Annotated in this window: 31 protein-coding genes; 10 read left to right on the forward strand and 21 right to left on the reverse strand. The window is 52.4% G+C overall.

What is annotated here, in order from left to right:
- On the reverse strand, positions 1–1,224 hold a 1,224-nt coding region (metK, locus tag A8O25_RS15135), incomplete at its 3' end, for a methionine adenosyltransferase (protein WP_074987988.1).
- A 265-nt stretch (positions 1,225–1,489) separates the two neighbouring features.
- Here metK and A8O25_RS15140 point away from each other — a divergent pair.
- Positions 1,490–2,308 carry a phosphatase PAP2 family protein gene (locus A8O25_RS15140; RefSeq protein ID WP_241499048.1) on the forward strand — a complete coding sequence of 273 codons (819 nt, stop codon included), beginning with the start codon at positions 1,490–1,492 and terminating at the stop codon, positions 2,306–2,308.
- A 1-nt stretch (position 2,309) separates the two neighbouring features.
- Positions 2,310–3,140: a phosphatase PAP2 family protein gene (locus tag A8O25_RS15145; protein WP_066836382.1), complete on the forward strand. Its 831-nt coding sequence runs from the start codon at positions 2,310–2,312 to the stop codon at positions 3,138–3,140.
- Between the two features lie 197 nt (positions 3,141–3,337).
- Here A8O25_RS15145 and A8O25_RS15150 read toward each other — a convergent pair whose 3' ends face one another.
- The 3 genes from A8O25_RS15150 to A8O25_RS15155 form a co-directional block, all read right to left on the reverse strand.
- On the reverse strand, positions 3,338–5,695 hold the full coding sequence (locus tag A8O25_RS15150) for a S9 family peptidase (RefSeq protein ID WP_066836385.1): 2,358 nt from the start codon (positions 5,693–5,695) through the stop codon (positions 3,338–3,340).
- Between the two features lie 259 nt (positions 5,696–5,954).
- Complete coding sequence (locus A8O25_RS23005; protein ID WP_153042770.1) at positions 5,955–6,254, reverse strand: hypothetical protein; 300 nt, start codon at positions 6,252–6,254, stop codon at positions 5,955–5,957.
- A gap of 73 nt (positions 6,255–6,327) precedes the next feature.
- On the reverse strand, positions 6,328–6,816 hold the full coding sequence (locus tag A8O25_RS15155; RefSeq protein WP_066836387.1) for a DUF4112 domain-containing protein: 489 nt from the start codon (positions 6,814–6,816) through the stop codon (positions 6,328–6,330).
- Positions 6,817–7,384: 568 nt separating this feature from the next.
- Here A8O25_RS15155 and A8O25_RS15160 point away from each other — a divergent pair.
- Genes A8O25_RS15160 through A8O25_RS15170 form a run of 4 tightly spaced genes read left to right on the forward strand, consistent with a single transcriptional unit; the run spans position 7,385 to position 13,128 of the window.
- Positions 7,385–10,480 (forward strand): SusC/RagA family TonB-linked outer membrane protein, encoded by a 3,096-nt coding sequence (locus A8O25_RS15160; protein ID WP_066836423.1) that lies wholly within the window; start codon positions 7,385–7,387, stop codon positions 10,478–10,480.
- A gap of 19 nt (positions 10,481–10,499) precedes the next feature.
- Entirely contained in the window at positions 10,500–11,411 is a 912-nt protein-coding gene (locus tag A8O25_RS22740; protein ID WP_082893676.1) for a RagB/SusD family nutrient uptake outer membrane protein, read from the forward strand.
- Positions 11,402–12,169, forward strand: coding sequence for a RagB/SusD family nutrient uptake outer membrane protein (locus tag A8O25_RS22745; RefSeq protein ID WP_161947760.1), 768 nt, complete (start codon positions 11,402–11,404; stop codon positions 12,167–12,169). The genes A8O25_RS22740 and A8O25_RS22745 overlap by 10 nt, the downstream gene beginning before the upstream one ends.
- Before the next feature lie 44 nt (positions 12,170–12,213).
- Entirely contained in the window at positions 12,214–13,128 is a 915-nt protein-coding gene (locus A8O25_RS15170; protein ID WP_066836389.1) for a DUF5017 domain-containing protein, read from the forward strand.
- Between the two features lie 485 nt (positions 13,129–13,613).
- Here the strand turns inward: A8O25_RS15170 and A8O25_RS15175 are convergent, their stop codons facing one another.
- From A8O25_RS15175 to A8O25_RS15235, 14 genes are all read right to left on the reverse strand, one after another.
- The gene (locus tag A8O25_RS15175; protein ID WP_082893678.1) at positions 13,614–14,471 is read right to left on the reverse strand and encodes a hypothetical protein; all 858 of its coding nucleotides are present in this window, start codon (positions 14,469–14,471) and stop codon (positions 13,614–13,616) included.
- 130 nt (positions 14,472–14,601) lie between these two features.
- Positions 14,602–16,080, reverse strand: coding sequence for a beta-N-acetylhexosaminidase (locus A8O25_RS15180; protein WP_082893679.1), 1,479 nt, complete (start codon positions 16,078–16,080; stop codon positions 14,602–14,604).
- The gene (locus A8O25_RS22750) at positions 16,065–16,493 is read right to left on the reverse strand and encodes a glycoside hydrolase family 20 zincin-like fold domain-containing protein (RefSeq protein WP_161947761.1); all 429 of its coding nucleotides are present in this window, start codon (positions 16,491–16,493) and stop codon (positions 16,065–16,067) included. Before A8O25_RS22750 ends, A8O25_RS15180 begins: the two co-directional genes overlap by 16 nt.
- A gap of 218 nt (positions 16,494–16,711) precedes the next feature.
- A complete protein-coding gene (locus A8O25_RS15185) occupies positions 16,712–18,166 on the reverse strand; it encodes a carbon starvation CstA family protein (protein WP_066836391.1) in 1,455 nt (484 codons plus the stop codon).
- A 130-nt stretch (positions 18,167–18,296) separates the two neighbouring features.
- A complete protein-coding gene (locus tag A8O25_RS15190) occupies positions 18,297–19,481 on the reverse strand; it encodes a n-acyl-d-glucosamine 2-epimerase (RefSeq protein WP_066836392.1) in 1,185 nt (394 codons plus the stop codon).
- 11 nt (positions 19,482–19,492) lie between these two features.
- A complete protein-coding gene (locus A8O25_RS15195) occupies positions 19,493–20,428 on the reverse strand; it encodes a DUF4434 domain-containing protein (protein WP_066836393.1) in 936 nt (311 codons plus the stop codon).
- A 58-nt stretch (positions 20,429–20,486) separates the two neighbouring features.
- A complete protein-coding gene (locus A8O25_RS15200; RefSeq protein WP_206598697.1) occupies positions 20,487–21,191 on the reverse strand; it encodes a GDSL-type esterase/lipase family protein in 705 nt (234 codons plus the stop codon).
- A 149-nt stretch (positions 21,192–21,340) separates the two neighbouring features.
- Positions 21,341–22,027 (reverse strand): GDSL-type esterase/lipase family protein, encoded by a 687-nt coding sequence (locus A8O25_RS15205; RefSeq protein ID WP_066836399.1) that lies wholly within the window; start codon positions 22,025–22,027, stop codon positions 21,341–21,343.
- A 4-nt stretch (positions 22,028–22,031) separates the two neighbouring features.
- Positions 22,032–23,912, reverse strand: coding sequence for a sodium:solute symporter family protein (locus A8O25_RS15210; protein ID WP_066836401.1), 1,881 nt, complete (start codon positions 23,910–23,912; stop codon positions 22,032–22,034).
- 55 nt (positions 23,913–23,967) lie between these two features.
- Positions 23,968–25,371, reverse strand: a complete 1,404-nt coding sequence (locus A8O25_RS15215; protein ID WP_161947762.1) for a DUF5009 domain-containing protein — start codon at positions 25,369–25,371, stop codon at positions 23,968–23,970.
- A 312-nt stretch (positions 25,372–25,683) separates the two neighbouring features.
- On the reverse strand, positions 25,684–27,060 hold the full coding sequence (locus A8O25_RS15220) for an alpha amylase family protein (RefSeq protein WP_082893683.1): 1,377 nt from the start codon (positions 27,058–27,060) through the stop codon (positions 25,684–25,686).
- A 111-nt stretch (positions 27,061–27,171) separates the two neighbouring features.
- Entirely contained in the window at positions 27,172–28,866 is a 1,695-nt protein-coding gene (locus A8O25_RS15225) for a RagB/SusD family nutrient uptake outer membrane protein (protein ID WP_066836402.1), read from the reverse strand.
- 11 nt (positions 28,867–28,877) lie between these two features.
- Positions 28,878–31,880, reverse strand: a complete 3,003-nt coding sequence (locus tag A8O25_RS15230) for a SusC/RagA family TonB-linked outer membrane protein (RefSeq protein ID WP_161947763.1) — start codon at positions 31,878–31,880, stop codon at positions 28,878–28,880.
- 143 nt (positions 31,881–32,023) lie between these two features.
- Positions 32,024–33,886, reverse strand: a complete 1,863-nt coding sequence (locus tag A8O25_RS15235; protein ID WP_066836406.1) for an FAD-dependent oxidoreductase — start codon at positions 33,884–33,886, stop codon at positions 32,024–32,026.
- A gap of 223 nt (positions 33,887–34,109) precedes the next feature.
- On the opposite strand from A8O25_RS15235, the gene A8O25_RS15240 reads away from it, so the two are divergent.
- Positions 34,110–35,342 carry an ROK family transcriptional regulator gene (locus A8O25_RS15240; protein ID WP_066836410.1) on the forward strand — a complete coding sequence of 411 codons (1,233 nt, stop codon included), beginning with the start codon at positions 34,110–34,112 and terminating at the stop codon, positions 35,340–35,342.
- On the opposite strand, the gene A8O25_RS23010 is transcribed toward A8O25_RS15240, so the two are convergent.
- Positions 35,328–35,612, reverse strand: a complete 285-nt coding sequence (locus tag A8O25_RS23010) for a hypothetical protein (RefSeq protein WP_153042771.1) — start codon at positions 35,610–35,612, stop codon at positions 35,328–35,330. The genes A8O25_RS15240 and A8O25_RS23010 overlap by 15 nt on opposite strands.
- 568 nt (positions 35,613–36,180) lie before the next feature.
- Here A8O25_RS23010 and A8O25_RS15245 point away from each other — a divergent pair.
- From A8O25_RS15245 to A8O25_RS15255, 3 genes are all read left to right on the forward strand, one after another.
- Positions 36,181–36,759 (forward strand): LemA family protein, encoded by a 579-nt coding sequence (locus A8O25_RS15245; RefSeq protein WP_066836412.1) that lies wholly within the window; start codon positions 36,181–36,183, stop codon positions 36,757–36,759.
- Between the two features lie 131 nt (positions 36,760–36,890).
- Complete coding sequence (locus A8O25_RS15250; protein WP_066836414.1) at positions 36,891–37,355, forward strand: TPM domain-containing protein; 465 nt, start codon at positions 36,891–36,893, stop codon at positions 37,353–37,355.
- On the forward strand, positions 37,352–38,134 hold the full coding sequence (locus A8O25_RS15255; RefSeq protein WP_066836416.1) for a TPM domain-containing protein: 783 nt from the start codon (positions 37,352–37,354) through the stop codon (positions 38,132–38,134). Before A8O25_RS15250 ends, A8O25_RS15255 begins: the two co-directional genes overlap by 4 nt.
- A gap of 496 nt (positions 38,135–38,630) precedes the next feature.
- Here the strand turns inward: A8O25_RS15255 and fbaA are convergent, their stop codons facing one another.
- Complete coding sequence (gene fbaA, locus A8O25_RS15260) at positions 38,631–39,701, reverse strand: class II fructose-bisphosphate aldolase (RefSeq protein ID WP_066836418.1); 1,071 nt, start codon at positions 39,699–39,701, stop codon at positions 38,631–38,633.
- 52 nt (positions 39,702–39,753) lie between these two features.
- Positions 39,754–40,035, reverse strand: coding sequence for a 2TM domain-containing protein (locus A8O25_RS15265; RefSeq protein WP_066836422.1), 282 nt, complete (start codon positions 40,033–40,035; stop codon positions 39,754–39,756).
- Between the last annotated feature and the right edge of the window lie 1,092 nt (positions 40,036–41,127).

A 41,127-nucleotide genomic window follows, 5' to 3' on the forward strand; every position in this document is an offset into this window, starting at 1 on the left:
ACGCTCCTCAGACTTTCCGTTCACCGTGTACTGCACTCTGCGTGCCGTCATCCCTGTGTGCCTGGCAGTCTCAGAGAAAATAGGGTTCTGCAGCCCGAAACGGGTCACAATGTCATACGGGCGCATCTCAAACAGCTCATTCACTTTATTGGCAATCTCGCCGTCGGTCATGGTCTCGCCGTTGGTGCCTTTTACTTTGGTGGTGCCGTAGGTGGTCACGTATAAACCAACCGGTTCGGCTACCCCAATGGCATAGGCCACCTGCACCAGCACCTGATCAGCCACTCCCGCGGCCACCAAGTTCTTGGCAATGTGGCGGGCGGCGTACGCGGCAGAACGGTCTACCTTAGAAGAGTCTTTCCCAGAGAAAGCACCTCCGCCGTGCGCACCTTTTCCACCGTAGGTGTCTACAATAATTTTACGGCCCGTCAGACCGGTATCACCGTGCGGGCCACCAATCACAAATTTCCCGGTGGGGTTAATGTGGTACGTGATATCACCGGAGAATAGATCTACCGTACGCTGCGGCAACTGGCTTTTCACGCGCGGCAGCAGAATATTCAGCACATCTTCTTTGATCTTGGCTACCATTTTCTCCTCAGCGGCCTTGGAGGCGGCACGGTCATTGGCATCAGAAGCTTCAAACTCATCATGCTGGGTAGAGATGACAATGGTGTCAATCTTCTCCGGCACGTGGTTGTCTGAGTACCTGATGGTCACCTGAGACTTGGCGTCTGGGCGCAGGTAGGTCATTTCCTTACCCTCTTTTCTGATGGCAGACAGCTCCTTGAGCAGCAAATGGGAGATCTCCAGAGCCAGTGGCATATAGCTATCAGTCTCATTGGTGGCATAGCCGAACATCATACCCTGGTCACCGGCTCCCTGGTCTTCCGGGTTCTCGCGCTCCACGCCCTGGTTGATATCACCAGACTGCTCATGAATGGCAGAAATCACGCCGCAGGCCTCAGCATCAAACTTGTACTCAGACTTGGTGTAGCCAATGCGCTTGATCACGTCACGCGCCACTTTCTGCACATCTACGTAGGCATCTGTCTTCACTTCGCCACTCAACACCACCAGCCCTGTGGTTACCAGTGTCTCACAGGCAACTTTTGACTGGGGGTCCTGCTTCAAGAACTCATCTAAAAGCGCATCAGATATTTGGTCAGCCACTTTATCCGGATGTCCTTCCGAAACTGACTCAGATGTAAAAAGATAAGGCATCTATAAAAAGATTATTTACAAGATAGAACAGGCCCTCTGCAGAGCCATGAGAGACAAAATTACGCGAATTGCCGGATATGCAAAAAGATGAATAAGAATTCAGAGGCTTTATGGGACATTGCCTTCCCTCAAGAATCTACCCCTGTTTCTGTTTTCGGGCTGATTTCAGGAAAACAGCGAAAACAGAAACAAAAACCTTTTAGAGGGCATCGCGTTTTCTAACCATCTTTCAATTACTATTTACCCATACTTATATTCTTTTCAGATGATGAAGAAATATTTCTATACGCTCTTCTTGACCGCAGTTACCCTGACCCAAACCATGGGGCAGTCTAACTCTCCCTACAAAACATCTTTCAAAGTAGATGCCCCTATCACGGTGGCCGGGGCTGGTTTAAGCGGTCTGGGCCTGTACCTGATGCAGCAGAAGGACCCGTTTACCAATACAGAGGCAATGAACCTGAACAAGGAGGATGTCAACGGGTTTGACCGCTTTGCGGCCGGTAATCATAGTGAAAGCGCCAAGAAAGTGAGTGACGTCATGCTTTATAGTTCTATTGCCGCCCCTGCCCTGCTGCTGTTTAATGACAAAATCAATGACAACACCGGGCAAATGCTCGCGCTTTACCTGGAAACCATGTCTATTACGGGTGCGGTCTTCACGTTAAGCTCAGCGGCCTTCCCAAGGGCGCGGCCTCTCACGTATAGCCCTGAGGTGGAAATTGGGGAGAAAACCAGAGCCAATTCCCAAAACTCTTTCTTTGCAGGGCACACTGCCGCTGTCTCCACCATGACCTTTTTCACCGCCAAGGTTTTCCATGACTATAACCCAGATTCGCCGGCGCGCCCGTTTGTGTGGGCCGGAGCGGCCATTGTCCCTGCCGCGGTGGGTTATCTTCGGCTGGAAGCCGGAAAACATTTCCTGAGTGACAACCTTGTAGGATATGGCGTGGGTGCCGCCATTGGTATTCTGGTACCGCAGCTGCACAAGAAAGGGAATAACAGCGGTATTTCTATTTCACCAAGTGTGATCCCTGTCCCCGGAAAGTATGTAGATGGCGTGGCCCTGCAGTACAAGTTCTAATATGAGGATTTCAGCGCTCCCGTTCCTGTTCGTCTTTTCTCTGTGGCTAAGCCTGCCGTTGCCCCTACATGCCCAACCGCCAGAAAAGATCTACCACACCAGTTTGCTGCGCGATGGTTTAATTACCGCAGGCGGAGTGACCATGGCGGTGACCGGGTCTTTGCTGCTTACCAACAAAGACCGATTGACAGAGGCAGATTTGGCTTCTATCAACCCGGACCAGGTGAATAAATTTGACCGTTGGGCGGCTGGTAATTACAGTAAAAAGGCCCAAGACGCGAGCGATATCCCCTTTTACACGTCTTTTGCCTTACCGCTGCTGTTTCTGGCAGATCAGAACGCACGGCCGCACGCACCAGACATCTATTTTCTGTACGCCCAGACCGTTTCTCTGGCAGGAGGACTGTATGCCTTGACCGCTGGCTTAACCAACCGGAAGCGGCCCAATGTCTATGCCACGCATGCCCCCGTAGAAGAACGGCTGCACAAGTACGCCACCAATTCGTTCTTTGCCGGCCATACCGCCGCTACCGCCAGCGCCACTTTTTTTACGGCCAAGGTGTTCCATGACCTCCACCCTAATTCGCCCTGGCGGCCGGTGGTGTGGACGGCCGCTGCCGCTGTACCCGCCACCGTAGGCTATCTTCGGCTGAAGGCCGGAAAGCATTTCCTGAGCGACAACCTCATTGGGTACGCGGTGGGAGCCAGCATTGGGATTCTAGTGCCTGAGCTGCATAAGAACAACCATGAAACCAGCTGGCGCCTGGTGCCCTCATCAGATGCAGCTGCGGGAGACTACTTACAGGGGGTTGCGTTGACCAAGCGTTTTTGACCTGTTTTCCCAAAAACAGGTCAAAAACAGAAACACCCGGCATTGTTGTACCGGGTGTTTCTGTATTAGGGATCTGTTGTCCTGAGCTGGAATGCCCACAGCCTGAGAGAGGTTTTTCAATTTCCTGTTTTGGGGGTGTTTTTAGAAAAACAGCCCCAAAACAGGAACAGGCTTCCTTGCCAGAAACCGCAGAGTGCTTATTTGTTGAGATTTGTCTCGAAAAGTTTTAGAATACGTTTGTACTCGTCTGTCCAGCTGGAAGGCTCCACAAACCCGTGGTCTTCTACCGGATAGACCGCCAACTCCCAGTTATCTTTGCCCAGCTCAATGAGGCGCTGGGAGAGCCGTACAATATCTTGAAAGTGCACATTGGTGTCTACCATGCCATGACACATGAGCAGTGCGCCCTTCAGGCCTTCTGCGAAATAAATGGGTGAGCTTCTGGTATAGGCGAGGCTGTCTGTCTGGGGCTCATTTAGAATGTTGGAGGTATAGCCGTGGTTATAATGGGCCCAGTCAGTTACAGACCGCAGGGCTGCGCCGGCGGCAAAAACATCTGGCTGGGTGAACATGGCCATCAAGGTGATAAATCCACCATAGGACCCGCCATAGATCCCAATCCGTTTAGGGTCCACGCCATATTTTTCTACTAAGAGTTTGGCGCCGTCTACATGGTCACTCAGGTCTTTTCCGCCCATGTGGCGATAAATTCCGGTACGCCAATCACGGCCGTAGCCGGCGCTGCCCCGGTAATCAATATCCAGTACGGTATAGCCTTTGTCAACCAACAGGTTGTGAAACATATATTCCCTGAAGTAACTGCTCCACCACTTGTGGGCGTTTTGCAGATACCCCGCCCCGTGCACAAAAATCACGGCTGGGCCTGAACCGGCAGATTTGGCAGGTTTGTACAGACGGGCGTAGACATCTGCCCCGTCTGCCGCTTTGTAAGAGATCACCTCGGGTTCCCGCCATGGGTACGCATTAAAATCCTGGGTGGTAGATTGGGTGATCTGCTCCGGTTTTGCGCCCGGCTTGTTGGGCATGAGGTACAGCTCCCAGGGCTTGTTTGTGTAAGAATACCTGATGGCCAACGTCTTCTCATCTGGCGACAGGGTTACTTCATGGGCTCCTGTCATTTTGGTGATTTGCTCCCGTTTGCCACCGGCCAGAGGCATTCTGTAGAAATGCTGCTCCCCGGGGTGCACCTCATTGGAGGTGAAATACCAGTATTTTTCATCGGCTGAGATCCTGACATTCTGCACTTCAAAGTTTCCGGAGGTCAATGCTTTCTTCTGCCCGGTGGTGGCATCTAGCACGTAAAGATGGGCATAGCCGCTTTCTTCAGAGAGGAACCACACCTGCTGATGGTTGGGCATCCACCCTATTTCACCGGGGCCATAGCCGTTCACCCACGCCTCATCATGCAGCCGGTCCAGCACCTTTACCGCTCTGGTAGCCGGGTCAAAGCCCATAATCCAGCGGTCTTTGTTGTCCAGGGACCTAGCCACCAGTACGGCATTTTTACCGTCTTTAGAATAGTACGGACCAAACATCATCAGCTGCCTGTTTTCTGCGGCTGAGGTTTTCTGCTCTTGCTTCAGGTACGCCGGCTGCTCCTTAATGCCTGGTAAACCTGAAAAGGAAATGGCGTAGGTGGTGTCTAACTGCACATCATACAGCGCAAGTTCATAGGTAGCCTGCCCCGCCCCAACTTTGGTTCTGGTAGGAATGTCTTCTGTATAGCCAGACGCGGTGATATAATTGGGCACCTGGGCAATCTTGGAGTTGGCCGGCCGCCCCACCAGTCTGTACGTGATGTACCTTCTATTAGGGGCCAGCACAATGTTGTCCACAGATTTGTCTTCGGTATAAATCTCTTTGGGCTTGTTCTTTGAAAGTTCGGCCTGCTGCCGGCGCAGGTTGGCCCGTTCTTCCTCCCGCTTCTGTATGATCTGCAGTAACTCCACCTGCTGCTCCCGCAGGGCACGCTCCTGCTTGTCCTTGATCAGATCAGGGTTGGAGGGCTTACGGCCCTTTCTGAAGTCTGTCAGCTGACTTACCTGCCCATTGGTGAGGTTCCAGGTGTACAAATTCCCGTCCCTCAGAAAGGTGATGTCTTTTTCATCAAAGGTGAAGGCCGGTGCATATTCCCGTTCAACCGTTTTGGTGATTTGCCTCACCTCTCCCTTCTTCACGTTTAGCAAGTACAAATCACCGCCACGCTCATACACCCGCAGGGTTTTTTGAAGATTAAAAATCCCGGTGGGGGCAGTACTGTTTTTTCTTTTGGCTGCAGGCACCTTCTGCACCTGCCCTCCCCTGGCAGAGACCCAGTACAAAGAGTCGCGCTTCGCCTTCTCCGGATTCCACTGAAAGAACACCTGCCTGCTGTCATCTGACCAGTAAATGTTGCTGGGGGAGGTGCCTATCCATTGGGCAGGATCCTGCATTATTTTCTCAACGGTGAGGGCAGGTTGGTTTTGTGCAAAGCAATTACTACTCAACAATAAGACGAAGGCTCCTAAAAGACAGGCAGTGATTCTGGTGGTCATATCATTTAACAAATGGGTGTGCTGTAAAATTAAGTTGTGTTTATATGGTGTCTGGGGAAAACGGCAGCAAGATAGCCTGCAGGAAGTAAAGCGCAGGAGAACTACGTGCGCCACTTGCCCCTGCTGCCACGGAGTGAAGGTAGTAAAAAACGGTGTGAAGCGCATGCACAGGCAGAACTTCCTGGCACTGCTGCCCAGCCAGTTTCACTGCGGGTTCTTCCCCAAAAGGATTGAGGCTGGCCCCTCTGCTGTTGGCACCTTAGCAGAAGAGGAGGAGCACGTTATTTGAACAAAGCGAGAAAGGAATGGCGTTTTCGGCCTGTTTTTCTAAAAACAGGCCAAAAACAGAAAACCGCAAAACACAGCGAGAGAGGCAGAAGCCATAGAAATAACAGCGGGGAATAGCAGATGCGAGGCTCTCAAACCGCTTCTCCAGAACCTTAACCAGCCTTTCTTCTACCATTAGTAATATTCTGACAGATAGCCCCTCTGAGAAGTCTTCAAACTTCCTGTGTGCTCCAACGTCACCAAGGGGAACAAAGGCTGCCCCTACGGGCAAATAGAAACAGGTGCTACTCTATTACCTATATTATAATAAGGAGTAGTTGCTGGCTTCCCCTTCTCCGCCAGGTCTACCATACCGAGGAAGCCCAGAGCCACAGGTATTCAGCTAACTTCCAGAGGCCGTACAGCAGCACGCCAAACAGCACAATAAACGCAAGCAGTACTGCTATCAGGAACCCGGTACCCTTTCCCTGGTACTTCCCCTCCTGATAATGGCGGCGCAGCATTTCCACATTGCGCTGGTTGGCTTTATAGCCAAAGTCAAACAACCACCCTACTATAGGAATACTACCGATCACGGCATCCAGGAAAATGTTAAACAACATCCTGATCACCAGATAACGGCTTGCGCCGTGGCGGGCCATGGTCATTACCAGCACCCCAGACATGGCAAAGGAAGACAGATCTCCCACAATAGGAACCAGTCCCATGATAGGGTCCAGTCCAAACCTGAAGTTAGTCCCGGGCACTTTAAACTGGTTGTCCAGTAAACGGGAGATAGACTCTACCCACTTCAGGCGTTCGTCAAGAGGAGTGCGTGGGTCTTGGGCATTCATGGCTTAAAAGAAGTTTTTCTTACATACGCATATACAAGCAGATGGGTAAAACCCTGTTGGCTTCAGGAGCAGCCTAGATGTTTTTAAAATACTTGGATCGTTACATTTCTGAACCGAAAACTATTGAACCACTGCATAGTTATGCTCCAGTGGCCTTAGAGTGTGCCAGCGCCACCAAGAATTCAAATACACAGAGAGCCGTGTACTGGCCAGGGAGTTGCCCCACCCAGAAATAAAATTTTATCCAACCCATTCTTTTTAATCCCTCTGGTTTAAATGAATCTTGTGTTTGTCAATTTTTTAAAAAGATATTTAAGATTTTAATTTTATTTAATAATAAGTTCATATATATTTATCCAAGAAATACATTTGGCATGTCTACTCCCCCCTCCGGCCATGTCTGTATTCCCTTACCAGTCTTTACTAAAGTTTTTCTACGCCCAATCTGTTCGTGATTAGTACCTGTATGAAAAAAAATTTACACCCTTTCAACTTAGTCCTTTTAGGTTTAGCTCTACAGTGTACTGTAGGAAACACGGGCGCCATGGCTGCCAGTGCCGGCAAACCTATGACAGAGGCACCAGCTCACTCTCTGAAAAAGCGGGAAAGGCTTCCTGTACCCACTGAAATTACCGGGAAAGTTACCTCTGCCAGCGGGGAGGCCCTGGCTGGGGTAACGGTGGTATTAAAAGGAACTACCCTTGCCACTTCAACCAATGGGAACGGTATCTTCTCTCTGAGGCTCCCAGAGGCGTCAGGCACTTTAGTCTTCACTTATATTGGGTACACCACCCGTGAGGTTCCCGTTACCAATGCCACGGTCTATAATATAAAGCTGTCAGAAGACGCCCAGGCCCTGCAAGAAATTGAGGTGGTGAATATTGGCTACGGCGAGGCCCGCAGAGCAGACTTGACTGGTTCCATTGGTACCGTTAACATGGCCGATCTGTACAAAGCCCCGGTCAAATCGTTTGATGAGGCGCTGGCCGGTCGCGTGGCGGGGGTGCAGGTAACGTCTTCAGAAGGACAACCCGGCTCGCCCATCAACATCGTGATCAGGGGGGCTAACTCAATTACCCAAAATAACGCGCCCCTCTACGTCATTGACGGGTTCCCTATTGAAGACCCTAGCATCAATGCCCTCAGCCCTAATGAGATTGAGTCAATTGATATTCTCAAAGACGCCTCGGCTACGGCTATTTACGGAGCAAGGGGGGCTAATGGGGTCATCCTGATCACCACTAAAAAAGGGAAAGCTGGCACTCCTTCTATCACCTACAGCGGCTACTACGGTATTCAGGAAAGCAACAAACGTATGCCAGTACTCAGCCCGTATGAATTTGTGAAACTGCAGCAGGAGCTGGATCCCATCAAAACCGCAGAGCTCTATCTGGCGGGGAAAGGGAAAACCCTGGAAGACTACCGCAACGTGCAAGGCTATGACTGGGAAGACGCTATCATGCAGACAGCTCCCATTCAGAGCCACCAGGTCTCCCTTTCTGGGGGCAGTGAGAAAACCCGCTATACCTTGTCTGCCTCCTATTTTGACCAGGAAGGGGTCATCATCAACTCCGGCTTTGACCGCTTCCAGTCCAGATTCTCCCTTACCCAGGACGTATCTGAAAAGCTGCGCGTGAATGTGAATGCCTCCTACTCCCAATATAAATCCTATGGCACGCCTCCTTCAGCCGGCCAGGGCTCTGGCCAGAACAACCTGCTTTACAGCGTTTGGGGGTACAGGCCGGTGTCTTCTGAGGGAATCAACCTGATAGAACTAACAGATGACCCTGAGATTGAGACCAACAATGAGTTCCGGTTCAACCCTATTCTCACCGTGCAGAATGAGTTACGGGACAACAACTTTGAGACTCTTATTGGAAACGCTTTTGCAGACTACAGCATCCTGAAAAACCTGAAGCTGCGGGTAGCCGGGGGCGTTACCCGCTCCAGTAGAAAATTTGAGTTCTTTAACGGCTCCAAGTCCAGAAGTGCCCAAGCCAACGATAAAGTAAATGGCGGATTCACCAACATCGCCTCCACCAGCTGGCAGAGCATCAACACGCTTACCTTTGACAAGAAGATTGCCTCCCATCATAACCTGAACGTGGTGGGGGTGTTCAGTGCCGAGGGGTCAGAGGGCTCTACCTATGGCGCCACCGCAAAGCTACTACCCAACGAGACCTTGGGCCTGAGTGGCCTGGATGAGGGAACCGTTGGTACCGTGAGCGCTGCTTCCTCAGACTGGACGCTGCTTTCGTTCCTAAGCCGGGTCAACTACAACTACAAGTCTAAATACCTGCTCACGGTTTCTTTACGGGCAGACGGTTCCTCTAAGTTTGCCACGGGCAACAAGTGGAGTTACTTTCCTTCCGGGTCTTTTGCCTGGCAGCTGGGCAAGGAGGAGTTTATGAAAGAGCTTACTTTCATCAATAGCGCCAAAATAAGAACCAGCTGGGGAATTACGGGCAATAACCGCGTAGGAGATTACTCTTATATGCCACGCATTACCGTACCGCAAGACGGCGGCTATTTCTTCGGGAACCAACCCAGCAAGGGTTCTTACCCCACTGATCTGGGTAACTCTGACCTGAAATGGGAAAGTACGCGTCAGGTAGACCTGGGCATAGACCTGGCCTTGTTCAACCACCGGGTTACGTTCACCGCAGATGTGTACCGCAAAACAACTGATGACCTCCTCCTGAACGCCAACCTGCCCCTTTCCACTGGGTACAGCAGAGGCTTCAAAAACATAGGGAAAGTGCAGAACCAAGGCCTGGAAATGGCTTTGGGGTTATCGCCCATCCAGGGAAAGGAATTCACCTGGACCACAGACATCAACATCTCCTTCAACCGGAACAAAGTATTGTCTCTGGCTGAGAACGAAACGTCATTGCTCACGGCTATTGGCTGGGACTACGGCTGGACCGCTATTCCTGCGTACATTGCTAAAATAGGGAAGCCTATAGCACAGATGTATGGCCTCATCTGGGACGGGGTCTATACCTATGAAGATTTTGATGTGTCTGCCTCCGGGGCGTATAGCCTAAAAGACCTGGTACCTGATAATGGCACCCCCAGAAACAGCATACGCCCCGGCGATATCAAATACCGTGATATTAACCAGGATGGCGTAATCAATGAATATGACAAAACCATCATTGGCAATCCTAACCCCATCCATTTTGGAGGGATCTCCAACAACTTCGCCTACAAAGGCTTTGACCTGAGCGTTTTCTTTCAGTGGTCATACGGCAATGATGTCATCAACGCCAACAGAATCTTTCTGGAATCTGGTTACCGCTACAACGTAAACCAGTACGCCACGTTTGCAGACCGCTGGTCTGAGGAGAACCCTACCTCTAATATTCCGCGCGCCAAAGGCCAGTTGTACAGCACCTATTCCTCCCGCATTGTGGAAGATGGTTCCTTTATCAGACTTAAAACGGTGCAGTTGGGCTACAGAGTACCACAGCATTTGCTCAGCCGTGCCAAAATAAAGAGCCTGCGTCTGTATGTGGCCGCACAGAACCTGCACACCTGGTCTAACTACAGTGGCTATGACCCTGAAGTATCTGTAAGACCAGGGGCTTTGACTGAGGGCTTTGACTATTCTGCCTATCCAAGGGCCAGAACTACCACTGTTGGGCTAGATGTTACTTTCTAATTGATTTCTAAGAACCGTCATGAAAAGATTTTTCTATACCGTCACCGTTTTAGCAACCCTGGGTCTCTCCTCCTGCAAAGACTTTTTGGAGACCACCCCAGATGATTTTGTGACACCAGCCAACTATTACCGAAACGAGGAAGAGGTGAATGCCGCCCTGGCCGGGGTGTATGACATTCTGGGCCGAAACCAAACGTACGGCCGCACCCTGTGGTGGGAGCTGGACGTAGCTGACCAGTTCTTTGATAACCGCTCCAACGCTATTGTAGACTTTTCTTTAAACAACTATGACGCCACAGACACCAAGGTGGCCGGTTTATGGCAGTCTCTCTACCTGGGCATTAACCGCGCCAACATGCTCCTGGAGAACCTGGACAAAGCCGACATGCCCCAGGATGCCAAGACAAAGGTGCTGGGGCAGGCGAAGTTCCTGCGGGCGTACTACTACTTCCTGCTGGTAACCAACTGGGGAGATGTGCCGCTGCGCCTGAATGCGACCGCCTCTGTGAAAGAAGTGAACATACCCAAAACCCCGTCCAGAACCATCTATGACTTTATTGTGCGGGAAATGGAAGAAGCAGAAGCCATGGTGGAGGTAACAGGTACCAAAAACACAGGCGGCACCACGGTTATCTATAAGTTCAACCATGCTGGCCGGGTAACCAACACCATTGTACAAGGCATTCTGGCCCGGGTAAACCTTAAAATGGCGGGTGCCCCCCTTAATGACAGAAGCCGCTACAGCGAAGTGATCAAGTGGGCCACCAAAGTGAAAGAGTCTGGACTCCATAGCCTCAACCCCAGCTATAAACAAATCTTCATTAACCACATGCAAGACCGCTATGATCTACAATACCGTGAGTCTATGTGGGAAGCCGAGTTTGCCAGCGCGGGCCCGGCCTTGCGTATGAAGAAGGTTCATTGGGGGTAACAGGTGGGATTCCTACCGGAGACCCGGAAATTGGCTACAGCTACGGTATCATCCAGATTTTGAAAAGCCACTATGACCTATACCCTATCAGTGGCACCCGCACGCTTGTGAGAACCAATGTAACACCGGCCACCATCACGGTAGAAGATTCCCGTGACACCCGTCGTGATTGGAATATTGCTCCGTTCTACTACTCTGGGAAAGACAGCATTGCTTACAGCAAAGACCAGATCTACAACCGTAAAAACGGCAAATGGAGACGCATTTACCAGACGGCATTGCCTAAGAACACCAATAGTTCCCCGGCCAACTTCCCCATCTTACGCTACGCAGATGTGCTCCTGATGCTGGCCGAGGCCGAAAACGCTGTAAATGGGCCCACTCCCCTGGCCAAAGAGCTCGTAAATCAGGTAAGGCGCCGTGCGTACGCTGTTGCCCCAGACCCCACCAACCCGGCGGCCGGCACTATTGCAGACGTACCGGCAAATCTAGACCAGGATCAACTACTTACCTTTATCCAGGATGAACGGGCAAGGGAGCTGTTCTCAGAGGGCCTCCGCAAGTTTGACCTCATACGGTGGGGCGAATACTTGGAGGTGATGCGGGCCCTGTCTAACCAGATAGCCGTTTCGGCGCCCTCTGGTTATGGCTATGCGGGAAGAGCGGCTACTAACGTGACCGAGAAGCACCTGCTGTTGCCTATCCCAACGGGTGAGACCACCCTCAACAGCGCCATTGTTCAAAACAGCGGCTGGTAGTATCTTAAGATTTCTGACGTTCCAATTCAAGAAACAACCATATCATGAAACGTAACTATATCTTTTACCTGCTGCTTTCACTTAGCTTCTACTCCTGCCAGGATACTGAAGTAGAGTCTCCCTCTTTTGACGTACAGCCTACCAGCCTCCAGTACAAACTGGGGGATTCCGTTCGGTTCAACTTCACCGGTGATACAGACTTTCTTACGTTCTATTCAGGGGAGCAGGGCCGTGAGTACCAGTACAAAGACCGGCTGGAGCTAACCGGCGGAACTTTGTTCCTGGAATTTGTGAGCCGGGCGTTGTACGCCTCTGAGGGAGACATCAAACTACTGGTCTCCACCAACTTCAATGGCAGCTATGACACCACCAGCGTCAAAAATGCCACCTGGACAGACATCTCCAACCGCTTTACCTGGGCCACTCCGGTACCCGGCGGAGTAGGCGCGAACCAGGAATCAGGCAAGGCGAACATTTCAGATTTGCTGGTAAGCGGCAAACCGCTGTACCTGGCGTACCAGTACAAGGCGGCCAAACCACCTACCAGCGTGGCCACCCAACGCACCTGGCGTATCTTCAGCCTCTCCATGACCAATGTGTTCCCAGACGGCACCGTGGCCACGGTATCTAACCTGGCCAATGCGGCCTGGGTAAACGTAGACTTCAAAAACCCGAACAACAAATGGATTTACGCCAATAGCTACCTACAGCTAGCGCCTAACCATATTGCCACTAATCCTCTGGCTACTGAAGACTGGGCCATCTCCAAACCGTTCAACCCCAACAAAGTCACGCCAGACCGTGGAGTCGCCATCAAGGAATTCTCCAGACGGAAGACCTCGCATGCTTATTTATACAGCAAACCGGGCACCTATAAAGTCACTTTTGTGGCCACCAACGGCACTATAGACGGCCAGAAATCTATGGTGAAAGAACTGGAGATTACAATATTGCCGTAACCGCCACCCCACCCCTACAAGGTCAACAAAAGAGGGCCGCCTGCCAGACAAAGTCTTGACAGGCGGCCCTCTTCCTTAACCGGCATATTTACGTCCTCTCCTCTTGCATCAGAACAGACAACCTCTCACTTTTTCTAGCGTTTTTAGGCTATTTTCTCAAAACAAGGCTAAAACAGCTCTACCATGAGTTGTCTGTCCTCTAAAAGAAGCAGCCCAGCTGGGGTAGAGAAAGATTCTCTGCCCCAGCTGGGCTGTGTACCTGAGAATAGGTTTAAACTTAGTTTAGCGCTAGACGAAACCCAAAAGTCCGCGCGAATTCCGGTGGCGGTAGGAAAGGTCTTTTCCCTGCTGTAGCAGCCGTCTGCTTGTTCTTCTGTTTTAGGGCTACTTTTCCAAAATCAGCTTAAAACAGGGTACTGGCCAGGTGTACAGCTGCGCCAGCACTCTTTGAAGTGCCAAAGGGAACCAAGCATGCTCTACCAAGTCTATTGCTTCCCTACAATATCAATTCTCTCGCCGCCTTGCTGAATATTGGCGGTGGGCGTGACCACAATGTATTGGGCATCTGGGCAGCGCATGTCGGTGAGGCGGGCGGGGGGCATGGGCACTTGCAGATCACCGCGGTGCAGGGTGGTGTAGAGCCATTCAGAACCTGTGACCTTGGCCGTGGTGGCCTGGGCGGGTTTGCCTTCGTTGCGCACCTGGTCAATGGCGTTCACGCGTTTGAACTGGCGCTTGGCGTCTGGGGTGAAGCCTTCGGCGTCAAAGTCCACCTCGAAGCGTTTCTTGGGGTGTTTCCCGGCATCGGCAATGACCATGCGCAGTTTCTGGGGCGCCACCATCACCACCGACATTTGAATGGTGTCTCCCGGGTGCCAGGTGTAATGCTCCACGTTGGGCGGGTTGTTCCAAACCTTCGTGCGCCAGAACGGCCGCCAGGCAATGCGTTGGGCGCTGGTTTTGCCGGTGGCTTTGTCTACGGAGAACGTCCAGGTCATGCCCGCGTCTACCTCATAATGCCCACCGGCGTTGCCGCCCATGTAAATAGAGAAATTATCTAGCGGCAGGTTGTTGCGCTGGCTGTCTAGGCGGTTGGGGTCGGTGGAGGGGTGCCCCAGGACCACTACGCCCGTAATGCCCGTCCAGGTGTCATAACTGCTCACCACCTTGCGGTAATAAGCCCCGGGGAAACAGGGAATGGAGGCTTCCGGAGGAATTTCGCCGGCAATTTTCTGGTCTTGAGCGCCGCCATTAGACGTAGAGGAAGACGAGGTGCTTTTGCAGCCCAGCACAGAGACGAAGAGGAGGCCAAGGGCCACTTTCTTCAGCGGTTGAATACGCATACGCATGGTAAGTTTGAGGATGTAAAAGGGTTATATAATTAGTTTGATGCTGATGATTTGACGGGCAGAAACCTCTTCCCGTTTCTGACCTGTTTTTCTGAAAACAGGCCCAAAACAGGAAACATACTAGTTACTTCCTTACCCGTTTCTCCACCTCAGACAGCGGCAAGTTAATCTCGCGGCCCACCCGTTTGCCGTGGCGGTAACTCACCACCCTGATGTGGTGCGCCCCCTTGGGGATGTCCAGCGGTTGGCCCTGGTATTTGGGGTAGAACTTGTCTGGGTTGGAGTCGTCAAAGGTGTAGTACATTTCAATGTCTTTGATCTCTGAGGAAAGCACCACTTGGAGAGCACCTGAACTGTCTTTCACCCCCGAGACAATGGGCTCATAGAAATGGGTGGCGTAGTTTACCTGCGCCGAGTCCAGCCGCGGCAAATGGGCTTCCAGGCGCGGAATGAAGTTCTCCCACTGGCGTTTGGGTTGGGGCGTCCAGAAGACTTCGGCCAGGGAAAGGGCGCGGGGCCAGGTCATAGATTGCAGCTTCCGCTCGTGGGCTACCTGTTCGGTCCAGAGACTCCCCTGCCCGCCCAGAATATTGGCGGCATTGGCTTCCAGGGGAACAGGGTTCCAGTTGTAGGTGGCATTGAGGCGGGTAACGGTGAAGGGGCCGTTCTCCAGGTAAGGGTCTCCCTGGTAAAAATCCAGGTAGGTGTTGAAGGCGGGCGTCATGACTACTTTATGGCCCTGCTGCGAGGCGGCAATACCGCCTTTCATGTCTTTCCAGCTCATGACCGCCATGTTGGGGGCCAAACCGCCCTCCAGTTTCTCGTACCAGCCCATGGGTTTCTTGCCTTTGCTTTGGATGATGCGGGCCAGCCGTTTCAGGAAATAAGTCTGCAGCTCCTCAGAGTTTTTGAGGCCTTCGGTTTTGATGCGTTGCTGGCATTTGGCGCATTTGTCCCAGTAAGACCGGGTTACCTCATCGCCGCCCATGTGCAGGTACTCGCCGGGGAACAGCTGGGCCAGCTCAGAGAAGACTTTCTCCAGCTCCGTAAAGGTAGAATCATTCCCGATGCACAGCACGTTGGTACGCTGGGGGTTCCAGGGATCACCGGCCAGCACCTGCTGCGGCGTCTGGGTGCAGGACAGGTTGGGATAAGACGCGATCAAGGCGAGGCTGTGGCCGGGTACGTTTACCTCAGGCACAATGGTCACAAAACGTTCTTCCGCATAGCGGATAATCTCTTTGATGTCTTCCTGGGAGTAAAAGCCGCCGTCTGTTGCGGGCTCACCGGGCTCGGGGGCCTTGAAGCCTTTCCAGTAGCCGGTGCGGGGCACGCGCCAGGCACCTACCTGGGTCAGTTTGGGCAGGCTTTTGATTTCCACGCGCCAGCCCTGGTTGTCGGTTAAGTGCCAGTGGAACGTGTTGAGCTTGTATTTGGCCATCTGGTCTATGTAGGCCATGATCACTTCCTTGGGAAAGAAATGGCGGCTCACGTCTACCATGAGCCCGCGCCAGGCCAACCGGGGGTAATCTTTGATCTTCACCCCGGCAATCTCCCAGCGCACGCCAGCCACCGTCTGCTTACTCTCTACCGCGGGCGGCAACAGTTGCAGCAGTGTCTGAATACCGTACGAACCACCCGGCGGGCGTTGGCCTGAAGCAGGATAGCCTGCGGCGTTACTTCCAGCGTGTACCCCTCGGGTCCTAATTCTGGCTGAGGCTGCGGGAACAGCTGGAACTGAATACTGTTTTTCTTTCGGTCACCCACTTTTACGGGCAGCGCAAAACCGGTAGGCACCTGCAAACGCTGTGACAGGAGCTGCGCCACCCCAAGATGGGCCTCGTGCCCCTTCGGCAGTACAATAACGGTTTTGGCAGTGAGTTCAAACGCGCCCTTGGTCTGCGCTACCTGCACCAGCTCCGGAATCAGGGCCAAGGCGGGGGCGGGCTTGGCTTTTTGGGCGAAAACAGAGGAGCTGACCAGTACCAACAGAAGCAGAAAGCCAATTTTAGACATGCGGCAAAAGGATATCATTGGGCAAAGGGATAGCTGGGAAGAAGCAAACTCCTTCCTCCAGAGATATAGAAAATGCGTTTTGAGCCTGTTTTCAGAAAAGGAGCCGCTAAACGGCAAGCCACTCCATGTCAGATTCAGCCGAGAGGAATTGTGTGTTTAGGGGCCGTTTTTCTAAAAAGAGCCGCTAAACAGACATTGTCCTCCCTGTCATACTGGGACTATTTCACCAGTTCCACGGTGGTTGGACTGTTCTTCACGCGGGACACGTGCAGCAAAGTGAACCCTAGCAGCACCACCGCCGCACCAATGCCCACCGCATAAGAAATCTCCACTGGCAGCTGGAATCCTTCGGGGGCCACCAAAATATAGGACGTAGCCACCGCCGTCATGAACACCGCCGGCACCAGTGAAATCCAGTACTGTTTCTTCTCCCTGATGAGGTACGCCGTCACTACCCACAGCACCACCGTGGCCAGAGACTGGTTTGTCCAGGCGAAATAACGCCACACCACCCCAAAATCAATGAGGGTAAGAGCGTAGCCGGCGGCAAAAAGGGGAATGCAGATGAAGATTCGGTTTTTGAACGGCCCCTGGTCAGACTTCAGGAAATCTGCCACAATGAGGCGGGCACTTCTAAAGGCGGTGTCGCCGGAGGTGATCGGCGCAGCCACCACCCCTAATAAGGCCAGAATACCGCCCACTTTGCCCAGCAGTGAGTTGGAGATTTGGCTCACTACCCAGGCCGCGTTTCCGTTCTGCTGGGTCATGACCTCGTTCAATTCACGTACGCCGCCAAAGAAACTCATACTGATGGCCGCCCAGATCAAGGCTACCACGCCCTCAGTGATCATGGCACCGTAGAAAATACTGCGGCCCTGTTTCTCATTGGTCATGCACCGCGCCATCATAGGGCTTTGTGACGCATGGAACCCCGAAATGGCTCCGCAGGCCACCGTCACAAACAGCATGGGAAACAGCGGAAACTTGTCGGGGCTGGTGTGTTGGTTGTACAGACTATCCCAGGTGACCTCGGGCACGTGCAGCCCGTCTTTGAACATGACCAGGGAGATGCCCACCGCCATAAACAGCATGGCCACCCCAAACAGCGGGTACAGTTTGCCAATGAGTTTGTCAATGGGCAAAATGGTAGACAGGAAATAATACCCAAAAATAATCCAGACCCACATGGTCACGCCGCCGCCGGCGTTTCCGGAGATGTCGTTCAGGATCTTGGCGGGCCCCATGATGAACACAGCGCCCAGCATGATCATGAGAATGATGGTGAACACGCGCATGAACTGTTTCATGCCGTTGCCCAGGTACCGGCCGGTGGTCTCGGTGATGCTCTCCCCGCCGTGCCGCAGAGACAGCATTCCGGAGAAATAATCATGCACGCCTCCGGCGAAGATAGAGCCCAGCACAATCCAGAGGAAGGCAGACGGCCCCCACATGGCCCCGGCCACCGCCCCGAAGATGGGCCCCAACCCGGCTATGTTCAGGAACTGAATGAGGAAAATCTTCCAGCGCGGCAGCGGCACATAGTCTACCCCGTCTTGCATAGAAATAGCAGGGGTAGGCCGGTTAGGGTCTATCACAAAGATGCGCTCCACTACTTTAGAGTACACCAGATAGCCTACTACCAGAACCACCACGGCAACAAAAAATGAAATCATTGGCTTTGTTTGTTTAGCGTGGGCGAAGCATGAGGGCTGTTTTCGGCCTGTTTTTGGAAAAACAGCGAAAACAGAAAGTAAGAATAGCATCGCCTGCCCGGTTACCCAAGCAGGCGAAGGCAAAAGAGTGTTAACGGGCTAATACAATCTCTGGCTGCGCAGGCACATTCTCCAGCGTCTTGTACACCTGGTACAGGCCGCGCGGAATATGGAAACAGCCTTTCCACTTGCCGCCTTTGAGCGGCAGCAATACCTCATTGCGGCGGTTCAGGTAGCCGAACCACTCGCCGTACTGCTCATCTCTGAAGTTGCTCCAGGTGTAGTCATGCAGTTTGTCAAACCATTTCTGGCAACGCTCATCGCCGGTCACGGCGTAGGCTTTGGCCATGCACACCAGCGCCTCTACGTGCGGCCACCAGAGTTTCTGGTCCCACTCCAGCTGCTGCGGCGGATACCCTTTGATGTCTTTGAAGTACAGCAGACCGCCAAACTCGTTGTCCCAGCCGTAGTCCAGGGCGTTGAGGGCAATCTCCACGGTGCGGTTCACCAGGGCTTTGTCTCCCTGGCGCACCGCCAGGTCCATGATGAACCACATGGCCTCAATGATGTGCCCGGGGTTGATGACACGGCCCTCAAAACAGTCGGCAAACGAACCGTCTGGCGACACGTTCTCCAGAATAAGGCCGCTTTCTTCATGGTAGAACACGTTCATCACCTCATGGATGATCTCCTGGCTAAGTGTCTCAATGAGGCTCTTGTCCAGCAGGTGCTCCATCTCCAAAGACAGGTTGCTCAGAATCATGGGCAGCGAGAAGTTGCGTAGGTTCCGGGTGCCGGGGTACGCTTTGCTGTATTTGCCTTTGGGGTTCTGGCGGCGGTCCAGAATGTTCTGGAAGGTTTTCTTCGCAATGTCAGCGTATTCGTCTTCGGGCTTGATTTTGTAGAGCGCCCCAAAGCCCATGGCGGCAAAACAGTCTGAGAAGATGTTGTACGGCTGCACCAGCGGCTGGCCCTGCTGGTTCAGGGAGAAATAGAAATTGCCTTCGGCGTCACGGCCGTGTTTCTTGAGGAATTCGGCGCCGTGTACGGCCATGTCCAGCCACTCGGGGCGCTGCTCCACCTTGTCATAGAGCATGGAGAACATCCAGGTTTCGCGGCCCTGTAGCCAGATGAATTTATCTGTATCAAATACGTTCCCGAATTGGTCTAAGCAGGTGAAAAATCCGCCGTGTTGCTCATCCTTAGAATGCTTCATCCAGAAGGGGATGACATTCTCCAATAACTCCTGCTTGTACAGCGTAGAATAGTGATTCATAAAATCTATAATTAGCGTAAGCTCTGTAAGTACTCTTTGTATCTGTTGTAAAGGTGGCCCGCCTGCAAATACGCGCTCTGGGGACTCATGAAATGTGAAAACTCAAACGTGATGGCCTTGTCATACCCGGCTTTGCGGGCGGCCTCCAACTTCAGGCGCAGCTTCTCAAACTTGATGGGCAGGAACTTGATGGGCATGTCACGGTCAAAGCTCTCAGCGTTGGTCCAGCACTGCAGGCCAAACTGGTCGGCCATTTTCTTGTTCACGGCGAAGAAATCTTCCAACTCATGGTAGTCAATGTGCCCGTCCTGGAAAGCCACCGCGTCTACTGATCCATGTAGACCAGAGAAGATCTCGCTCCACTCCTCCTCGTGCTGGCGCAGTGAGACCGCGTCTTCTTTGGAGAGTTGCGAGGTAGCCGCCATCACGGCTTTTTTGCCATCTATCCAGGGCGAGATGAACGTGGGCAGCCCGCCACTCACGTCTTTGCACTGCTGGCCCAGTGTTCTGAAAGCCTCCGTGGCGCCTTTGGTCTTGCGGCTGATTTCCATGCTCAGGTACCAACCCCCGAAGCTCTTGAAATGGCCATACTGTTTCCAGACTTCGTCAATGACGTAGCGGTTGGCGTCAATCTCAGACTGCAGGTTACCGGTATCCCAGTAATGGCCGCTGTCATACAACCCGAAGTAGAATTTCAAGCCGTGTTTCTCGGCCAGTTCCAGGTACATCTGCACCAGGTCTACCGGCGGCTCATAGCACCCGAAGTTCTGCTGCAGATAGGCAGACGGATAAGTTATAAATCGGCGGTAGCCGCTCCTGATCATGATGACCGTGTCAATGCCCACGGCTTTCATGTACCCGAAATCGCGGTCCCACTCTTCGCGGCCCCAGTTCTGGTGCGGGATGTCGTGGGAGATTTCGTCTATAAAGGTTCCGGTAATCTTCATGCGTGTGTATTCAAAGTGGGGTAACGGCCAAGGCGTTCCCCTATGTTTTCAATTTGGGTTACAGGTATTTTTTTTCTTTCAGGTACTGCACCCACATGGGGTAGGCCGCGTCTGTGACGTGGATGCCATCCAGCGAGTACTCTTTCTTGAGCTGGCCGCTGGCATCTGCGAAGATTGGGTGCAGGTTAATGTAAGTGAGTTTGTGCTTTTTAGCGAAGGCCTGGAGCTGCGTGTTCAGGCTGGTCACCGCCGGGTTCAGGTTTTTCAGGTAATCTGGCTTGAGCATGTCATCCAGCAGCGGCAGCACGCTCTGCACGTACAGCTTGGTCTTAGGCGACTGTTGTTTCACGCGCCGTACCAGCCGTTCATAGTTCTGCAAAATGATGGCCTCCGGAATGCGGCGCGACAAATCATTGATGCCGATGAGCAGGAAAATCTTCCTGGGTTTGGCCGCTAAAATGTCATCCAGCCTTGCCAGAACACCGTGCGTGATGTCGCCGCCAATGCCGCGGTTGGCCACCGGCACGCCCGGCAGCAACTCCGCCCACTTGCCCCGCGCCGTGATGCTGTTGCCCAGAAACACAATGGCGTTCTTGGGAATGGGCTGCGCGCTGAATTCTTTCATGCGCAGCTCATAGTGCGGGTTCACGTAATTGCTGTCAATCCTGGTGGTTTGGGCAAAACCGTTCAGGGCAAGCGAGCAGCAAAGGGCACCTAACCCGGCTTTAAGTATTTGTTTTAACCGAACCATTGGTTGTCTCATTTTTCTCTGTTTCTGTTTTTAGCCTGTTTTCTGAAAAACAGGTCAAAAACGCAGTCCATCTTTTTCTTTCACTCGGGCTTCACGGCATAACCGGGAGGAAGTGCCAAATTCCGTTTCGCTGTTTTATGAAAAACAGCCCGAAAACGGAATTACAGGGCTTTCGCCAGTTTCAGCTGGTTCACCCACTTGATGTACGCCACCAGCTTGAGGTGAATGCCGTCTGTGGTCAACTCCTTGTCCAGTTGCCCCTGTGCATCGGTCAGGGCCGGGTGAAGGTCCAGGAACGGAACCTGCAGCTGCTCGGCCAGCCTCTTCAGCTCTTGATTTAAGGCCGAGATGCGCGCCAGCGTCACATGCTGGTAGGCGGTGCTCAACAGGCTTTCATTCACCGGCAGCACGCTTTGCAGGTACACCCTGGTTTTAGGCGATTCTGCTTTGATGCGCTGCAAAATGCGGCGGTGGTTTTGCGCAATCATGGCTGGGTCTATGCCACGTTTGAGGTCATTCACGCCAATGAGCAGGAACACCTTGGCGGGTTTGGAGGCCAGCACCTCGTCTAGCCGGGCCAGCACGCCCCAGGTCACGTCCCCGCTAATGCCCCGGTTCACCACCGGTTTGCACGGCACCAGCTCCTGCCACTCCCCCGCCTCGGTGATGGAGTTGCCCAGAAAGACAATCTCCTTCTTATGGTTCGGCATTTGCCGAAAGAAATCCAGGCGCATGCGGTAATGGCTGTTGGCGTAGCTGCTGTCAATTTTGGCAGGTGCCTGGGCAAACGCCTCCACAGCAAAGAGCACCCCCAGCAGCATAAGAAGATAGAATACCTTTCTAGCCATGTCGTTACCCTATTTTTACCAGCTTTTCTTTCACAGGCTGAGGTGCCGCCGGTACTTCATCGGCATCTTTGAGCTTGTCCCACCAGTTCTTCTTCAGAATCACGCTGGTGATCACCAGCACCACGGTCCAGGCGGCGGCATAGTAATTCTCCCTAATCATGAAGTAGATAGGAATCAATACCTGTGACATCTGCCACACAATGCCCACCACTATGTTGAGGGCATCACGGCCGCCGTCTTTGTTAGGCACAAACGTGGGGTCCTCGGCCATGACTTCGCGCTTGATAGGTCCCCAGAAGCCCCACGGGCGGGTCTCGCGGTAGTAGTTTTTCACAGCCTCGCGGTTAGGCAGCGGCGCCAGGTACGTACCCAGCAAACAGCCAATCAGAGAGAACAGCAGAATGATGGGGAACACATAGATGTCTACAATCTCAGGGAACACGAACAGCTTGATGGTTGAAGCAATGAGTCCGAACAGCATGCCATAGAAATAGCCGTAGCCGGTGAAGCGCCACCACACCCACTTGAGCAGGTTAGCCGCCACGTAGCCGCCGTACAGGGCCGAGGTAATCCAAAGCGTGAGTTTATTCAAAGAGCCCGCATTGAACCCGAACACAATGCCCACCATCACCAGCACAATAGACGAGATGATGCTCAGGCGCACGTACTTCTTATCTGAGGCTTTGTCATTGATGTATTTGCGGTAGATGTCGTTCACAATGTAGGCCGGGGCTGAGTTTACGAAGGCCGAGAACGTGCCCATGAACGCCGCCAGCAGACCAGCCAAAAGCAAGCCTCTGAACCCGTCTGGCACAAACTTGTTGATAGCGAACGGCAAGATTTTCTCAAAGTCCATGTTCGCGCCCATGCCGTTGAGTTCAGGCACCAGGTACACCAGCGCCAGCACTGCAAACCCGGCAATCATGAGGTACCGCGGAATGTACATCACCCAGATGGTGGTGAAGCTCATCTTGGCGGCCTCAGACGGCGTGCGCGCCGAAAGCACGCGCTGCATGTCATAAGACGGCACCGGACCAGCAATAGACGCGAAGATTCCCTTGAACAGCATCATCATGAACAGCAGCCCGAAGAGGTCAAAGCCATCGGTTTCCAGCTTTTGGTTCACCGCCGGGAACGGTGTATTGCTCCAATCCAGGTTCAGGTTCCAGCCAAAGGTCAGGTCTTTCCAGCCCGCCGGGATGGCCGCGTTGATTTGCTCGGCGCTTACCGAGGTATAGGCCACGTACCCAATCACAAAGCACGAGATGGTCATGATGATGAACTGCAGAATCTCAGTGGCCACCACGCTGTACATGCCGCCTTTCACGGTGTAGAGGGTGGTAATAGCGCAGATGATCAAGGCATACGAACGCTCCGAAGACACAAACCAGTCACCCAGGTAGAAGCTCATGTCCCAGGGCAAAATGGTGGTGCACAGTTTGCCTATCCCTTCAAAAAAGTAGGCGATAAACCCAAGTACGCTAATCACGGCAAAGGCCACAATGATGATGTGTGAAAGCTTGGCTCCTTTGCCGTCACCAAAACGGAAGGTTATCCACTGCGCGCCGGTCATTACTTTGGAGCGGCGCATCCAGATGGCCAGGAACACAAACACGAACACCTGGTTCCAGACCGGCCAGAGCCACGGAATCCAGGCGCTTTTGAGGCCGTAGACAAACAGAATCATCACCGTCCACATAGTGCCAGACACGTCAAACATACCCGAGGCATTGCTCAGCCCCAGGTAGTACCATTTCATAGTATTGCCCCCCAAAAAGTAGCTCTGCATATCTTTAGAAGCCCTTTTGGAGATGTAGAACCCAATGCCCAAGATGCCCACGATGTAGGCAAAGATGATGGCAATATCTAGTACACTTAAATTCATTCTAATTTAATTATTGGGCAGTTTGTTAGTTTCGTTTGTCAGTTCTCAAGGATAATTAGGTGCGCCAGAACCAGCCTTTGCGGGTGGTAAAAGCTGTGACGGCCACCACGGCGCCGGTAATCACAAAAGTTTTCACCACACCCAGGTACACATTGGTTTCGCGCAGGGCCTCCAGCCCGACAGAGAGGTGCGTGAGCGCCAGCAGCGGAGACACCAGGAAACCCGCGGCCACGTACGCCACCATGGGGTTCTGGCCCGACTGGATAATGGATTTCCAGAGCAGGTTTTGGGAGAGTTTCTGCGAAAGCAGTTCGCAGAGAATGTACGCCGAAAACCCAAGGCCGCTGGTTAGAAACCAGAAGCTGTAAGAAGACGGGTCTTTCTTGATGCCGCCCTCATAGGGTTCAAACGCGAGGCCCAGGAATAGGAAGAATATGCCCCAGCCAAAGAGTTTCTGGAACAGCTGCTCCTGCACTGTAAGTGGTTTGCGCAGGAGCCACAGCCCCGCCGCGCACAACGCGGCATCCAGGGCCAGCGTGAGGCCTATCTGGCGGGTGTACAGGCCGTACAGGTTAGTTACCAGCAACGCGAAGCAAACCAACCCCAGCCAACCTCTGGAAACACCCGCTCCGGCAGAAGCATCTGTGCTGCGGTATTTCACCAGCAGATCACCCAGCACCGAGCCGGGCAGCACAATGCAGAGGTATTTCAGGAACATGAACTGGTACATCCACTTCACAGAAGGGTGAAAGTCCCAGATCACGCTAGTCCAACTGCCTTCCAGGTCATGTGTGAGCCTAATGGCGGCAAAAAACGCCAGCGCGCCCATGCGCAGCAGCAGGTTGTGGCGGGTGATAATCCAGATGATGGACCCGAACACCGCCATGTTGGCCAGCACCACAATAATGATGTCGTTGCGGCTTTTGTCAAAGGTAAAGTCAGTGAACATCAGGTGCGCGCCCAGTAACGCGGCAATCAGGGCAAAGCCTGCTATTTTCAATCCTGTTGCTTGGCCGCTGCCCAACTTAGGGAACCGCATGAACACCAGGAAAAAACACCCGAAGGTGAGCAGCGACGTGAGTTGGTTCACCCAGCCCGGCCCTTGCAGCCCGAACCAGCTCAAATGCCGGATCACCACCGCAAAGAACAGCAGCAGCGCCCCGCGCTTGAACACGTTCAAGAGCACCTCAGCCCATTGCCCCTGCTCCAGTTTCTTGCCCATGGCCAGCGGGAACGCCGCCCCCATGGAAAACAGGAAAAACGGAAACACCAGGTCTACCCACGTAATGCCGGGCACCTCTGGGGTATAAGTAAAATTGGGCGGACCCACCTGCGCATGGAACATCCAGCCTGGCCACGGCGCCTCATGCGGAAACACCCCGGAGAACACCATGCCAATAATAGCCAAACCCCGCAGCGCATCTATGCCCAACGCCCGTGCAGCCGTAGGCTTTCCCACAGCAGCGGGAGCTTCAGCAAATGGTTTTGGTTTAAGGGTTGGAGTGGCAAGTAGAGCCATAGCGAATGGTGTTTAAGGCGTGTGTCTTGGGTCTGGTATACTACTTATTTCAAAATATTGACAGGAGCATCTCCTCCCGTATTTCTAATTATCACCCTGCCCGGCCCTGGCTAACAATAACGCCATGTGTGGTGAACGCCCGCTGTTGACCAGAAGCTTCAAGCAGGAATGATAATCAGGACAAGAATGCCGAAGCACTTCTTGCTCTTTTTGCCCTGTTTTCCAAAAAACAGGGCAAAAACAGACTTTTTACTATTCTTTTAAACCGCGTTTCAGCTCAGCCCACCAGCCTTCATTGATCACGTGCACAATGTCAAAGACCATGGCCCCGTCAGATTTGGCGCGGCACATTTTCAAGGCTTTCACAAACTGCTCAGGGTGCCCAATGTATTGGTCCACGTACACACCGGCGTACACCGGCACTTTGCCTTTGGTGATCTTCATGGCCATTTCGGCGGAACCTTCCACGGTGTACCAGTCTTCTTTGCCTTTGCCCTGACCCGCCTCGGTGCGGTTCACAGTGTTCACGTCAATATTCTTGGCTTCAGACTTGGCTACCTCAAAGTAGTAGCTGCCGGTGGTGTACAGGTCCAGCGCCTCGGCGTAGCCGAAGTTCTTGTAGTTAGGCGTGGCCCAGCTGTAGGTCTGAGACGGGTCATACTCCTTGCTGGCCCAGTTCACGCCCACTTCATAATAAGTAGGGTACCAGGAGCCGGTGTAATCCCCGAAGATGAGTTTGGGGTTGATTTTCTTAAGCTCGGCGCGGGCCTCGTAGATGAAGTCATGGATCACCTTGGCACGCCACTCAATCCACTGCTTGTACAGCGGGCCAGGAACGCGTTCGGGCTTGCCGTCTTTGGTTTTGGCGTCTTTGGAGTACGTGTAAATGTCTGCCGGGAAGTTGGTCACAGCTTTGCCGATGTATTTCTCAAACAGCTTTCTGGAAGCGTCTGAGAAATCTGCCTCAATGCCGTCATAGCGCACGCGGTCCAGCACCACCCCGTCCAGTTTGGGGTATTTGCTCACCAGTTCTTTCAGGATGGAAAGCTCGTATTTCTGCACCTCAGGCAAAGCCGGGTTCACCATGGCCGAGTATTTGTGCTTGAGGGTGCTGATGGGTTTCATACCCTCAGCCGTGTAATTCAATGACTGCCAGTTTTTCTTGGCCGGGTCTGTGAACACCGGTCCGCGGCTGAAGTGGTTGTGGCCCGCCACAAAGATGTTGGTAGACGCGTGTACTGTCATGCCCAGTTTGTGCGCTTCTTCAATGAAAGCGGTGAGCAGATCAAATTTTTCGGTTTTGGTGAAACCCGCCCACTCGTTCATCACGGGTGCAATCTGGCTGGGGTACAGCACCTCGCCTGAGATGGGTTTTACGTCTACAATCACATCGGTCACGCCGGCGTCTTTTGACTTGGCCAGGTAATACTTCACTGAGTCCTGGTAAGAGAACCGCTTGAAGTTGGCAGTGGCGTCAAAGTACAGCAGGTTGCGGCCTTTGGCGTTGGCCATGGGGTTGGGATTGGCTTGCGCCGAGGGGGCGGCGGGAGTGGCTGACTGTGGTTTGGAGCACATGCTCAGGGAAGCCATCAAAGCAGCCCCAATCACCGGTACAAATATTTTTTTCATGTAAGCGAAATTTAAAACAGAGTACTACCAGGAAGCGTGCAAAGACGCTTCAACTGTTATTTCCTGTTTTTGGCCTTCTTTTCATGAAAAAGAGCAAAAACAGGAATTTGATTAATTCCAGCCGGTGTTTTGGCTGAGGGTTTTGCTCAGGTCACGCTCGCGCTGCGGAATAGGCAACAGGTAATGCTTGGCCTCAAAGAGGCGGTTGTCCCGCTTGAAGCGCAGGGCCGCAGAAGCCGTATAGTCTGGAATGCTGTTCAGGTCGTGCTTATCTGTGAGTTTGAAGTTTGGCGTGGCCGGTACGTTGGCGGGGTTCAGCGCGGCCCCGTACACCGGCCCCGGCATCACCAGCTCAGCGATCTGCCAGCGGCGGATGTCAAACCACCGGAACCCTTCTAACGCCAGTTCCACGGTACGCTCCCGGCGCACCAGTTCCTGCAGTTCCCGCTGGTTGCCCGCAATAGAGGCATCCACATTTGGCTGACCAGCTCTGGCACGCACTTTATTGAGCGCGTCAATGACTGTATTGTCTATCTGGCCCAATTCAATTTTGGCCTCAGCGTAGGTGAGCAGAATCTCGGCGTAGCGCATAAAGATCCAGCTTACCTTGGAGGTGAAGAGGGTTTCATCTGAGAAGCTGTATTTGGCCCACAGGTACCCAACCCCGTTTTTCACCGGCCCAAACGCGTTAGAGAAGTCACCGTTGGTTCTAGTCACCCAGGCCCCGTTTTCCAGGAAATTGGTTTTGTCACTGTAAATGTTGAAAACGGCGGTTTGCTTGTTCTCTGTGATGGTATCACCGTTCATGACCACCGTGTATTTCAGGCGCTTGTCTCGGTTAAGACGCGGTTTGGAAGAATCATACACCTGTGACTCGTCTATCCGTTTGCCGTCTTTGCCTTCAAACATGTCTACCAACCGCTGGGTAGGGAAACGGCCTGACTGCCCGCCCAAGCTTCTGGACCCGTGGCCCAACGGCACATAGGTAATGGAATTGGTGTACGCATCTGAGTAGAGGAGCTCAAACATGATCTCCTTGTTCACATTAGCTTTCTGCCCCGCCGTAGTAAACAGATCCTGGAACTTGGGGTTGAGATCTAATCCGGCATTTGCCATCACTAACTGAGCACTGGCGGCAGCCGTCTCGTAGTCTTTGTTGTAAAGCGCAATTCTGGCTTTGAGGCCATAGGCCACGGCTTTGTTGAGCCTGCCTCTTTCTTGGGTCGCCCAATTCAGGGCTGGGGCTGCCTCCTCCAGTTCTTTGTAGAGAAAGCTCACCACCTCGGCCTTGGGTGTGCGGGTCTGGGTATAGAATTCCTCCGGTGCAAGTGGCTTGGTGATCAAAGGCACGTCTCCGTACATGAACACCAGGTGGTAATAGGCGAATGCTCTCAGCACCCGGGCCTCGGCCTGAATTCTGTTATAGGTTGCTTCCGGCACATTGCCCTTGCCTGCTTCCATGCCGGCAATTAGGTTGTTGGTTCTTTGTATGGTGGTATAGGCGAAATTCCATAAACTGGACACGGAACCGTTGTTCACATCAAACACCCCGGCGGCATTGCCCTGGTTACGCTCCACCCCAATGTCGGTCCAGTGGTCAAAGAATACCTGGAACGGAACAGTGGCGCTCTCCCACCTGATGGAACTATATGCCCCGGTGAGGCCGGCGTTCATCTCTACCTCTGTCTGCAGGAAGGTGGCCGTGGTGGGGGTATCTAATGGTACCTGGTCCAGAAAATCATTGCAGGCAGGCAGCAAAGACATGGACAGGCACAAACTCGCTATATATAAAACCTTTTTCTTCATCTTCTTAGTCCTTAGAATTTGATGTTCATCCCGAAGGTGAATGTTTTCATGATGGGGTAGAAATCACCGGTATTGTCGTTGATCTCCGGGTCAAAACCTGGGTAGAAGTTGTCCCAGGTGAAGAGGTTCTGGGCACTGGCGTAGAATCTCCAGGAGCTGATTTTTACTTTTTTGGTCAGTGTCTGTGGCAACGTGTAGCCCAGTACCACGTTTTTCAACCGCAGGTAAGCGCCAGACTTGATCCAGTAAGACGAAGGCCGGTAGTTAGGATTGTCAGACACATTCTTTATGCTCAGCTGTGGGTAAGCGGCCCCGGTGTTCTCAGGCGTCCAGAAGTCTTTCTGGAACTCATACATGGTACCCTGGAAGCCACCGGAGTAGAACGGCTGCACGCCGGTACCAGACATGTAGTTGTCACGCTTGCCTATGCCCTGAAAGAAAACGGTGGCGTCAAAACCTTTGTACTGGGCGGCAAAGTTGGCGCTGTACTCATACCGTGGCATAGAGTTGCCCAACACTACGCGGTCATAGGTGTCAATCACGCCGTCTGGAATTCCGTTAGGGCCGCTCACATCGCGGTACTTCACGTCACCGGGTTTGTTGCCGGTAATACGCGGAGAGGAGTTTACCTCATCCTGGCTCTGGAACAGGCCTTCGGCGATATAGCCATAGTAAGAATTGTAGGAATAGCCCTCACGGCCAATCAGGTTTCCGGTCACGTACTCCTGCCCATTCAGGTTGGTCACCTCGTTTTTCACGTCTGAGAGGTTAGCCGTTATCTGGTAGTGGAAATCCTTGATATCATCTTTCCAGGTCACGCCCAGTTCCCAACCCGTGTTGCGCATGGTACCGGCATTCACATAAGGGGCGGCCGCACCTACGTAGTTAGGAATAGGAATGCGCTGGAGCATGTCCTCAATGTCGCGGCTGAAATAGTCAGCGGTGATGGTGAGTTGGTTGTTCAGCAACCCAAAGTCAGCGCCTATGTCAAAGATTTTGGAGGTTTCCCACAGAATGCCCCGGTTGGGGGTATCTAACAGCACATACCCTGGGCTAACGGAGTTATTGAAGAAATAATTATAAGCATTGCCGGCGGCATAAGAAGGGTAGGTAGGATAAAAGCCAAAGGTACTGTTCCCCAGGTTCTGGTTGCCCAAAGCACCGTAAGAAGCCCTGATTTTCGCCTCATTTACTACGTTAGAGATGCCTTCCCAGAACTTCTCCTGGGAAACACGCCAGCCGGCAGAGATAGACGGGAACATGCCCCAGCGGTTGCCATCCTGGAATCTGGAAGAGGCGTCCCAGCGGCCGTTCAGCTCCAACAGGTATTTCTCGTCATAGTTATAGGCTACGCGGCTGTAGAGAGACACCATGGTCTGGCGTCTGCCACCAGACAAAGCTATCTGTGTGGCAGGGTCGCCGCTGCTGAGGTACGGTAGATCTGGCGTCAGCAAATTGGCACGGGACCCGTTGATGAAATTGTAGATATTGTCTTCTGTGCTAAAACCGCCCAGCAAGGTAAGATTATGTTTCCCGAAAGACTTGTTGTACGTAGCCTGCGTACGGAACAGGTCTTGCCCAATATCTGTAGACATGTCTGAGATAAAGGAGTTAGGCGGATAGAGGGTTTTCAGTTTCAGCACATTGTTTACCAAGTCCGGCTCATACACCTGGTATTGTCTGATCAGGTTGGTGCTCCGCTCATTGGCTCTGTTGATGCTGTAAGTGGCAAATAGCTCTAGGCCTTCAATAGGAGTGTAGCGCAAGGTTCCGCTGATGATTCTGGAATTGGTGATTTTGTCATTGAACCCTGAGGCCTCAGCCTGCGCAATGGGGTTACGGTTTTCCCAGCCGGCACCGTACTCACCGGTGTTGAATCTGCCGGGCACATACGCGGGCAAACCAATGGCCTGCCGGATGAGGAACCCAGGGGAAGAATCTCCCGGCCAGGTTCTGTCACCACGGTTCATGACCAAGTCCATGGAAGCCGTCAACCCTTTGGCCAGTTCCATGTCGGTATTGAACCGGAAGTCTATCCTTTTGTAGTTGGTGTTTTGGGTAAGTCCGTTCTGGTTAAGATAAGAACCAGAGGCAAAGGTCTTGATTTTGTCTGTGCCGCCAGTTAGGATGAGGTTATGGCTCTGCATAGCCCCGTTATTAGACAACACTTCGTCTACCCAGTCTGTATTGAAGAGAGAGAAATTGTCTGGTCCGGTAGCCTCATAGCGGGCAATGGCATCTGTGAAAGAAGGCCGGTTGCCGTCGTTTACCTGGGCAATGTCAAAATACTTCATGTGGTCCAGGGCGTTCACCTTGTCTGGCATGTTGGTGGCTTTTTGCCAACCGGCGTACATGTTGTACTGCACGTTAATGCCCTTTGCGCTGCCCCGCTTGGTAGTAATAAGCACTACCCCGTTTGCTGCTTTTGAACCGTATACCGCCGCCGCGGCGGCGTCTTTCAGAATAGAGATGCTTTCAATGTTGTTGGGGTCAATGGCATCTAAGCTCATCTCCACGTTGTCTACCAGCACCAATGGATTACTGCCGGCGGCAATAGAACCTAACCCTCTGATCCGGATGGTAGGGGAATCACCGCCCGGCAAGCCGGACTGCTGCTGCACGTTTACCCCGGGGGCAATCCCCTGCAAGGCCAAACCGGTAGAGGCCACGGGGCGTTTGGTCAACTCCTGTCCTTCCACCACAGACACTGACCCGGTCAGGTTCACCTTCTTTTGGGTTCCGTACCCTACCACCACTACTTCGCCAATTTGTTTGGCGGCGTCTTTCAACACTATGGTTAATGCGCTGTTTCCCTGTACCGCCACTTCCTGTGACTCATAGCCAATGTAATTAAATACCAGCACTGGATTTGCCTCCGTCACTTGCACATTGAAACGGCCCTCCACATCAGTAGATGAACCATTGGTGGTGCCTTTCACAATGACAGAGACGCCAGGCAAAGGCACTTTAGCGGCATCTGTCACGACTCCTGTCACTGTTCTACTCTGCGCCATTACGGTCACAGACGCACAGAATATTATAAAAACGTGAAGCATAAGAGCAACAAGAAGTTTCTTGCAAATTGCCCCTCCTGGTGGGTTTACCATCATTTTGTTAGTTTGGCGTGAGAAAAGGATTGTGGTGATTAATAAAAGAGTTATTGCCCTACAGGTTGACCGTCAAAATTGATTTTCACGGCAAATGGGTTTAAGAGACGGTCTACCAGCAACGCAGCCTCGCGGCGGTTTAACTCAAGCTCAGGTGATGCGGCTCTGTTTAGTTGCAAGGCACCGTATTCAGCGGCTACTTTGTCATAAGTGACAGCAGAATTCACTGTACCCAGAATTTCGCCCAGAAACTTGAGGGTAAGATTGGCACCTGAGGCCTGAAAGGTTTTCAAGGCTTCATAATAAGGCTTAAGGCCAGATACCAGTTCGTATTCGCTCACGGGGCGCTCTGGATAGAACCACGTTTGGTTCGCCCATTTGTACGGCAGCCCGGTTCCTTTTAAGATGCCGGTGGCGCCTATGCGTTGCAGGGCAGCAAAATGGGGATCCTGCGGCTTCACGTCAATGTACGGCATGAGGTAGGCTTTAGAATCTAACAGGGCCTGCTGCACCTCGCGTATGTTCACATCTTTAGGCTGCACGTTGTTTTTTAGCGCCACGGCCGCCAATGCGCCAGCCGCCTGGCCAATACCCAGCACTACCGGCTGCAGACGGGTAGCCCCGTTCACTATGTTGGTCACCCCAATGCTCTTCTCTGCTACAATCAAACCGTCTACCCCCTGCGGAATCAATGAACCCAGGGGCACATTGTAAGAGGGCACTTTGATTTTCACAAAGTCAATGGCGGGGGCATTGGGGTTCTTGAGGTGATGGTGGTCAATGGTATAATCCCCAACGGCTATGCCAGTACGGTAATACGCCTCTTTCTGGTCATAGGGCTTTGCGACATGCTGCAGGGCGAATTGCGCCAAGCCTTTTACCCTCCTAGACTCACGGTGGTACGGAATCATAGGGAAATCATCTTTGGTAGGGAACTCATCTTGGGCTATGCCAAAATTCCTGAACCCGAGCTCTGTCTGCAGATAATACACAAAGCGCAAGGTGTGCAGCTTGGCTTCTTTTAAAGCCTCTGCCCGCTCTGCAGGTGTTTTCTCAATAATATTCAGGTAAATATCATTCCCGCATTTAGGCCAGTTGATCATGTACTTGCCATTGGGCAGCTTGCCGTAGCCCATCATCTGGAGGCAGTTGTTGTTGGGGCCGCCGTCAGCGGCGGGGTCAGACACGTCACAGGCGCAGTCAAATTCTTTAGGGTTGTACCCCGCCGGTTTCTTAATGGTCTTGTCTACGCCCTTAGGGTATTCTTTCAAAACCACTACATACGTCATGTCTTGAATGATGTCATTGGCCTGCTCCGGGGCAAACTCCTCACCGGTCTCCTGCCTGCTGTCCATGCCAATGTCATATTTGGCACCGGCTTTGGCCATCACATCACCCAACTCTGTGGCGTCAATGATTAATTTCGCTTCTATGGTACGGGTTTTCTTACCGTTTTTCACGGTAACCGTCCACCCCGCCCCTTTTTTCTTCACATCTTGCCAGGTGGTGTTGTACCAGATGGTAAGGTTCTTCTCATTGGCCAACTCTTTAAGCATTCTGTTCCCTATGCTGGGCTCAAACAGGGTATTACTTACCCATCCTGTCTCTACCGCCGCCGGGCCGCCATAATAGTTGTACAGTTTCTGCCGGAACTCCCCCCATAACCCAGACGGCATCTGGTGGTTGCCATCAATGGCGGCTACCCCTGCGGCCGTCAGCATGCCGCCCAGCCACTCGGTTTCCTCCACAATAAGAACTTTGGACCCCATTCTGGCGGCCTGCACTCCCGCGGTTGTGCCACTGGCACCCCCACCAATGATCAATAAATCTGTTTTAACCTGAGCAAAGGCTGCTGGGGAGCCCAGAAAGCACAGTAACGATGCTAGAAGTATGGTTAACCTGTTTGAAAACATGATGCATTTTTATTTCTCCTCTAAAGTAGTAATAAAAATTATTAACCTAAAATAACTTATTAAAATTCTTTATTAAGTGGCCGTTTTTTTACGGTGTTGATAAAAACCAAGGAAAAGCTGGGGAGAAATTATTAATATTATCTCTTGGTTCTGCTGCTTCCTTTTTGAAGAGCTAAAAAGTAGCATTCTTATATAATATGATCTATCCACTATATTATCTAATATGACAAAAACTTTCTTTGAGGAAATTAACAGCAATAGTCCTACTGGGGTGGCATACAAAAATGTAAACCTCAAGAAGAAGGTTATCTCTTACTTTGCGAACACCGGTAATGCCACCATTGCAGAACTGGGGAAGGAGCTAAATCTAAGCATACCCAAGATCACCAGCCTGCTTGGGGACCTGATACAGGATGGTCTGGTACGCGACCACGGCAAAATAGACTCTACCGGCGGCAGAAAGCCCAATGTCTATGGCCTTGCCCCAGATTCTGGCTTCTTTTTAGGGATTGATGTGAAAAGAAACCATATCAATATTGGTCTTACTGATTTCCAGAAGAACCTGGTCAGCAGCATTGAGAAGTACGCCTACCGCCTTAGCAACAATGAGGAATCTCTGCAGGAGCTTTGCCAGATCATCAATGACTTTATAAAAAAGCTCCCAATCCCTAAAGAAAAGATTTTAGGCATTGGCATTAACCTTACAGGGCGGATCAACTATTCTAAAGGCTACAGCTACAGCTTTTTCCACTTCTATGAAGACCCGTTAAGCCAAGTCATAGAGTCACAGGTGGGCATCAAAGTCTTTCTGGAAAACGACTCCCGGGCCATGGCCTACGGCGAGTTCTGCTCTGGCGTAGTGAACAATGAAAAAGACGTGCTCTTTTTGAACCTGGATTACGGTCTAGGCATGGGGGTCATGATCAATGGCCAGCTTTATTATGGCAAATCAGGCTATTCTGGTGAATTTGGCCACATGCCCCTGTTCCAGAACGAGATTATTTGCAAGTGCGGCAAAAAAGGGTGTCTGGAAACCGAAGGATCAGGGTGGGCGCTTATTGAAATGTTTAAAGAGAGAATTCAGGCTGGCGCCACCACCCTTATTGCACGGGAAGGCTTTAAGCCAGAAGATCTAAAACTGGAAGACATTATAGAGGCCGCCCAGAATGATGACGTGCTGGCCATTGAACTGATTGCTAAAGTTGGTGAGAAAATAGGCAGAGGAATTGCCCTGCTCATTAACATTTTCAACCCAGAACTGGTGATTTTAGGAGGAAGCCTCTCTTCAACAGAAGAATACATTCTGCTCCCTATCAAGAGCGCCATTAATAAATACTCCTTGAGTTTGGTAAACAATGACACGCAGTTAAAAGTGTCAAATTTAGGTGAGGAATCTGGCGTTATTGGGGCATGTCTCCTGGTACGCCACAGATTGTTAGCCTTAGAGCATATTTAGCAGATAGTCTGGGTTGGCCAAAGTATAGAACAGATGCCCCTTGCATCTACTTCTTGATACTGCTGAAACTGCTTTTTCTGAGCATGGCTTTGCTTTTGCCAACAAATAGAAAAAGAAGCGGTGCTTTTTTAAATAGAGGCGCTCCGCAAGTTCATGATTTCTGTTTTCGCCTGTTTTTTGAGAAACAGGCCGAAAACAGAAATGGCGGCATTTTAAAATCGGGATGTTGCCACCTTTTCCCGGCAGCACTAAAACCGCCATTACCATCACAGTTGAATATATTATAACTGAGCTGTTTAGGGTTCTTGAAACTGCCTATAGATGGGCTGCGATGTGATTTTTTCACGTTCTGGCAATTCTGTCATAGAACGCCAGAAGAGTGGCCCTTGGCAAGCATCACCATTGCCGGTTCTTAGATGAGTTTCTCCCTGTCCATGTGCTGCTTCTCCCAATGCTGCCAACCCCTGAAGCGGGCTGGTCTGGTGCTGGTCCTCTTTTTGATCTTCGGCGCAGCCGATGCCCAGAGCGTGGACATGGACATTGCTGCGTGCCAGGGCGTGTACAACCTATGCCATGCAGACCACATAGGAATGCGCGACTCAGCATGTGTACCTCTGCACGAGCAATCATTCCCCTACCCCTTCAAAGGGGACAATCAGATACTGTGCGCATCTGGTTTGGCAGAAACATAGAACCACTGCACTCCCGTTTCTGGCCTGTTTTTCTGAAAACAGGCCAGAAACGCATATTTTTTGCGGCAAACACGTAAGAAGCAAAGCTGTATACATTTCTGAATATATTTGTGTACCTTAACTACTTCTGAAACTATAAACCCACTATGAGAAAAGTATTGCTTTACTTCTTCGGCTTGCTGGTACTGGCCTCCCAGACTTCCTGCGGCTATAACACCATGGTAGAACTGGACGAGCAGGTGTCTGGCCAATGGGGCCAGGTGCAGAACGCCTACCAACGCCGCGCTGACCTGGTGCCCAACCTGGTGAACACCGTGAAAGGCGCCGCCAACTTTGAGAAGGAAACCCTCACCCAAGTGATGGAAGCCCGCGCCCAGGCCACCAGCGTAAACTTGAACGCCGACCAGCTCACCCCAGAGAACATCCAGAAGTTTCAGGCGGCGCAGGGCCAGTTGAGCGGCTCGCTTTCGCGCCTTTTGGCCACCGTTGAAGCCTACCCAGACCTGAAAGCCAACCAGAACTTTCTGGAGCTGCAGGCCCAGCTGGAAGGCACAGAGAACCGCATCTCTGTGGAGCGCAACAAATTCAACACCGTGGTGCAGGAGTACAACACCTACATCAGGTCGTTCCCGCGCAACATCTACGCCGGCTGGTTTGACTTTGAGAAGAAAGGCTACTTTGAGGCAGATGCCGGTGCCCAGAAAGCGCCTACCGTACAGTTCTAATGCGTAGCAAGTAGCACGTATTACGTAGCAAGACGATGGTTTCTGTTTTCGGGCTGTTTTAGCTAAAACACCGAAAACAGAAATTCCCCTTGACTCAGAATTCATAACTCAAGACTCAGAACTCTCCAAACATGCCCCGCGACGTTATAACCGAGGCCGATGAGGCCGTGATTGTGCAGGCCATTCAGGAGGCGGAACGCAACACCTCTGGCGAGATACGGGTGCACATTGAAGAAACCTGCGAGGGCCACATGCTGGACCGCGCCGCCCAGGTTTTTGCCTACCTGCACATGCACCAGACCAAACTGCGCAACGGCGTGCTGTTTTACGTGGCCATGAAAAGCCACAAGTTTGCCGTGCTCGGTGACGCCGGCATCAACGCCGTGGTGCCTAAGAACTTCTGGGAAGAGATCAATAAAGTGGTCATTGCTGATTTCAAGCAAGGCAAGTACGCCGAAGGCCTGAGCAAAGGCATTCAAATGGCCGGAGACCAGCTCAAAAGTTACTTCCCGTACGCCGGTGACCACAAAGACATCAATGAACTGTCTGATGACATCTCCTTTGGGAGAGACATGGGCAAGGAACCAACCACATGAGAAAAACCACCTTACTTCTGGGCTTGCTGTGGCTATGGGCGGTTACCGCATGGGCGCAGGATTTTCCGCCCAGGCCCAACCCGCCAAGGCTGGTCAATGACCTGGCCAACATTCTCTCACCAGAGGAAGAACAGGCGCTGGAGCAGAAACTGGTCAATTACAATGACAGCACCTCTACCCAGATTGCCATTGTCAACATCACCTCCATTGGGCCTTATGATATTTCTGACTATGCCTTTCGGCTGGCCGAACAATGGGGTATAGGGCAGAAAGGCAAAAACAACGGTATTCTCATCATCACGGCCGTACAGGAGCGCAAAGTGTTCATTGCCACCGGCTACGGCATGGAAGGCGTGGTGCCAGACGCCATTGCCAAACGCATCACCGAGTACACCATCAAGCCCGAGTACCAGCAAGGCCGCTACTACGCAGGTCTGGACAAAGGCACCAGCTTCATCATTGACGTGGCCAGCGGCGAATACAAAGCCGACCCGCGTGACCGGCAGGGCGAGGGGGAAGGCGGGTTCTCTATTCTCTGGGTCATCATTGGTGTCATGATCCTTATCTTCATCATTAGCCGCAGAGGCGGTGGCGGCCGCGGCGGAAGACGCAGTTCCCGCACCCTGGGCGGCCCGTTCTTCCCGCCTGTCATCTTCGGGGATTTCTCCGGCGGCCGCGGCATTTTTGGCGGCGGGGGCGGTTTTGGGGGAGGAGGCGGTGGCTTCGGTGGTTTTGGCGGCGGGAGCTTTGGCGGCGGCGGCGCCGGGTCTGACTGGTAACTAGTCTGTTTCCGCGCTGCGGAAGATTAATCTGAGAAACGCGTTTTCGGCCTGGTTTTCAGAAATCAGGCTGAAAACGCTTTTCTTTTCTGCCGCAAGTTTGAGCGCAGCGGTAACTTGTGGCTGCACATGGTGTCAGTTTTCAACTGACGAATTTCATTCACAGATTAATCAACTTCTCCAACTTCCGCCAGTTGAAAACTGGCTGTCATTTCTACTCCAAGTTACCGCTACGCTCAAACTTGAAGTAGGCGAAGTGCGCCTGCTCCAAACCTCGCAGTGTCTTCCAGACCTGCGAGTGTCTGCGCCAACTGCAGCTTCAACTGCATTGCCCTCCTCCTAACCTTCTCCCAGAGGGAGTAGGAACACCGCTTTCTTGTTTTCAGCCTGTTTTTGGGAAAACAGGCTGAAAACAAGAAAGCCAACTCTTGCGAGTCGGCTTTCTGTTAGACAAATGTGCTGGGAGAGCACATTTGCACATTAATCAATTAGTACATTATTCCGCGTTGCGGTTTAGGCAGTTCAGGTCTTCAAAGGCTTCTTTCAGGCGGGCCACAAAGGTTTCTTCGCCGGCGCGCAACCATACGCGGGGGTCGTAGTGCTTTTTGTTAGGGCTGTCTTCGCCGTCTGGGTTCCCGATCTGACCCTGCAGGTAGTCTTTCTTCTTCTCGTAATAGCCGCGTACGCCGTCCCAGAAGGCCCATTGCATGTCAGTGTCAATGTTCATCTTGATGGCACCGTACTCAATGGCCTCGGTGATTTTCTCTTTCTCAGAGCCAGAACCGCCGTGGAACACGAAGTTCACCGGGTTAGGGCCCGTACCGAATTTCTGCTGGATATAGTCCTGGGAGTTTTTCAAAATCTCAGGGCGAAGCTCTACGTTACCGGGCTTGTACACGCCGTGCACATTGCCAAAGGCCGCGGCCACGGTGAAACGATGGCTTACTTTGCCTAATTCTTCATAGGCGTAGGCCACGTGCTCAGGCTGGGTGTACAGGTGCGCGCTGTCTACATCAGAGTTGTCAACACCGTCTTCCTCACCGCCGGTCACGCCAAGTTCAATCTCAACGGTCATGCCCAGTTTGGCCATGCGCGCCAGGTACTTGGCAGAGATCTCAATGTTTTCCTCAATGGGCTCCTCAGACAGATCCAGCATGTGCGAACTGAACAGGGGCTTGCCGTGCTGCGCGTGGAACTTCTCACCGGCGTCTAGCAGACCGTCAATCCAGGGGAGGAGTTTCTTGGCGGCGTGGTCAGTGTGCAGAATCACCGGCACCCCGTAGGCCTCTGCCATCTGGTGTACGTGGTGGGCACCAGAGATAGCGCCGGCAATAGCGGCCGCCTGGCCGTCATTGTTCAGGCTCTTGCCTGCATAGAATTGGGCTCCGCCCTGGGAAAACTGAATGATGACAGGAGAGTTCACCGCCTTGGCTGTTTCCAACACCGCGTTGATGGAGTTGGTGCCAATCACGTTCACGGCCGGAAGCGCGAAGTTGTTCTCGTTAGCGTACTTGAATAATTCCTGCACTTCGTCTCCGTGCAGAACGCCAGATCTAAATTTAGGCATGGTTTAGCTAGTTTTGGTCTACTAGCAAAACTACCAAATTATTGGTTAGGTTCTAAGAATTCTTCTTGCGGGTTAACTTCTCGTATTCCCGGGCGGCGGCGGCATCATGTCTGGCGTGGTAGGCATCATAGTAACTGAACGCCAAGGCCGTTCCCCAGCCCAACGTTACCCACGCCGGCCAGGGCAGGCCGCTGTAGTGGCTCTGGTACGTGCTGTTGAAATACCACAGCGCCCACAGAAACGCGTTCACAACCAGGTACGAAGATACATGGCGCTTGAACGCCACCCGCTTCTTCGCAATCTTCCAGAGGGTTTTGTCTCTTTCGGCTTCCATCTTTGAAGAGGTATATAGTAATGTTTGAATATAACGGAAGAATCAATAAAGTGTTCTTTTCTCCACATCAATTTAGGGTTAGTTGCTGCTGGTTTGGCGTTGTTTTGGAAAAAGTAGGTCAGAAACGGGAAGCAGGATTTTCAGGATGAACTTTGACTTACAGGATTGGGTCACCTGTTAACAACGTTATCTGTGGGCCTGATGAATAGTTAAGGGCAGGTGGTTGGGAGAAGGAACTGACGCGAGACTGGAGTCTCGTGTCAAGGAATGGGGCGATTCTCCAGACTCGCCGGGAGCCACGGGGAGATCAGCCATGCGTAAAGCCCACCCCTAACCCCTCCCGGGAGAGAAGTTGTCCGGCATGCGTGGGGCAAGTGCCGTGTGACCGTACCTCAGCAATACGTGCTCTCCTGTGTAAACACCCCCCTTCGCCCCCTTCCAAGGGGGAGTATTGGAGTGAGTTCTGAGTTCTGAGTCCTGAGTCCTTCCTTTTTTCTTTAGGCAAATCAGCACGAATGAAGCAGCAATGCCTGGTTTCGCCGCCGTGCCGCGAGGGCAGGCTGAGAACACCCATCAGCTGTAGGCACGAGCCTGGAGGTTCGCGCAAGCGTGAGTATCAGGTAGCGTTAGAAGGCACGGAAGTAACTTCCGCGCCATAGAGGGCAGAAGAAGCAGAAGTAATGTGAGGCTGCCGCCTCATGGAAGCTGAAAGCTTCCGCCATTGTAGGTCCAAGTTGGAAACTTGAACCAGAGAAAGCGGCAAACAAGCAGCAATAAGTAAGCAAACAAGCAGCAATGAACAATCAACACTTCTGCCAGTGGCACCTGGGTTAATTAGCACTTCTGCCCCTGACTGATGTGCGCAGCACGGGCTCGCCTCAGGCTAGCGGATCAGCAGTAGTTACCTACTGAAACAGAGAGAGCAAATAAGGCTGATCAGGAGGGGAACCGAAACCAGTCCTGGCGGTGAGCGCCTCTGTTAATACGGTGCCGCTTCAGCGGCAAGGCCGGAGGGCCTAGTTTTAACAGCAGTGCTCACCGCCAGGACGGGGCCCCGCGGCCGTGAGCGCTTACCGGAAAAGATGAAACAAC

This window comes from Rufibacter ruber (genome assembly GCF_001647275.1).
Classification (GTDB): domain Bacteria; phylum Bacteroidota; class Bacteroidia; order Cytophagales; family Hymenobacteraceae; genus Nibribacter; species Nibribacter ruber_C.

What these genes read in the sequence shown, in the direction of transcription:
- A8O25_RS15140 (WP_241499048.1), top strand. Translation starts at nt 1,490, where the DNA reads ATGATGAAGAAATATTTCTATACGCTCTTCTTGACCGCAGTTACCCTG.
- A8O25_RS15145 (WP_066836382.1), top strand. Translation starts at nt 2,310, where the DNA reads ATGAGGATTTCAGCGCTCCCGTTCCTGTTCGTCTTTTCTCTGTGGCTA.
- A8O25_RS15150 (WP_066836385.1), bottom strand. Translation starts at nt 5,695, where the DNA reads ATGACCACCAGAATCACTGCCTGTCTTTTAGGAGCCTTCGTCTTATTG.
- A8O25_RS15155 (WP_066836387.1), bottom strand. Translation starts at nt 6,816, where the DNA reads ATGAATGCCCAAGACCCACGCACTCCTCTTGACGAACGCCTGAAGTGG.
- A8O25_RS15160 (WP_066836423.1), top strand. Translation starts at nt 7,385, where the DNA reads ATGACAGAGGCACCAGCTCACTCTCTGAAAAAGCGGGAAAGGCTTCCT.
- A8O25_RS22740 (WP_082893676.1), top strand. Translation starts at nt 10,500, where the DNA reads ATGAAAAGATTTTTCTATACCGTCACCGTTTTAGCAACCCTGGGTCTC.
- A8O25_RS15170 (WP_066836389.1), top strand. Translation starts at nt 12,214, where the DNA reads ATGAAACGTAACTATATCTTTTACCTGCTGCTTTCACTTAGCTTCTAC.
- A8O25_RS15175 (WP_082893678.1), bottom strand. Translation starts at nt 14,471, where the DNA reads ATGCGTATTCAACCGCTGAAGAAAGTGGCCCTTGGCCTCCTCTTCGTC.
- A8O25_RS22750 (WP_161947761.1), bottom strand. Translation starts at nt 16,493, where the DNA reads ATGTCTAAAATTGGCTTTCTGCTTCTGTTGGTACTGGTCAGCTCCTCT.
- A8O25_RS15185 (WP_066836391.1), bottom strand. Translation starts at nt 18,166, where the DNA reads ATGATTTCATTTTTTGTTGCCGTGGTGGTTCTGGTAGTAGGCTATCTG.
- A8O25_RS15190 (WP_066836392.1), bottom strand. Translation starts at nt 19,481, where the DNA reads ATGAATCACTATTCTACGCTGTACAAGCAGGAGTTATTGGAGAATGTC.
- A8O25_RS15195 (WP_066836393.1), bottom strand. Translation starts at nt 20,428, where the DNA reads ATGAAGATTACCGGAACCTTTATAGACGAAATCTCCCACGACATCCCG.
- A8O25_RS15200 (WP_206598697.1), bottom strand. Translation starts at nt 21,191, where the DNA reads ATGAGACAACCAATGGTTCGGTTAAAACAAATACTTAAAGCCGGGTTA.
- A8O25_RS15205 (WP_066836399.1), bottom strand. Translation starts at nt 22,027, where the DNA reads ATGGCTAGAAAGGTATTCTATCTTCTTATGCTGCTGGGGGTGCTCTTT.
- A8O25_RS15210 (WP_066836401.1), bottom strand. Translation starts at nt 23,912, where the DNA reads ATGAATTTAAGTGTACTAGATATTGCCATCATCTTTGCCTACATCGTG.
- A8O25_RS15220 (WP_082893683.1), bottom strand. Translation starts at nt 27,060, where the DNA reads ATGAAAAAAATATTTGTACCGGTGATTGGGGCTGCTTTGATGGCTTCC.
- A8O25_RS15225 (WP_066836402.1), bottom strand. Translation starts at nt 28,866, where the DNA reads ATGAAGAAAAAGGTTTTATATATAGCGAGTTTGTGCCTGTCCATGTCT.
- A8O25_RS15230 (WP_161947763.1), bottom strand. Translation starts at nt 31,880, where the DNA reads ATGGCGCAGAGTAGAACAGTGACAGGAGTCGTGACAGATGCCGCTAAA.
- A8O25_RS15235 (WP_066836406.1), bottom strand. Translation starts at nt 33,886, where the DNA reads ATGTTTTCAAACAGGTTAACCATACTTCTAGCATCGTTACTGTGCTTT.
- A8O25_RS15240 (WP_066836410.1), top strand. Translation starts at nt 34,110, where the DNA reads ATGACAAAAACTTTCTTTGAGGAAATTAACAGCAATAGTCCTACTGGG.
- A8O25_RS15245 (WP_066836412.1), top strand. Translation starts at nt 36,181, where the DNA reads ATGAGAAAAGTATTGCTTTACTTCTTCGGCTTGCTGGTACTGGCCTCC.
- A8O25_RS15250 (WP_066836414.1), top strand. Translation starts at nt 36,891, where the DNA reads ATGCCCCGCGACGTTATAACCGAGGCCGATGAGGCCGTGATTGTGCAG.
- A8O25_RS15255 (WP_066836416.1), top strand. Translation starts at nt 37,352, where the DNA reads ATGAGAAAAACCACCTTACTTCTGGGCTTGCTGTGGCTATGGGCGGTT.
- fbaA (WP_066836418.1), bottom strand. Translation starts at nt 39,701, where the DNA reads ATGCCTAAATTTAGATCTGGCGTTCTGCACGGAGACGAAGTGCAGGAA.
- A8O25_RS15265 (WP_066836422.1), bottom strand. Translation starts at nt 40,035, where the DNA reads ATGGAAGCCGAAAGAGACAAAACCCTCTGGAAGATTGCGAAGAAGCGG.